General features: G+C 64.9%; 35 protein-coding genes and 1 pseudogene. 28 read left to right on the top strand and 8 right to left on the bottom strand.

The window, feature by feature from the left end; translation table 11 throughout:
• The 8 genes from FV223_RS01345 to FV223_RS01310 all read left to right on the top strand — a co-directional run.
• The coding region (locus tag FV223_RS01345; protein ID WP_147724973.1) for a hypothetical protein at positions 1-249 on the top strand (249 nt) is incomplete at its 5' end.
• Between the two features lie 280 nt (positions 250-529).
• A complete protein-coding gene (locus FV223_RS01340) occupies positions 530-901 on the top strand; it encodes a TIR domain-containing protein (protein ID WP_147724985.1) in 372 nt (123 codons plus the stop codon).
• A 7-nt stretch (positions 902-908) separates the two neighbouring features.
• Positions 909-1,892 (top strand): caspase family protein, encoded by a 984-nt coding sequence (locus tag FV223_RS01335; protein WP_147724971.1) that lies wholly within the window; start codon positions 909-911, stop codon positions 1,890-1,892.
• Between the two features lie 11 nt (positions 1,893-1,903).
• Positions 1,904-2,191, top strand: a complete 288-nt coding sequence (locus tag FV223_RS01330; protein ID WP_246689567.1) for a hypothetical protein — start codon at positions 1,904-1,906, stop codon at positions 2,189-2,191.
• 5 nt (positions 2,192-2,196) lie between these two features.
• Entirely contained in the window at positions 2,197-3,573 is a 1,377-nt protein-coding gene (locus tag FV223_RS01325; protein WP_147724981.1) for a metallophosphoesterase, read from the top strand.
• Between the two features lie 137 nt (positions 3,574-3,710).
• On the top strand, positions 3,711-5,264 hold the full coding sequence (locus FV223_RS01320; RefSeq protein ID WP_147724968.1) for an adenylate/guanylate cyclase domain-containing protein: 1,554 nt from the start codon (positions 3,711-3,713) through the stop codon (positions 5,262-5,264).
• Entirely contained in the window at positions 5,261-6,052 is a 792-nt protein-coding gene (locus tag FV223_RS01315) for an E2 domain-containing protein (RefSeq protein ID WP_187276010.1), read from the top strand. Before FV223_RS01320 ends, FV223_RS01315 begins: the two co-directional genes overlap by 4 nt.
• Positions 6,053-6,111: 59 nt before the next feature.
• Positions 6,112-7,023 carry a TIR domain-containing protein gene (locus FV223_RS01310; RefSeq protein WP_147724965.1) on the top strand — a complete coding sequence of 304 codons (912 nt, stop codon included), beginning with the start codon at positions 6,112-6,114 and terminating at the stop codon, positions 7,021-7,023.
• A gap of 72 nt (positions 7,024-7,095) precedes the next feature.
• Here the strand turns inward: FV223_RS01310 and FV223_RS01305 are convergent, their stop codons facing one another.
• Complete coding sequence (locus FV223_RS01305; protein WP_147724963.1) at positions 7,096-7,755, bottom strand: recombinase family protein; 660 nt, start codon at positions 7,753-7,755, stop codon at positions 7,096-7,098.
• 68 nt (positions 7,756-7,823) lie between these two features.
• Positions 7,824-8,498, bottom strand: a complete 675-nt coding sequence (locus FV223_RS01300) for a Crp/Fnr family transcriptional regulator (protein WP_147724961.1) — start codon at positions 8,496-8,498, stop codon at positions 7,824-7,826.
• A gap of 212 nt (positions 8,499-8,710) precedes the next feature.
• Here FV223_RS01300 and FV223_RS01295 point away from each other — a divergent pair, with 212 nt between their 5' ends.
• Together FV223_RS01295 and FV223_RS01290 are read left to right on the top strand one after the other, a co-directional pair.
• Positions 8,711-9,511 (top strand): pentapeptide repeat-containing protein, encoded by an 801-nt coding sequence (locus FV223_RS01295; protein WP_147724959.1) that lies wholly within the window; start codon positions 8,711-8,713, stop codon positions 9,509-9,511.
• 503 nt (positions 9,512-10,014) lie between these two features.
• Positions 10,015-10,863 (top strand): hypothetical protein, encoded by an 849-nt coding sequence (locus tag FV223_RS01290; protein ID WP_147724957.1) that lies wholly within the window; start codon positions 10,015-10,017, stop codon positions 10,861-10,863.
• 285 nt (positions 10,864-11,148) lie between these two features.
• Here the strand turns inward: FV223_RS01290 and FV223_RS31425 are convergent, their stop codons facing one another.
• From FV223_RS31425 to FV223_RS29985, 3 genes are all read right to left on the bottom strand, one after another.
• On the bottom strand, positions 11,149-15,387 hold the full coding sequence (locus tag FV223_RS31425; protein WP_246689566.1) for a GAF domain-containing protein: 4,239 nt from the start codon (positions 15,385-15,387) through the stop codon (positions 11,149-11,151).
• Positions 15,388-15,393: 6 nt separating this feature from the next.
• Complete coding sequence (locus tag FV223_RS01275) at positions 15,394-15,594, bottom strand: type II toxin-antitoxin system ParD family antitoxin (protein WP_147724955.1); 201 nt, start codon at positions 15,592-15,594, stop codon at positions 15,394-15,396.
• A gap of 322 nt (positions 15,595-15,916) precedes the next feature.
• Positions 15,917-16,135, bottom strand: coding sequence for a hypothetical protein (locus FV223_RS29985; RefSeq protein WP_187276008.1), 219 nt, complete (start codon positions 16,133-16,135; stop codon positions 15,917-15,919).
• On the opposite strand from FV223_RS29985, the gene FV223_RS29980 reads away from it, so the two are divergent.
• Positions 16,134-16,472: a hypothetical protein gene (locus FV223_RS29980; protein WP_187276007.1), complete on the top strand. Its 339-nt coding sequence runs from the start codon at positions 16,134-16,136 to the stop codon at positions 16,470-16,472. The genes FV223_RS29985 and FV223_RS29980 overlap by 2 nt on opposite strands.
• A 518-nt stretch (positions 16,473-16,990) precedes the next feature.
• Here FV223_RS29980 and FV223_RS01265 read toward each other — a convergent pair.
• Both FV223_RS01265 and FV223_RS01260 read right to left on the bottom strand, forming a co-directional pair.
• Positions 16,991-17,197 (bottom strand): hypothetical protein, encoded by a 207-nt coding sequence (locus tag FV223_RS01265; protein WP_210247488.1) that lies wholly within the window; start codon positions 17,195-17,197, stop codon positions 16,991-16,993.
• A gap of 247 nt (positions 17,198-17,444) precedes the next feature.
• A complete protein-coding gene (locus tag FV223_RS01260; RefSeq protein WP_147724950.1) occupies positions 17,445-17,921 on the bottom strand; it encodes a hypothetical protein in 477 nt (158 codons plus the stop codon).
• 1,120 nt (positions 17,922-19,041) lie between these two features.
• Here FV223_RS01260 and FV223_RS01255 point away from each other — a divergent pair.
• From FV223_RS01255 to FV223_RS01210, 10 genes are all read left to right on the top strand, one after another.
• Positions 19,042-20,343: a site-specific integrase gene (locus FV223_RS01255; protein WP_147724948.1), complete on the top strand. Its 1,302-nt coding sequence runs from the start codon at positions 19,042-19,044 to the stop codon at positions 20,341-20,343.
• Complete coding sequence (locus tag FV223_RS01250; RefSeq protein ID WP_147724945.1) at positions 20,340-22,349, top strand: hypothetical protein; 2,010 nt, start codon at positions 20,340-20,342, stop codon at positions 22,347-22,349. Before FV223_RS01255 ends, FV223_RS01250 begins: the two co-directional genes overlap by 4 nt.
• The gene (locus FV223_RS01245) at positions 22,327-24,378 is read left to right on the top strand and encodes a tyrosine-type recombinase/integrase (protein WP_147724943.1); all 2,052 of its coding nucleotides are present in this window, start codon (positions 22,327-22,329) and stop codon (positions 24,376-24,378) included. Before FV223_RS01250 ends, FV223_RS01245 begins: the two co-directional genes overlap by 23 nt.
• A gap of 90 nt (positions 24,379-24,468) precedes the next feature.
• Positions 24,469-24,939, top strand: a complete 471-nt coding sequence (locus tag FV223_RS01240) for a hypothetical protein (RefSeq protein ID WP_147724941.1) — start codon at positions 24,469-24,471, stop codon at positions 24,937-24,939.
• Positions 24,939-25,406, top strand: a complete 468-nt coding sequence (locus tag FV223_RS01235; protein ID WP_147724939.1) for a hypothetical protein — start codon at positions 24,939-24,941, stop codon at positions 25,404-25,406. Before FV223_RS01240 ends, FV223_RS01235 begins: the two co-directional genes overlap by 1 nt.
• 371 nt (positions 25,407-25,777) lie before the next feature.
• Positions 25,778-27,655 (top strand): AAA family ATPase, encoded by a 1,878-nt coding sequence (locus FV223_RS01230; protein WP_246689565.1) that lies wholly within the window; start codon positions 25,778-25,780, stop codon positions 27,653-27,655.
• Between the two features lie 893 nt (positions 27,656-28,548).
• On the top strand, positions 28,549-29,361 hold the full coding sequence (locus tag FV223_RS01225; protein WP_246689568.1) for a DUF4365 domain-containing protein: 813 nt from the start codon (positions 28,549-28,551) through the stop codon (positions 29,359-29,361).
• Positions 29,361-29,894, top strand: a complete 534-nt coding sequence (locus FV223_RS01220) for a hypothetical protein (protein ID WP_147724934.1) — start codon at positions 29,361-29,363, stop codon at positions 29,892-29,894. Before FV223_RS01225 ends, FV223_RS01220 begins: the two co-directional genes overlap by 1 nt.
• 1 nt (position 29,895) lies before the next feature.
• Entirely contained in the window at positions 29,896-31,395 is a 1,500-nt protein-coding gene (locus tag FV223_RS01215) for a hypothetical protein (RefSeq protein WP_147724932.1), read from the top strand.
• Between the two features lie 318 nt (positions 31,396-31,713).
• Positions 31,714-32,847 (top strand): cupin domain-containing protein, encoded by a 1,134-nt coding sequence (locus tag FV223_RS01210; RefSeq protein ID WP_243989014.1) that lies wholly within the window; start codon positions 31,714-31,716, stop codon positions 32,845-32,847.
• 974 nt (positions 32,848-33,821) lie between these two features.
• Here FV223_RS01210 and FV223_RS01205 read toward each other — a convergent pair.
• On the bottom strand, positions 33,822-36,035 hold the full coding sequence (locus FV223_RS01205; protein ID WP_187276006.1) for a PAS domain S-box protein: 2,214 nt from the start codon (positions 36,033-36,035) through the stop codon (positions 33,822-33,824).
• Positions 36,036-36,389: 354 nt separating this feature from the next.
• Between FV223_RS01205 and FV223_RS01200 the strand changes: the two genes are divergently transcribed.
• From FV223_RS01200 to FV223_RS01170, 7 genes and pseudogenes are all read left to right on the top strand, one after another.
• A complete protein-coding gene (locus FV223_RS01200; RefSeq protein WP_147724926.1) occupies positions 36,390-37,562 on the top strand; it encodes a zinc-dependent alcohol dehydrogenase in 1,173 nt (390 codons plus the stop codon).
• A 117-nt stretch (positions 37,563-37,679) separates the two neighbouring features.
• The gene (locus FV223_RS01195) at positions 37,680-38,237 is read left to right on the top strand and encodes a cyclase dehydrase (RefSeq protein WP_147724977.1); all 558 of its coding nucleotides are present in this window, start codon (positions 37,680-37,682) and stop codon (positions 38,235-38,237) included.
• Positions 38,238-38,259: 22 nt separating this feature from the next.
• A complete protein-coding gene (locus FV223_RS01190; protein ID WP_147724925.1) occupies positions 38,260-39,357 on the top strand; it encodes a two pore domain potassium channel family protein in 1,098 nt (365 codons plus the stop codon).
• Between the two features lie 406 nt (positions 39,358-39,763).
• Entirely contained in the window at positions 39,764-40,141 is a 378-nt protein-coding gene (locus FV223_RS01185) for an antibiotic biosynthesis monooxygenase (protein WP_246689564.1), read from the top strand.
• A 124-nt stretch (positions 40,142-40,265) separates the two neighbouring features.
• Positions 40,266-40,841 (top strand): type 1 glutamine amidotransferase domain-containing protein, encoded by a 576-nt coding sequence (locus FV223_RS01180; RefSeq protein WP_147724923.1) that lies wholly within the window; start codon positions 40,266-40,268, stop codon positions 40,839-40,841.
• Positions 40,842-40,900: 59 nt separating this feature from the next.
• Positions 40,901-41,740: an aldo/keto reductase gene (locus tag FV223_RS01175; protein WP_147724975.1), complete on the top strand. Its 840-nt coding sequence runs from the start codon at positions 40,901-40,903 to the stop codon at positions 41,738-41,740.
• An 878-nt stretch (positions 41,741-42,618) separates the two neighbouring features.
• A pseudogene (locus tag FV223_RS01170) lies at positions 42,619-43,708 on the top strand (excinuclease ABC subunit A); the annotation flags it as partial.

Here is a 43,708-nt window from a genome sequence, read left to right as displayed (position 1 = left end):
GGCGTGGTCCACGCCATGCGCGGCGCCACCGCGCTCAAGGCGGAGCCGGACTTCGCCGGCCACGCGGAGACGTCGATCGAGGCCCTGCCCTTCGCCAAGCCGGAGCGCAGCGTCGCCGACCGGCGCGCCGAGGCCAAGATGAAGGGCTACGTCGGCGAGGCCTGCCCGGAATGCGCGAACTTCACGCTGGTCCGCAACGGAACCTGCCTGAAGTGCGACACCTGCGGGAGCACAACAGGGTGCTCATAGTTATGCCGTGTTGAACGGCGACTGAGGACAAGGTGCGCACTCTTTGAGATAAGTACCTCCCACCCAAATTATGCCGCTGATTTTTGAGGGAGTAGCAGGGGGGCGGCGACGAAACTTCGCCGCCCGAAATCGGAGAATTGGCTTTCCAGTTCCATTGATAAGCTCGGAACCAAAACTGAATGTGGGTAAGTTAATTCCAGGTAATTAGCGTACGTCGAGATATTCGGTGGCGGGACATTTCTCGTCGACGAGTAAAATTTGGAATGGCGGGGGCTGTACTATGACTTCAAAGAAAATTGTGTTTGTTGCTTTCGCCATGGAGGACGAAAGGCAACGCGATTTTCTGAAGGGTCAGTCGCTGCATCCTCGCGCGCCTTATGAGTTCATCGACCTGTCCGTCAAAGAGGCCTACGAGACAGAATGGAAGGACAAAGTGCGCACGCGTATCCGGCGCTGTCACGGGGTGATCGCGCTGGTGAGCAAAAACTCTTCGCAGTCGACGGGCCAAAAGTGGGAGATCGCCTGCGCCAAAGATGAGGGTAAGAAGGTCATCGGGGTCTGGGCCTACGCGAGCGACCGGACCGAAATCGCCGGCGTAAGGACCGTGATCTGGAGCGATGTTAACATCGCCGCTTTCATCGACTCCCTGTGAGGTCGTGATGCGGAAGGCCTTGGTCATCGGCATCGACCACTACGACCGCCTCAAGCCGCTTCAGGGCTGCGTTGCCGATGCCACGGCCGTCGCCACCGTCCTCGAAACCAACTTCGACGAATCGGTGAACTTCACCACGCCGAGGCTCCTAACCGCCACGGATAAGGGCAACCCACTCGACCGTCGGCAACTTCGCACGGAGATCGAAGCCCTCTTCGCTGGCGATCCCACAGTGGCCCTCCTGTATTTCGCGGGCCACGGTTTCGTCGACGAGACGGGCGGCTTCCTGTGCGCCAGCGACAGCCAGGACGGCAATGACGGGCTTCCGCTGGTTGAGATCATGACGTTCGCCCGGCAATCGAAGGCGAAGAACAGGATCATCATCCTCGATAGCTGCTACGGCGGCATAGCTGGGAACCGAGCAGGGGGCGGCGGTGTGGCCGAGATCCCCGAAGGAATGACCCTCCTCACAGCGTCAACCGAGAAGGAGTACGCGTACGAGGGCGGGAACGGTGCCCCCGGTGTGTTTACCAACTTGCTGGTCGACGCACTCAACGGAGCGGCCGCGAATCTCGTCGGAGATGTGACGCCGGGCAGCGTCTATGCGCACATCGACCAGTCGCTCGGACCATGGGGCGGGCAGCGGCCTGTGTTCAAGACCAACGTGAAGTCCTTTGTCTCGCTGCGGAAGGCGAAGCCTCCCATATCCCTCGCCGACCTGAAAAAGCTCGCCACGCTCTTCCCGGCCCCGGGCCACAAGATCCAGCTCGATCCATCGTTTGAGCCGGAGAGGGAACGACCGGATACCGGGGTGGCGCCCGATCCTGCGAACACGGAGATCTTCGCGGTGCTCCAGAGCTATGTGAAGGTTAACTTGGTCCGGGCGGTCGGGGCACCCCACATGTGGCATGCCGCGATGGACAGTCAGAGTTGTGAACTCACCGTACTTGGCGAGCACTACAGGCGTCTGGTGGCTGAAAAGCTGATCTGACCAAGGGGCAGATGATGGCTCGTGACCATAGGGATGACGAAGCGCTCATCGAGGAATTGGCGGCCATCGAGCACGAGCGGTGGTCACATTGGCAGCGTTACGTCCACGACAAGGCCGTCCGCCAGCGGGACGGATCGCTGGTCATTCCAGCCGACCTGGTCCAGCGGTGGGAGCGCCAATTTGGGATGCAGTACAATGACCTGCCCGAGGTCGAGAAGGAAAGCGACCGGGAGCAGGTCCGGCGATATCTCCCAGTGCTGAAGCGCTGGTCCCAGGATGATGAAAAGAGGAGCGGGTGAAGTCGATGCCGGAATCTTTCGAGAGCGTGCGCGACCCGGTGCTGTCCCTTTTCCAGTCTGCGGTCGCGGAGGTCGCCGAACGCATCGACGCCAAGCCCTCCGGACCGGGTGCACGGCGGCTGGAACGGTCGGCCTCAGCGACGTTCAACGACGAGGCGACCGCAATCGCGCGACGGGAGTGCGGGCTCAACACGGGCACCGGGTCCGGGGCCCCGCCTTCCTCGCCGGCGGCACGGGATTTGTCCCCGGTCGATATGGGCAAGGTGTGCGTCGAGTTGGCCTTGCGCTACGTGAAGGCCCTAGCCAGTGGTAGCCAGGCTGCGCTCGCCGAGGTCGAGGACGAATACAGGACCGGGACCTGCGACGTGGAATGGGTGACTACCCTGCGTGCCTATGCGGGGTATTTCGGCCCGGACGGGAAGCGGAAGCCGATCCCCTACGTCCGGCCCGCGCAGGCCGGTCCGGGGACGCACGAGATCAAGGCCGGTTCGCGCCTCGCGCTCGTGAGCGATTGGGGCACCGGCGCACGGCCGGCCATCGAGGTCATGAGGTCCATTGCCGGGGAGAACCCGGACGTGCTGGTCCACCTTGGGGACATCTATTACTCGGGGACCGGTAAGGAGTGCGGGGACAACTTCCTCCGCCCGGTGACGCGGGAGTTGCGGGCCAAGCGACCGACCCTGGTGTACACGCTGTCTGGAAACCACGACATGTACTGCGGCGGGGTCGGATATTACGACCTGCTTCCAAAGCTGAACGAGGATACCCACCAACAGCGCGCGAGTTTCTTCTGCCTGCGCTCGACGGATGAGAGGTGGCAGTTCCTGGCCATGGATACCGGCCTGCACGACGACAATCCCCGTTCGATTGCCGATGCCCTGACCCACCTTGAAGACGACGAGTTGGATTGGCATTGCCAGCGGATCGAGGAGTTCGGAGGTCGGACCATACTCCTGTCGCATCACCAGCCGTTCTCCGCGTTCTCGGCCATCGGCGCCGAGCCGGCGCAGGGCAAGCGGAAGGCGGTCAACCCCAACCTGATGCGTGCCTTCGAGCGCATGAACCGAGACGGCCGCGTGGCGGCCTGGTTCTGGGGCCACGAGCACTCGCTGGGAATCTACGAGCCGTTTTTGGGGATTAAGGTCGGTCGGTGCATCGGCCATGGCGCCGTCCCGGTGTCCGTCCTCGACGATATCTACAAGCCTCTCGACGACCTGGAACAGACTCCCGCCATCGTCGAAGGCACGAATCTTAAGACGCGCGGCGGGGTCTTCGCCCATGGCTACGCAGTCATCAATGTTGGGGTCGACTCATGTCGAGCTCGGTACCTTCAGGTTACCGATACCGGCACGGAGGAAACGTTCTCCGAAGAGATCTCGTGACGTTTGGCCGAGGGACCATCGAAGGGCGGCGTCGTAACATCGGCCCAGTGCGGCGCTGAAGTCCGCGTCCCTCGATCCATCGCGAAAAACAAGATCGGGCCGGTCCTTGCCCGTTCCGGCGAGAGGCGGAGGTTGACATGGCACATAGCTGGAAGCGTGACCGAGCGGCCGAACACATCGCCGCCAAGATCAAGGACGTGAAGAAGGTCGAGATCGTCGACTTCAAGCGTGAGATGTCGCTTGGCAACATCCCCACGGCGAAGGCCTATCGGATAGAGGCCGTACATCTCTACGCGGACATCCTCAACCTCGACGATATGCTGAACTGCACGTCGAGCGAGGGGGAGACCTGCCACAAGCGAACGCTCCGGTTCCTCGACCTGCATGGTCGAAGCGTGCGCCGTATCCTGAACAGGGCGGATGCGCTGCGTGTCGATTTCCATAATCAGCGGCTGCACGCCGTCGTGCACAAGCCCTACGACAGCGACGACGACGAGGACGGCAGCACCGAGGCCCGGAGATTGCATCGCGCGGTGGCTATCGCCCAGCTCGTGATCGACGTCTGCGCGGCCACAGGCGACGACGACGAGTATGTTCCTGCGGCCAGGGTTAGGGTCGGGATAGACAGCGGTCTGGCCCTCGTTGTGAACAACGGCCGCAATGGCGGTCGCGAGCCCTTGTTCCTGGGGAATCCGGCAAACCATGCCGCGAAGTTCTCGGCGGCGGGGTCTGCGGTCGGCATATTCCTGACGAACAACGCCCGGCGCGCGATAGGCCTACCGGAGGTCAAGGAGCCGTCCAAGACCAAGTTGACCACCAGCGAGGTCGCCCTGTCGCAGGCCGACGCCGAACTCGGTCTCGACGTCGAGGACCTGGCGGAGGAATGGCGTACCGACCTCGCCAAGAACCCGCTCTCCAACTACGGCTTCTCGCGCCATACGCCACCGTTGCGCACCATCGACATCAGTGCCCTGACGCCCTCCAACTCGCGGCGCCAAGAGGCAGTCTCCGTCTATGCCGACATCGATGGTTTCACAGCCTACGTGGCCCGCCACCTAGAAGCTGGGACGTCGGAGGATGTCGTGCGCGCCCTGCACGTCATCCGCGCCGAACTCGACCGGGTGCTGGGCGTGGACTTCAAGGGCCGTCGGGTCCGTTTCATTGGCGACTGTGTCCACGGCCTGCTTTGCGAGGGAACGGCGCAGACGACCGACGACGAGGGGACAGTGAGTACGGCCGTACTGTGCGCCGGGGCCCTTCGGAGCAGCTTCGAGCTGGCCTTGGAGAAGCTCAACGAGGAGGAGGTAGACGTGGAAAAGCTCGGGCTTGCGATAGGCATCGAGTTCGGCCCGATGACCTTGACGCGGCTCGGCGCGCACGGGGACCGCTTGCGATGCTCGGTGAGCCGCGGCGTACTGGCGTCGGAGTTTGAACAGAAGCGTTGCACGGGCATGCAGACGGCAATCGGGCAGGTAGCATACGACTCTGGGACGCAAGCCGTAAGGGACCTTTTCGGCCCGTCCCGGCGCTCCGAAGGCCTCGACTACAACGAGGCGGTGGAGGGACTTGCAGCCGACGGCGACCGGACCGCCAAGGCGATCAAGGCGGAGGCGTTCGCCGCCGCGGCGCCGGCGGTTAAAAGAGCTTCCGACCAAGTGGTCACACCCTACGTCGAGGTCGGCGGGGAATGACGCAGCCGGCGGCGGTCGAAATCCTGGCATCGGCAGCCTCGGCATATGGGATCACGCCGCTTCCCTCGACCAATGGTCGCCTACGCGCGGCCGTGCCCGTCCTGATGACGGACGGGAGCCTCCACGGCTACGAACTTGAGGTCCAGGAGAGCGGCGGGCGGCCTTATGCTCGGGAGGCGACCCTAGGGGCTCGTCTCCCGGCGTTCTGCCCAATGCGGCATATCAATTCCGATGGGTCGTTCTGCCTGAACTGGGAGCCCTACGAGAGCCTGGCGCTCGAAGCCACCGCGGACGGCGCGACATGGTGGGGGGCCGTGTTGCAGTTCCTGCGCCTGCAGGAGCGGGCGCGGCGCCTGCGCCGATGGCCGGACCGTCGCGAATGGGCTCATGGCGGCGCTGCCGTACACCAGCGCAAGGCGCTCGAAGCGGCCGCGGCGGTCTCGCCCCGGCTGCGCGATCGGCTATTCCAGGGACGCGTGGCCACGGTTCGGTCGAAAGGGTGTTCATCGCGGGGGAGCGCGGTTCGATTGCAGGTCGACGGCCGGACGATGGCGCGCATCTTCGTCAAGCAACGTAGCCCGGCGACGCTTCGGCAAGCCTGCCCGTGCGGGCAGGACGAACGTCCCCTTACGCTCCGGCGATGCCGCGACCATGCCGGTCGCCTAGTCGAGATCGTCGGCGCGATGCAGGACATGGCCACCGCGGAGCGGTCGTTCTGGAAGTCATTCGAAGGCAAGGCTTGTTGCGGGACCATGGACGGTTGCCCGCTGGGCGTCGCCAGGCCGTGAGGCCCTGGCGCGGCGGAGGCGCATCTGATGGGTGCACGTAACGGTCGGGAGGATGTGCCATGCTTGAACGGTTTCAGGGCGAACGGGGCCGGAAGAACCTCGTAGAGGAAATAACTCGGCAAAGGCTTGTCAACGGGACGCTCGGCCTCGCCGAGGCCCTGGTCGACGTGGGGCAGCTCACGCGCGTCGCACCCGGCACCTCGATCATCGAGCAGGGCGGTACGGACAACGACCTGTTCTTCATCGTGGTTGGCGATTTCGAGGTCGTGGTGAACGACCATCGCGTCAACATGCGCGGCCGGGGCGACCAGGTCGGCGAGATGGCCGCCGTGGTGCCATCGCAGGCCCGTGCGGCGACCGTGACGGCGACGACGGAGGCCGTAGTCTTGAAGGTCGACGAGGCCGGCTTCTCTTCCGTCGCCGACCGGTACCCCGAGGTTTGGCGACGCATGGCGCAGGAGCTGGCGCGACGCCTGGAGCAACGGAACGCGCTGATCAGACCTGCCAACGAGAAGCCGCGCGTCTTCCTGTTCTCGTCCTCGGAAGCCCTTCCGGTGGCGCGGGCCATCGAGAATGCGCTCGCAGACGACCCGTTCCTAACTGTCGTCTGGGCGAACGGCGTCTTCAAGGTAACGAACTACACGCTTGAGACGCTCGAAGAAGAGTTGATGCAATCTGACTTCGCGGTGGCAGTCGCCCATCCAGACGACAAGACCGAGGTCCGGGACGAGGAGTGGCCCACGCCGAGGGACAATGTCGTTTTCGAGCTCGGTTTTTTTATGGGCAGCCTGGGAAGGCAGCGTGCCATCCTGATGGAGCCGAAGGGGACAAAGCTTAAGCTCCCCAGCGACTTGGCGGGCATCACAACGATCAAGTACAACTTTAAACCAGGCGCCGATGTTGGACCTTTAATGGGACCTGCCTGCAACACACTGCGCGAGCACATCATGCGCCTCGGTCGAAATATCTAACCAACCGGGAGTGGCCAATCCTAATTGGTAGGTTGCTCTGATGCCATGAGCGTGGACATCCGCGATGGCACGCTAGTCGGCCGGGTCGGACAGCCGCGCATTCGTCGTTGGCCGCGGCCTCGCCAGGGAAGCATCAGTCTCACCATGAAGTGACGACGAGCCCACCGACCTAGATAGCGTTCGGTATATTGTCGGGCGAGACACAGTGAACAGTTCGGCCAAGTCGCCTATCGAATGCTCGCCCGCATCGTGCATGCGCCGGACCTCGCGCTGCTGCTTGGCGGACAGCTTCGGCTGCTTGCCCCGTAGCTTGCCGCGGGACCTAGCAATCGCCATCCCCTCGCGGGTGCGCAGACGAATCAGGTCGCTCTCGAACTCGGCGAAGGTAGCGAGGATGTTGAAGAACATCTTCCCCATCGGATCCGCCGGATCGTAGACGCTCGTTCCAAGGGCTAGCTTGATCCCACGCTCGATCAGCGCGTCTGCGATGCCGCGGGCGTCCGGGACAGAGCGTGCCAAGCGGTCGAGCTTCGGGACCACAAGCGTGTCGCCGGTCCGGACGGCGGCCAGTGCCTGATCCAGGCCTAGGCGGGCCCGGTTCGTGCCGGTCAGCCCATGATCTGTGTAGATCCGGTCAGGGGCGACCCCAAGCCCTTCTAGCGCAGCCCGTTGGGCCGCGAGGTCTTGCCGGTCGGTCGAACAGCGGGCGTAACCGATGAGAATCGAGGTCATGAGAGGATTGTAGGCCCGCGGGCCGAAACGCCGCTATCGTTCGTCCGGGAATGAACGCGAAGGCGCCGTCAGTTCGGCCTTCCGGCAGCGAGGCCGGCGCGGTCGATGACCTGCACCTGCCCACGTCGCACCTCGACCAAGCCGCCATCGGCCCACTCACCCAGGAGGCGGCTGATGACCTCGCGCACGCTGCCGACGTCCGACGCAAGTTGCTGGTGCGTCTTCCAGACAATGCCTTCTGCATCGGCCTCCACCAGCAGCCTACGCGCCAGGCGCTGCTCCAACGGTGCGAAGGCGACCTCCTCGACCAGGTCGAACATGCCCGACAAGAGCTTGGTGTAGTCGTCCAGGACGAAGTCCCGAAACTCGTCGCTCTCGCGCATCAACTGACGGAATGTGTCCGCCGGCAAGGCCGCCAGCTCAGTCCGGGCCTCCGCAACGCTTTGGGCCGGGAAGCCGTCGCCCGACAGCAGGCATTGGGTGGTGAGGACACAGGTGCCCCCGGCGCCGACCTTGTAGATCAGCATTTCCCGGCCGCCCTCTGACATGCGGAACACCCGGGTCCTGCCGTCGATGCACATCAGGTAGTTCGCGCACGCGCCCTGGAGCTCGTAAGCGACCGCGCCGGCCTCAAGCACGGGAAAGTGCACTGTGCCGCGTGCGATCTGGAGGTGGCTGGCACTGAAGCCCTGGATGAGCGGGAAACGCTCAATCCAACGCTCGACCTGATGGGCGCTCCGCATGGTGTCCTCCCCGGGGCCGGCGGTCGTTCGATGCCGCCATGCCCTTCTTTCGAGCGTTGCCGCTTCGGAATCCGCAGCCTTCGGTGACCTGGGTCACATACGGTCGGACCGATCCTCCATATCACTGTCGCCACTGAACAAAGAACCGTTCCGGCCATATCGTGGGGAAGCGCAAGCTCTCGACGTTGCGGGACAGACAACCGGGAGAAACCATGCGCCGCCTTGCCCCCCTTCTGCTCGCCTCCGTGCTCCTGGCTGCCCCGGCTCACGCAGAGCAGGACCTCCTACTCGGTGCCGACATGGGCTCGGCCGCGATGACGAAAGCCGAGATGACCCGAGCCGACGTCGAGGCCCTCATCGCCAAGGCCGACGGCAAGCCCATCGACCTGTCCGACAAGGCGCTCGCCGGCCTTGACCTGTCGGGGCTGAACCTCAAGGGCGCGAACCTGCGCACCGCGCGGCTGAACAAGGCTAATCTGCGCGGCGCCGACCTGACCGGAGCGAACCTGGAGCAGGCCTGGTTCATCAAGGCCGACCTCAGCGGCGCAAAGCTCATCGGCGCCAAGATGTTCGGCATCACCGCGCGCGATGCGAACCTCAGCGGAGCCGACCTCAGCCGCTCCATGCCCATCGGCGACTTCAAGGGCGCCAACATGAGTGGTGCGACGCTCGTCGACCTCAAGGGCGGCGCCGACATCAAGAACCAGTCCATGGGCCTGATGCGTGCCGTGTTCGTCTCGGTGAACCTCAAGGGTGCCAACCTCAAGGGGGCGAACCTCGGGCGATCACGCCTGGAATACGCCGACCTCACGGATGCGGACCTCACCGACGTGGTCCTGATGGGCTCCGACCTGTCGGGCGCGAACCTCACCGGCGCCACCGTCTCGGGCGCCGATTTCAAGAACGTCGACGTTAGCGGCGCTCGCCTCGTGTCCCTCATGGGCCAGGACAGCGCCAAGGACTGGTCGGCCCGCGTGAACGTCGACCGCGCGATTACCCAGGTCTCGAACTGAGACCTGCCTTCCACCCGACCCATCCATCACGGGGACAGCATTCATGACCAACCGCCGCAATGCCTCGCCAGCCTGGCTCGCCAACCTTACGACCAGGCTCTGAACGGCTCAGGCCGTTGACACCCTTAACTAGGGAGCCCCGGGGACCTGCCGACGGGCGCAGGCCTCGCGGCCGTGGGTTTCAAGAAGGTCCTTGGACGTCGTGTCGTGTCCGGTAGTCCCCCCGTCACCGATAAAATCATCGTACGGGTCTTATGAGACGTGGCCCGGGAAGGACGACCGGCGGCCTCAGATGATGGCAGCGGTTGTCCGTTTGACGACCGTCTACCGGACACCCGGTAGCGACCGAGTTGGGTGTCGGGTTGAAGCAGGTTGACCGCCCGGACCCGGACGTAAGCTTGTCGCCGACAATCCGCCCTGTCATCGTTTCCCAGACTGGTTTTGGGTGAATCGACAGGACGTAAGGCGGGGATATGACACACCTTCATGTCGGCTATGGGCTCGTGAATATGCTCGTGCCCGGCGATCCAGATAAATTCACGATCTCGACCGCTCTAGGAACGTGGGAGTTCGAACGATTTGCCGATCCAAATGCGGATTTGCGGCAGGGAATTGAAGAAGGACATGCAAAAGATAGCTATATGATATTCTTAGACATACCAGTTCACGGCAGTCGTGCAGCAGTACAGGATCAGGCTGTCGACGAACTTTTATACATATGCTTGTCTGCGAGCTATCTCTGCGGGCAAGCTGTTACGCTGGGGCGAGCTCTTCCAATGTCGGATCTAAGCTTCCTAAGCGCCGGTGGGTTTTTCCCCCGGATGAGGGGCTTCGCTTCCACGTTGGAAGTAACGAGCAATCTTGTTGAGTACGTCAATATCATGGAAGCATTTGTACAATCGTTTCCACAACTTGATACAACAGAAAAGGCTCGGCTTCTGGTTCACCACTGGCTAGACGGCTTATCATGCTGGTCTCTTGAAGATTTAACTTTGAGTACGTCCACAATGCTTGAGGTAATTGCCGCAACCGCGAAGGACCATGCCCGCGCGAATGGTGTTACACTCACAAAAAACGATTTTCCGCATCGTATCGAATACGCGGCGGACAGATTTGGTATAATTCGGTTAGGGAGTGATTTTCGTAATATGCGCAATGATCTCGTTCATGAAGGCACTTTGTCTTCGAGTAAGTTTCCGGGCAAAGACAGCTTAGAATGCGCGAAAGCAGTTTCGGAGTGCCTCGACTGGATCGATACCTATATGCACACCGCCTTTTCACTTGGGCCTGTCGTCCGTCGCCGTTTTAAGCCGAACTACTGGGCCGGCCTGAACTCATTTTCGCTCGGGTAGCAGTTTGCTCGGCTGTAGGCGCAATCGTGTAGCGATCAAGTTGCCGGGTGACGTAGGCCGGTCGGCCGGCTTGGTTTGTAAAAGTTTCTGACCGCTCGGATCTTGGACGAGCCGGCACGGTGAACAGGATGCCCGCGAAGCGGACGCAATGAGGTTCCGGGAAGGTTCGGGAGCGGAGACGTCCGTTTGCCGATCGTCTTACGGACGGTATCCGCATGACCGTATCGGGTAGACCGTGGCGGTGTTCATCGTCCTTCGAGCGGACTTTCTCGGTCGTCACCGTGGTCAAGGTGTCCGGATCAGATCCTTGATCCTCAAAGCCAGGGCGTCCATCGCAAAAGGCTTTGTCAGCACCTGCATGCTGGGGTCGAGGTGCCCGTTGGTGATGACGCTGTTCTCCGCGTAACCCGTGATGAACAGCACCTTCAGGCCGGGACGCCGTTCACGGCCCGCGTCGGCCATCTGACGGCCGTTCATCCCGCCGGGCAGGCCCACATCCGTGACGAGCAGATCGATCCGCACGTCGGACTGGAGCACCTTCAGCCCCGCGGCGCTGTCTCCCGCCTCGATCGCGGTGTAGCCGAGATCCTCAAGCACCTCGGTGACCAGCATGCGCACCGACGGCTCGTCGTCGACGATCAGCACCGTCTCGCCCTGCTCGGCGCGCGAGGCCTCGTCGATCTTGTGCGCGAGATCGTCCTCGTCGGTCTCCCCGTAGTGACGCGGCAGGTACAGGCATATGGTCGAGCCCTCCCCGACCTCGGAGTAGATCCGAACCTGCCCGCCCGACTGCTTGGCGAAGCCGTAGACCATCGAGAGGCCAAGCCCCGTGCCCTGCCCGAGCGGCTTCGTCGTGAAGAACGGCTCGAACACCTTCGCGATGAGGCTCGGCGACATGCCGGTCCCGGTGTCGGTCACGCAGACGCTAAGGTACTGGCCCGGTGCCATGTCGTGCTGGCGCGCGCCGCTCTCGTCGAGCCACTTGTTCGCCGTCTCGATGGTGATGCGCCCGCCGTCCGGCATCGCGTCGCGGGCGTTGATGCAGAGGTTCAGGAGCGCGTTCTCAAGCTGGCCCGGGTCGATCAGTGCGGGCCATATCCCTGCCGCTCCGACCACCTCCATGTGGATCTGGGGTCCCACAGTACGTCGGACGAGCTCCTCCATGCCGGTGATGAGCCGGTTGACGTTCGTGGGCTTCGGATCGAGCGTCTGCCGGCGCGAGAACGCAAGCAGGCGGTGGGTGAGCGCCGCGGCCCGCTTGGCCGCCCCCTGCGCCACCGTCATGTACCGATCGACATCCGTGAACCGTCCCTGGTCGATGCGCTTCTGCATCAGCTCCAGCGAGCCGGAAATCCCTGCGAGCAGGTTGTTGAAGTCGTGGGCCAAGCCACCGGTCAGCTGGCCCACCGCCTCCATCTTTTGGGACTGACGCAGCGCCTCCTCGGTCGTGAGCAGGGCCTCTGCCTGCTCCTTCTCCGCCGTGATGTGTCGGCCGCTCGCGTAGATCAGGTCGCCATCTGGCGCCGCCACCCAGGAGATCCAGCGGAAGCCCCCGTCCTTGTGGCGGTAACGGTTCTCGATGACCGGCAGGCTCTGGACGCGGGCATGCTGGAGCGCACGGTCGGTCAAGCCTTCGTCGTCCGGGATGAGGAACTCGAACAGGGGTTTGCCGACCGCATCTTCGGATGTCCAACCGAGGATCGCGGTGAAGGCCGGATTGACGGCCTGGAAGACACCCTTGCCGTCGACGATGACCTGGATGTCCTGCGTGTTGCTCCAGAGCCGATCGCGTTCCTGGGTGCGCTTCTGGACCTGCTGTTCGAGCGTGTCGTTCAACCGCCGGAGCGCTTCCTCCATGCCCTTGCGGTCGTTGATGTCGCTGAAGAAGATCGCGACGCGGTGGTCGGCCGGATCACCGATGCGCAACGCCCGCACGTCGAACCAGCGCCCGAATACGTCCGCCTTGTTCTCGAAGTGCGCCGGTTCGCCCGTGAGCGCGACGCGCCCGTAGGTGTCGAACCAGTGCCGCTCCAGGTTCGGTGCGAACTCGCTGACCCAGAGACCGGCGACCTTGGTGCCGGTCTGCCGCTCGAAGGCCGGATTGGCTTCCACGATGCGATAGTCGACCGCTCGGTCCGCATCGTCGAACTTCATCTCGACGATGCAGAATCCGACGTCGATGCTCTCGAACAGGGTGCGGTAGCGCGTCTCGCTCTCCCGGAGCTGCTTCGAGACCGAGCGCCGCGCGATCTCGACCTCGGTGCGGTCCATCACCCGACGGGCGAAGGCCAACTCCTCGGCGGACCACTCCTGGGCACGGTCGCGGTGGAGGCAGAACACGACCTTGAGATGCCCGCCTTCCATCAGCGGCAGGTTGGCCAGGGATCCGATGTCGAGTCCTCGGAAGCTATCGACTTGCCCGGCGGTGCGGGGGTCCTCGGCGACGTCCGCGACCACGACATCCTCGCCGCGCCGCAGCGCTTCGCTGAAGGTGCCGTAGTCGGCGAAGCTGTGGCTTCCGGTCGCGCTGAGCTGACCGGACGCCAGCCAGTCCCGTGCGATGACGATGTGCTCGCCCAACTCATCAACGTCGCCGTAGGCCGACCGCGAGAGGCTGAGTGCGAGGCCGACCGTTTCGGCCGCCGCGAGGGCCATCGCCTGCGGCGAGTCCAGCGTGCGCAGCCGCTCGGCCAGCTCGATCAGCATGGCCTCCATGCGGCGCCGCTCGATGTCGATCAGCACGCCCGGGAAGGTCATCCCCGTACCGTCCGGGGCCAGATCGACGCGCCCGTTCGCCTCGATCCAGTAGTAGCGTCCGTCGGCGCGGCGCACGCGGTACTGGTGGGCGTAGGCGCCGCCACGCGCGATCACCTCCTCGATGGCGGCGGCCAAACCCGCCTGGTCATCGGGATGCACCGTCGCCACGATCTGGGCGAGGGGAATGCCCGTCCGTCCCACGGCGGGATCGAGACCGAAGGACCGGGCGAAGCCCTCGTCGACCGTGAAGCGGTCGGAAGGCAGGTCCCAATGCCAGGTGCCGATGATGGCGCCGGCCGCAAGCGCGAGTTGCACGCGCTCGACGTTCTCCCGCGCCAGCGCCTCGCTCTCGCGCAGCGCGTCCTGGACCTGTCGACGGTCGGTGATGTCGGCGATGAGCATCGCCACGCGGTCATCGCCGGCCGGGAAGAGATGGGCGTCGTACCAGCGTCCGAGCGGCACCGCCTCGCCCTCGAACCGCATTGGCAGCTTCGTCTTGGCGACTTGCCCGTAGGCGTCGTGCCAGTGCTGCTCGATGCCTGGTGCGATCTCGGTGGCCCAGCGCCCTACGGCGTCCGTCAGGCCGGTGTGCGTCTCGAAGGCCGGGTTCGCCACCAGGACGCGGTGATCGACCGCGCGCCCGTCCCCATCGAACCTCACCTCGCAGATGCAGAAGCCGGCGTCGATGTTCTCGAACAGGGTCCGATAACGCACCTCGCTCTCGCGCAGGGCCTTCTCGCCGTCGAGCCGCTCGTAGACCGCCGACATGAGGCGGGCGAGCGTCTCGAAGAAGGTGAGCGCGTCGGCGTCGAACGAGGGCACCTGGGTCGAGGCGAAGGAGATCACGCCGCGCAGGCCGCCGCGGCTCGTGATCGGGAAGCCGGCGTAGGCGTTCAACCCGATGCCGCGGGCGGTCTGGTAGGCGGGCTCCTCGCTGTTCTGGACATCGGTTAGCAACAGCGGCCGACCCCGCTCGGCGACGATGCCGCAGAGCGGTGCGCCGTAGGGCATCCGATGGAGGAAAGCCTGCACCTCATCGGTCGCGTTGAGCGAGTGGGTGAGGCGCAGGTGCCGGCCGTCCTGCCAGATGTCGTAGATGTAGCTGCGGTCGAACCCGAGGGTGCCCGCACTCGCGGACAGGATGGGATCGAGGACGGCGGCGGGATCGGCGGCGGTCAGCAGGGCCTGCGAGGCCTTGGCCAGGACCTCAATGCGCCGGGCCTGCCGCAGCTCGGCCCGCTGCCGTTCCAGGACCTGGTCACGGCCTTCGACGGCGCGGCGCATCTCCAGCAGGTTCGCCACCTGGCGTCCGAGCGCCCTGAGGTCGTCGGCCTGCTCCAGGGTCAGTCCATCCGGCCGGGGCACGGTGTCGATGACGCACAACGAGCCCAGCACGTGTCCTTCCAGGGCGCGGAGGGGCGCACCCGCATAGAAGCGGATGTGCGGCTCGCCCGTGACCAGTGGGTTGACCATGGTCCGCGGATCGGCGGTCAGGTCCGGGATGACGAGAAGGTCGGGCTCGACGAGGGCGAACTTGCAGACCGAACTGTCGAGGTCGGTCTCGCAATGGGGGAAGCCGACGTTGGCCTTGAACCACTGCCGGTCGATCGCCACCAGGCTGACGAGGGCGACTGGGGTAGCGCAGAGGCGGGTCGCGAGACGCACGACATCGTCGAAACCTTGCTCGGGCAGGGTGTCGAGGATGTCGAGAGCGGCGAGCGCGGCGAGGCGGGCGGTGTCGGTCACCGCGTTCGGATTGGTGGCCATCTCGCGTCAGGCCGACTTCTGCCCGGGCCGCGGTCCCACTACCTCGGGGCGGGGCACGAGTATGGTACCCTCGCGGTCGATCATTTGTCGAAGGGCCGAGCGCACGACCTCGCTGGCGCTGGCGTAGCGACCCGATGCGACCTGTGCCCGAAGGTAGGTCTCCAACTCCGAAGTCAGGGAGACGCAACGCGTGGGTGTACTTGACATGCCGCGGTGTGGCATGGCCGCCAAGGGCTATCAACCCTTGTTAAATGCGGCAGGCGACACGTTTCCGTTACGGCGTCCCCCTTGCTGCGGACGGGCTGGTGGACCGAGCAGGGTCGATCCCGGACGGTCAAGAGTACCGGCCAAACACGATGTCAGGTCAGCGGTAACCCCCAGATATCCGTCTTGCCCCACAGCAGGGCGGCACGGCGCTGTTCGTAGTTGGCTTGCGCACTCGTTCGAAGCAGTGCGGATCGGGCGTGTTCGACGTCCGCGGCGCACCGCGCGATCGTGATGTCCAGCGCCGTAAGACGCCGGTGCAGGATCAGCGCTCGACCGGCAGGGAGTGCGCGAAGCCTTCCGAGCGCAGCGCCTGGATCGCGGCCGTCACGTCCGCGACCGCCACCGTGAGGTCGCTCAAGATCTCGACCAGGTCGTCGAAGCCCGACGTCTCCGTCTCGACCTCCGACGGCACCAATGACGCCAGGATGGCCGCCAACACCCGGTCCTGCCTGTCGAGGCGCTGCGCGATCTCGTGATCCATGTCTCGTTTCCTTGGGTTCGAAATCGGCCAGGCGTGCGCGAACGTCCGCCGCCGGGATGCGCATGCCTTCGAAACGCCGTGCCGCTGCGCCGAGGACACGGGTGGCGAGATGGGCCGTTCCGCTCGCATCGACGATGACAGCGCCGACGCGGCCCTCTCGCAGACCGAGACCGTGGGCCTTCAGCGCGGCGATGAACGCTGCGGCGTCGTCGCTGGCGCGCCACGCCTCCAGGGCCGCCCGACGCACATCGTCCAGCGCGACGTCCGTACGGTCCTGGATCAAGCGTTCCGTCGGGGTCAGCGGTGCGATGGGTCTCGCCGTCCCAGCGGTGCCTGAGGCTTCGAGCCAAGCCGCCACGTCGTCACGTCCCTCCGCCCTCAACCGACGCAGGATGGACCTGGCATGCTTCGACGCGACCGGAGACAGCCCGAACTCGAACTCGACGATTCGGCCGCACTTCTCCCGGCGAGGATAATCCCAGGCCAGGTCCACCACCGCGCCGGACGGCCGAACAAGGCTGTAGACGCGGTGCTCGTGGAGCCTGTCCGACTTGAGGTGCTCGACGCCGCAGTATGCTTGTCCGGTCAACCCGAACTCGCCCTCGAACAACGCCCACCACCTTTTGCGGGCAGCCACGTTGTCGGAGATCCCCGGATCGGGATCGCAGTGGACGTGATAGACCGGCCTGTCGGTACGGCCGCCGAGCGATCCCGCCACCAATTCTTGGATCTGCCTGGCTAATGTCGCGCTTCCGAGCCCACGGGCCGGGATGACGGTGACCTGGTCGTTCTCCGCCTTCATCAGATGCCGGGCAAGCGCACTGCCAAGGCCTTGCCCACGCGTCGCACCGGAGATCACCGCGAGGCCCGCCTGATAACCAACGGAATCAAAATCTCGCGGACGGTCGCGAGGCTCGCCCGTGCCGCCGCGACATCCTTCATGGAAAGGCTGGCATTCACGGCCGCCAATTCCCGAATGGCCGCCGAGATCGCAGCGACGTCATCCTCCGGCCGTCGCACGGGCCGGCCACTCCGGGCATCCGTCGCGGATTGCATCTCCATCCGTTCCAGGAGCATTCGCCGAACCCACGCCCCGGCGGTGACACCCTCGCTACGAGCGCAATCGGCGACTGCATAGCTAAGCTGACGGCTCATCCGTGTCACGAAACGAACCGGAAGCCCGGGAGGCCTACGCATCGGTCGCTGCGTGCCTTGAGTCGATCCTGGTGCGAGGGGCTTCTGAGACGGCAATTGTCTAGGCACAGTCATCGTATCGTCCGTCGTTGGCGATCGTCCCGGATCGAGGACATCAGGCGGAGCGGCCGCCGAAGGGAGGGTGGTGCACGGCCTCGTCAGGAACCGCGGCGGGATCCGTCCCGCCATTGTCGGTACGCCCCCGCTTCCGGCTGATCCGTTCCAGGGCGGCCAGGTTACGGGCTTCGAGGATGGCCTGGATCTCGGCCGGGACAGCGAGGGGCTCTGGGACCGGCCCGCCTTGGACGCGGGCACGCGCGATGCGCTCGCCGAGCGTCTTCATGGCGCGGATCCAGGTCTCGATGTCGTCGACCATGGCCCGGGCGGCCAAGACGCGCTCGATGCCCTCATCGCCATCGGGCCGGGCGCGCCAAGCAGATTGCCACGTCAGGCGCTTGGCATACTGCCACGCCCATAGATCGGGCCCCATGGCCTCGCGGAGGCGAATAAGATCGGGCGCGCTTAGGCGGTCAAAGGTCATTGCCTCGACGCTGCGCGCGTAATCCCGCGTGGCGGTCGCGAGCGATATCATCCGGATCGATCGCGTGGACGTAGTCTTATCTGCGGACGGAGCCTGCGGGCAGGCACCCGCGACCGCGATCGGATCCGTTGACCGTCTCCCGGACGGAAACAGGTTTTGGAATCGGCGGGACATAGACGTGCTCCACGATTGGTCAGAAAGAATCCGGCCGGTACCAATCAGAGCACGTTCTCGATTTGCTCCAAGTGGGATGACAACTTTAATTTTGAGATCGCCATCAGATCCGACCGAACGCCCCTCCGATCGCTAGATGGCGAGGTCAATGGATCCTCCGCGAAATCTACCCGATTCGCGCCCGAACGACGCCGAATGACGCGATCGCGGACGGAAGTGGGATTACCTCCATGGCCTGTCTGCCTGGGATGGCAGGGCCGGATTTTGCGGGGGCAAACTGCACCGTGACACTCGAACCTCCACGCAAGGAGGTTCACACATGCTCATCGCGATCGCCCGCTTTTTCGGTTGGGATAAGGCCCCGCCCGCTCGATCACCCGTGAAGGTCAAGCCGACCCGACACGAGACGGCTGGAACCGCGGTCGTACCGGATGCGGATGCTGTCCCCAGGGCCCCGGTGGTCGCCGAGACCGCGCATGACAAGTCGAAGGCCGAAGGAAGCGGACAGGACGTTAAGCCAGCCATGGCGGGCATGCCCGCCAGTTCGTTCTCCCTTCGAGAGAGCCGCCCAGGGGCTCCGCCCCGTGGACCCCGTGAAGTAGCCACCTCGGCGTCGACCACCAGTATGGCTAACCCTCCCTCGTCGATCGCGATCCCGGACCCCGCAGGGTCCGCGCCCACGGTCGCCGTAGGACCAGAAAACCCGTCCAAGCTCAGGCAGCGGCGCCAGCCTTCCGCGCCACGGGCCCGCAAGATTCCGAAGGTGGTCCGCAAGGATAGATTGAACGATCCTTCGTCTTAAGTATCTGACGTGAAATGCGTTTTTGCCTTGCAGACGCGCGATACCCGTGGCAATGGAGGATGGTGATGAGAGAGCACTCCTCACGACGTGAACAGCCCTCGCCGATGGTGTCCTCGAACTTGGACGGGGCGATGCCGTGATAAATCGGTGAGGATCTAGCGGCCTAAGGTGGCATCGCGGAGCCAGGGGGGGAGGATGGCGACTGTCTTCAAGCCCGATGCCACTCGGTTGGAGGCCCTCGGCTACGGCCGAATCGCCCATGTCCCCGTGTTGTTCGACCGGCATCTGCGCTATTGCCGGGTCCACAACGTGTACCTCCGCGTGCGCGCCAAGCTTGAATGGCATCCCCTATCAGGCGCAGCAGGGAGCTCTGCGGCGCGTGACTACCCGCGACCGAACACAATACTCCGCATCGCTTACAGCATTGCCAACTTCATCGACTGGTGCGAGGTGCGGCAGGTGGCGTGGCAGGACCTGTCCTACGACCAAGTCCTTGCGTACCAGGACGAACAGACAAACGGCGCTTGGTCAGCTCGAAAGAACCGAAAGCTCAAGCCTGCGACGGCGAACGCCAGGGCCGATGAGGCGACCCACTTCCTGAGGTGGGCGGCCGAGGCAAAGCTGCGGCCCCCGTTTGGCATTCGTACGGTCACTAAGAATAGGGCGATCAGGTCGAGTGCGGCGTCAATAGCCGGACAGGCGGCCATCTCCGTCCGTGCGGGACGCGTACGCGAGGAGCATGGCACCTCGATGGCGACGCTGATCTTCCTGCCGAGGGCGGAGGAGGTGCGCGCTTGGCTTCGCCGTGTCGCGGCTCAGCGCGGTTACGTTAAAGCGCTCACCTGCCGTGTCATTATCGAGACCGGCCTTCGCAAGAGCGAGCTCGTAGCACTGACGACGGGACAGGTGCCAGACGCCAAGATGCTCGCCCGTCTGCAGGCGGATGGCCGCATCGTGGCCCCGATGCCTGTCACGGAGACGAAGGGAGGTCGCCCGCGCACGATCCAGGTCCCGCTGCCACTCGCTGCCGAGATCCGCAATTGGATCGACACCCGCCGCCTGACGCTTGCCCGCCGCTTCCAGCGCCGCACGGGTAAGGCCGCGAGCGACCGACTGTTCCTGTCCGACGCCCGCGGGCATGAAGGTACCGTCATCGAGCACCATACGGTCTACCGCTGCTTCCACGAGGTGAAGCCGCGTCCGCGAAAATGGTCCCCGCACTTTGCGCGGCATACATTCGCTTGCTTCTATCTAATCCACGCACTGGAGAGCGAGGCCAAGGCAGCCAACGCCACCTTCAAGGAACTTGGCGCCGATTGGGTGCAGAGTCGTGGGAGGTTCTGGCTCGATACTCTGCGGCGCCAATTGGGGCATGTTAGCGAGAACACCACCGACATCTATCTCCGCTGGCTTGCCACCGCGACCGGCATCACCGAGCTCGCGAACGGCTGGCACGCATTCCTCGAAGCTGACGACGATCAGGCGGGGGCTCCTTGATGCGCGTCATCGACGAGGGCTCCGGCCAGGTCGTCCATCATCCGGTGCTCGATCTCTGCTTCTGGGTAACACCGGAAGACGGGCCGGCTTACGAGCTCGATCTCAACGAGTTCGCCCGGGGCGGTCGGCGCGAGGATCAAACGCGAGCACGTCGTCTGCAGTGGGCTGGTAACTTCACCGGACGTCCGGCCTTGGCCACGCAATTGGCCACGCTTTACCGCGTCACTCGGCCAACGGCGGTCACGTCCAAGTCGGCGAGGGCAGCGTTACGGATGTTATTTCGCTTCCTCGATACGAATGCAGCCGGCGAGGTCTCGGATATCCGCGACCTGACTGATGGGCACGGCCCTGCCTTCAAGCGATGGCTCGCAGCCGCAAATTTGAGCGATGACACCTACGGTCAGGCGAAGACCTTCGTCGACAGGATGCGCTCCCTTGAAGCGTCTCCTGCCCTGTTTTGGCCGGCTCGGGACAGGAATGCCTTGCCGTTACAGGATGACGTCGACCTGCTCGGGATGCGGCGCCTGTTCAACGCCCTCAAGCATGAGGGCCGCAGTGTCAAACACATGTTCGCCGAAGGGGAACGGCTGGCGAGGCTTGGTAAGGATCCTCGGGGATCAAGCCACCGACAGGGGGGCAGCCCTGCCGCATGGGATAGGCGGGAGAACCACGCGTGGCTCGTCGCTCAGCTTACGCGCGAGTGCCTAGCCCCGAAGGCCGCGTTCCTAGCCGCTGGTGGACAGGGGCTGCATAAGGCCAACGACGAGTCCCAGAAGCACGACGGACCAGACTACCTCGCTCCCGGCATGACCGAGCGTGGCAGAGAAGGCATTGTCGGTAAGCTCCGTTGGTTTCACCCAAGCTATCACGATACGGCGGTGTTCCTCTGGCTCTTCATGCTGGGCACGGGTTGGAACCTGTCGACGGCGCTCGGCATGGACGTCACCGACGACGAGGCGTGGTTCGAGGATCATCCCCACAAGCCCGAGTTTAAAGTGCTGCACGCCTTTAAGGGGCGGTCGCACCGGCATGTCTTCGCGCTCTCGCTGGAGCGTCCTGAATGGCACCCGTTCAACGTCGTCCGCTTCATGGTCGAGCGCACGGCGCCGCTCAGGGCAACCCTTAAGCAGCGTTTGAGTCTCGCGGAGGAGGCAAATTTTGACCGCCCCTCGAACGCTGGGGAAGCCGAGATAGAGCGCTTGAAGGCAGCCGTTCGCAGCCCGTGGCTCTACCATGTCGTGAATAAGGTCGGTGACGTGAACGCCTTCGGGCACCGGGACAGCGCCTCGCTGAACGAGGTCGCACGCCTGGTCGCCGAGCGCGGCGGGCTCCTAAATGCGCATCCCTCGCTAGCCCAGATGAGTACGTCCGTGGCCCGCGATGCCTGGATCGGCTACGCCTACGCCAAGACCGGCCATAACGTCCTCCTAGCCCAGCTGGCAGCCCAGCACGCCAATGCCCGGACACTGAGGCATTACCTGAAGCGTCGCCGCTACAGGACCCACTCGGAGAAGGTTGTCCGGCGAGTTCAGGATGCCGCGTTCGCCGAGATCGAGGCGAAGCGCACGCTCGATCCGACCCGGCTACGGATCATGGTCCGGAACGGCGAGATTAAACCCGAGCAGGAGAAGCGCCTCCTTGATCACCGGCATAGGACCCGACTCGGTATGGGGTGCCTGGATCCCACCAGTCCGCCGCGTGACGTTGCCCCGGAGCACCGCCCGGGAAGCCTATGCCGCGTCCAGCGCTGCACCGGCTGCGTCCACGGCGTCACGTTCGTAGAGAGCCTTGCTCCGTTGGCCCGTGCCCGTGCTGAGCTGATGCACCTTCAGCGCGAGATTCCGTTCGCAGCTTGGGCTGGTTCAAGCTTCGAGGTCGAGATGCGGTCCATCGAGGCCACGCTGGCCAGCTTCGAACAAACCGCCGTCGATCGGGAGACTCAGGCTTGGCTCAATAAGCTTCGATCCGGGGAGGTCATCGCCCATGACACCTATCCGAGCTACTGAGCTCGCCCTGGCGCTAACCGGGGTCGGATCCTGGCGCGAAGGGATCGCGATCACGCTTGGCAACTTTTCCGAGCTCGCCGCCCGCCCCTGGTCTGAGGTCAGCAGGATCGAGATCTTTCCGGCTTGCAAGGTCGGCGATCCGTTGATCGTCGTGCCCGAGCATTGGATGCCGGCGGGCCCGCTTCGGCGCGCCTCCATGCGAACCATCGATCCGACCCTGGACGGTGCGTTGTCGACCGACGATCCGTCCGTGGCCGCCGTTCGCGACGAGAGCGTGCGGCGTTCGCTTCTGGCATTGTGGCTGCCGCGACGGACCAGCACGGGGATCAGGTCCTACGCGCCATCGTCTTGGCTCAACTCGGCACGGCTCGTGTTGAGCTGCGCGGAATGGCAGAAGCAAAACAAGCCTTCGACCGATGGCCTGATATGGGCTCATCTCACGCTGGCAGACCGCCTGGCGATGCGAGATGCCGTCAGCGACGGCGAACGGCCAAGAACCGACGTAGCAACGCTTTTCCGTTGGCTCTTCGAGTCCGGCGAACGCGGCGTCCTGTCCGATTATCCTCGCCTCACCCCAACCAACGCGAACGACGCTCCCGTGCGCGAAGGCTCGAACATAGGCTCTGCGCCGGTTCGAATCATGAAAAACGAGGAGAGGACATGGCAACCCTTCTCGGACGCCTTCGTAACCGAGATCGTGGGCCGGGGCCTTTGGATCCAACGCAACCTAGCGCCTCAGCTTCTCGACTGCTGGTCCGCCTTACGTGACATCGCGGCCGAGGCGGCGGCGCGAGGTCAAACCACCAAGAACCCGATCGTCATCGAGAGGCGTCGGAAGCACGTCGCTTCGGTCAATTGGCGTGATGCCAATGGAGAGCCGATCACCCGGCTCCCCTTCCCAGTGTCGCAAAAGGTTGGAAACCGGTTCGAGAAGTCGGACGCCTGGCCCCCCCGGGACGCAGGCACCATCGCGCTGATGGTCGGGGTCCTCCAGGCATTGAACCTCTGCATGGTCGGCTTCTGCGTTGGAGCGCGCATGAGCGAGATCGCATCGGCGCAGGATGATGGCCTCGACGATCTCGCCACTGGTCGGCTCGTCGGGCGGACGTTCAAGCTCGCTGACGAGCTCGAAGGGCAGCAGCGCGACTGGCCGCTCCATTCGGCAGCGGTCCGGGCTATTGAGATCCAGCAGGATCTCGCACGGCGCGTCCGTCCAGAAGGTGCGAGCCACCTCTGGGTGCTAAATGGAAGGGCGGGTACCCACCCCATCGGATCGCCTCTCCTCAACCTGACCGAACCCATGGTATCAGCGGTCGAGCATCTCGGTCTCTCCCACCTGACCGGGAAGGATCGCGCCCATGCGCATCGCTGGCGCCACACCGTAGGCAGGATCGTTGCACTCTCCGTCGTCGATGCGCCGCAGGTCCTGTTGGATCTGTTCGGCCATCGCGACCTCGAAATGACCCTGCGCTACATGCTCTCGGATCCCGAGATCGCGCAGGATGCCATGCGGGTCGCCAAGGAGACCGCGTTCGTCCTCGCCGAGGAAGCCGTCGCCGAGACCATCGCCGGCGAGGCCGGCGGCCCTGCGGCGGCCCCTCTTCGCCAGGGGCTGGAAGAACTTCGGATGCGCCGCGGCGAGGAAACGTTCGGGGCCGACAGCCTCCGGGAGCTCGCCGACATCCTGACCTTCGGCGGGAAGCAGTGGGAGCTCGTCCGGCCCGGCGTGATCTGCACCAAGGCCCCCGGGCAGTTCGGACCGTGCACTCAAGGCTTCGGAGAGCCAGATCCCGGCAGCTGCCGGACCACCTGCGACCATCGCCTGGAAACGTCCCGGGCGAAGGCCCAGTGCGATGCGGCCGTCGGCGCCCTCGTGGAGGAGCTGGAGGCGGCGGAGCGGGAAGGTACGGACATGCTGGCCGAGAACCTTCGGGGGCAGCTCCTCGCCCAGCTCAGGCGGTGGGAGGAAGTCCGCGAGAGATGGTCGGCGAAGAGCACGACCGTTGCCCGAATCTGGAAAGGGGAGTGACGCATGGCGAGACGGAAGGCGACGGACGGGGAAACGCAGTCGGCCCCGGCCGGTCCTGCGGCCTCGCGCATCGGCAACGAGGGGCGGCGCGTGTCGGCCAAGCGGAAGGCCACGACACAAGAGCGCTGCAGCGACGCCATGCGCGACATTCAGGCCGACGTGGAGGCGAACAAGGGCATCTACCCGCTCAACGACGGCCGCATCACGCTGCAGGAGGTCCTGCGCCGCGCCGACTTGAGCTCGGCCGCGTTGGAGAAGCCGCACCATCGTGCCTTCAAGGGCGAGGTGGCGGACTGGGTCGCGGGGGCGAACAAGAGGATCGCCCGGGGGGCCCGGACCATCCGCAAAGTCGTGACCGAGCGCGTCGACGATGCCAACGCCCAGATCAAGGCGATCCGCCAGGCATGGACCGAGGCCGAGCTCGAATACGTGGAAGGACGCGATGAGGTGGCGACGCTGACCACCGAGAACGCCAAGCTCGTACGCGAGGTGCAACACCTCAAGGCCGAACTGGCCGGGCGGAACGTGATCCCGATCAGTGGTGCGAAGGACCCCCGCTGATGGCGAAGCCCTCCATCACGCCACAGATCGCGGCGGTCCTGGAGCCCTACCTAGAAGAGCTCCAGGCGGCCTGGGAGCGTGGTGGACGCCTTACGCCGACGCTGCCGGTCACGGACGGCAAGGTGAACGTACGCCAGCTGGTGCGCGCCCTGGCGGCCTTGGACGACAAGGTGGTGATCCACCACGAGCAGCATTTCTACAACAAGCCCGAACTGCGCTCGGCGGTGAACGCCGTCGCCGAGCAGCAGGGGCTGGAACTTATCGGAAGCCGATCGCCCGGGGTGGCGCAGGATGCGGCCCGAGAAAGGATCGGCAAGCTCTCCGGCGAGGCGTCCGATCTCCGGCAGGCCATGGCCGAACGGGAGTCCGTTATAGACGCCCTCCGCCGCGAGAACGCGTCCCTGCGTGCGCAGATGGCCATGCTGGAGGAGACCGGCATGGTCGTCCGCTCTGGTACGGCCCGATGACCCTGGTGACCGTCGAGCACATCCTGTCGGAGCAAGAGTTCGGGGTCATCCTCGCGACCCGCGTCGTGGGAAAGGACCCGGATGCGCCGGGGCCCGAGCTACGGGTCAGGGCGCTCCGTCGCGTCATGATGGGGGCCCCGGCGGTCGGCGAGCGGTGGACCGTCGAGGGACCCGTCACCGAGACGAAATGGGGACCCCAGCTCGAAGCCAGCCGGGCGGTCCGGCAGCTCCCGAGCGGAGTTCTCGTGCGGTCGTTTCTCGCGACCCATGTCCCGGGGATCGGCCATGACCGGGCCGAGCGGCTGTGGAAGGCCTACGGGACCGACCTGCCGGCCATCCTGCTCAAGGGCGACCTCGCGGAGATCGGTGCGGTGCTGGCGCCGGAGCGGCCGCTGCTCGGTCCACGGATCGCAGCGGCGGCCGTCAGGGCATGGCGGGACGCCGAGGCAGAGGCGAGGCTGGTGGTCTGGCTGCAGGGATGCGGCGTGGACGACATGCGTGTCGCGATGAGGATCTCCGCCGCTCTCGGCGAGGCTGCCGTCGACACGCTGGGTCGGAATCCGTGGTGCCTGATCTCGATGCTGCCCTGGCCGACCGTGGACGCGCTCGGCTGCCGCCTCCTTCGGGAGGCCGGGATCCATGAGGTCGAGGATGCACCGGATCGGTTGGTCGGTGCGGTCGATGCGGTGATGAAGGCCGTGATCGCCACCGGCGACACCATGATCCTGGATGGCGACCTCCATTCGGAAATCGCCGCCAGGCTCGGCGTGCACATCGACCACCCCCGCGTGGGTGAGGCGGTCTCGGCCGGCATCCGAAACGGCGCCATCGTCGCCGGCGAGTTCGGCACCTGGCGCGCGCCCGGTTGCGCCCTCATGGAGGAGGCCGTGGTCAGCCGCTTCCACGACATCCTCGCGCTTCGGTGGATCGCCAATCGGCCGGACAGGTCCGACGATCACCGTGTGGCGCTCGCAAACTACGAAGCGTCCGCCGGGATCCTGCACCCCGAGCAGCGGGCCGCCGTGCTTCAGGTTCTGGCGAGCCCGTTCGCCTGCCTACGCGGCGGCGCCGGTGTTGGTAAGACGCACGTCACCCGGGCGATCTGTTATGTCTGGGAGGCGGCCGGCGGCGATGTCGTCCTAGCGGCGCTCGCCGGCAAGGCCGCCCTGCGCTTGACCCGGTCGACCGGCAGGCTCGCCCGTACGCTCTTCAGGACCATCCGTGAACTGGACGAGCGCGCCCGCATCGCGGCGGCACTGCTGGAAGGCGTTGAGCGCGTCGAGGAGCTGAAGCTGACGGCGCGGCTGGCCACGCTCGCCGAGATCACGCCAGAGAGCCTGGTCATCGTCGACGAGGCCTCGATGGTGGACATCGCCACGATGCATGCCCTCCTTCGACGGATGCCGGCCGGTGCCCGTCTCCTGCTGGTCGGGGACGAGCGGCAGCTTCCCCCCGTCGGGTTCGGCATCGTGTTCCATCGCATCATCGCCGACGAACGCATCACGGCCAGCCTGACCGTGATCCATAGGCAGACCGACGCCAGCGGCATTCCCCTGGTGGCCGCGGCCGTTCGCGAATGCCAGATGCCGGACCTGAAAGCGTACGACGGCCTTCAGGACGGAGTATCGCTGATCGAGTCGACCGACCTCAAGGCGATCCGCGCCGGCGTCCTACGGGCATTCCAGGACCTCGCTGCGGAGGACGTGCTTGTGATCGCGCCGACGAAGTCGGGCATCACCGGCGTTCGAGCCCTCAACGGGGAGCTCCACGAGCTCTACGTCGGCGCCAACGGATCCTCCGAGATGACGTCGCCGCTCGGTGAGCATTTTTCCGTCGGCGAGCCGATCCTGCACGGGCGAAACGACTACGCACGCGGTCTCTTCAACGGAAGCATCGGAACGGTCACCGGCCTGGACGGCGACGTCCTGACGGCGGACTTCGACGGCGAGGAGCATCAGTTCAAGCGCGAGGAGCTCATCGACCTCAGCCTCGGCTACGCGCTGACATGCCACCGGGCCCAAGGCTCCCAGGCCAAGAGGATCATCATCGCGCTGACCCCGTGCCAGCTGCTCGACCCCTCCTGGCTCTACACCGCCCTGACGCGGGCGGAACGGCAGGTGGTCATCGTCGGGGATCCGAAGGTCATCAAGCTGACGCTGGAGACGCCGTGGGCCTCGGCGCAGCGGCTGGTGGGGTTCGCATGGGACCGGCCTGCCACGGCCGCCGGCGAGCTCCACACGAGTCCCTGACCTTTGGTGAGTCCCTGAGCAAGCGAGCGATCCTGGGCACCAGCCCAGATGGGTGGTCCCGCTACCCCTGACCTTCGGAGCCGTCCCCTCGCATCGCCCGTTCGGCATGGGCGCGCGCAGCCCGCAAGGAGGGTCCGCGCACGCAGTGCGTGGAGGCCTTGCGGGCGAGCACGGCCATGCCAGGGTGATGATGCGAGGGGATGGGTTCGGAGGTCAGGGGGCACTGCCGATCCGTTTCCGACGAACCCGACGCTTCAGGCAGTTCGCGGCGGCAGCTCATCGGCCAATCCGATGCCGACTTGCGAGTGTGGAACCCACCCCGGATTATGCCGTGTTGCGGATGGACGGCATAAGGCCAACGGCATATGCTCTGTGTCAAGCTATTGAACATACACACGAAAGATGCCGTACCCCTTATATTACTGCGGCAGCACGACCGGCTGTTCGTAGGCGCGGCGGTCGGCGCAGGGGACGTGTAACGGACAGGGAAGTTTGGTTGTGCAAAGGGGATGATTGGTTGCAGCCGATAGGAGAGTTTGGTTGTAGCCGCCCCGCCGAGGCGTAGCCGACAGATCAGCTTGGGTAGGAACACCGGGGGTTCGGAAGCGTGTGACAGGGTGCATTCCCCTGTCGCTCTATCGGGGAAGGCCCACCGTGGGGCCCGAGGCTAGAGCCGGGGTGCGAGGCGATTGGGGCCGAACACCCCGGTCGTAACCGTCCTCAAGCAGTGACAGCGCGGCTTAATGGGGCCGTGCATCGACAGGGCCGGGGAAGGCATATTGCGTCAGTCCCCGGCCCTCCTTGCCCGGGATAATGAAGCACTACGTTTCGTGGCGATTTCGATTGACGAACAAATCGTGAATCTCGGCCGCTGAGGGCCATGCGTCGTGCCGATGGGCGCAACCGGAGCCATATCCATGAACGCTCCCGTCAAGATCGTCGCGAAGTCGAAGCTCTCCGAATGGAGAGGGCTGGACCGCATCAACCTCGTCGTCCACGGCATGAAGTGCATCTGGCGAGAGCAGGAAAAGGACGACGTCGGGATCGATGGGGAGATCGAGCTGTGCAGGCCCCGGGTAGACGGGGACGGCGCCGTGGCCACCGGCAGGATCGTCAAGGTCCAGTCGAAGTCGGGGACGAGCTTCGTCATCCGCGACACCGAGACCAGCTTCGCCTCGCCGATGTTCGAGAAGGACATCCTCTACTGGCGGGGGGTCAACGTCCCGGTCATCTACGTGGTGTTCCACCCGGACGACGACGCGCTCTACTGGAAGGACGTTCAGGCCTACCTGCGGGACAACCCGAACGCGTTGAGGGCCCCGCACCGGATCGAGTTCTCGAAGGCCGACGACCGGTTTGACGAGGCCGCCTATCCCGCACTCCTCGCCCCTTGCGAGGCTGCCCCCGAGCGGGTCTCGACGGAGGTCGGGGAAACCTTGTTCACGAACCTCCTGAGGATCGAGTGCCGCCCCGAGAAGGTGTGGATCGCCCCCGTCGTGCCCCAGAAGCAGTTCGGTTTCCATGACCGCCTGACCGGCATCATTCCCCCGTACGTCTACAAGGGGGGCTGCTCCATACGCTCTCGGACCCGTCGGATCGGAACACCGCGTTCGCGAGCGTCATCGACGCCGGAGGCATCGAGCAGATCGACCTTGAGGAATGGATTTCGCAGGGCCCCGAGTACGAGAACGACCTCGCGCGGTTGATGAACGGCCTGATCCACCGGCACCTGAGGGGGATCGGCCTGAGCTACGCGAAGCGGCCGAGGCGCTACTTCTACGATCGCGGGCTGGCGATGGACGCGCCCATCCAGAAGCGCTGGACCAGCGGCCGGACGGGCCGCCCCCAAAGCCGGACCGTCGCCAAGCACTACGAGTACGGGAAGCTGAAGTTCTTCCGGCACCAGGCCCTGGACTACGGGTTCGAACGGTACGGCGACCTCTGGGCGATCGCCATCAACCCGCGGCTCATGTTCACCACTGACGGCACGCGGCCGTGGGAGGGTGAGGCCGCCCGGTCTTACGCGACCTCGGCGCGGGTCGAGGAATACAACGACGCCTACCTCAACAACAACATCCTGTTCTGGGCCTACCAGATGTCCGGCGGGCAGGAACTGTTCGACCTCAGGATCGGGGACGAGACCGTCGCGCAGGCCGGCGGCCCGCCGATCACTGCGGAGGCGGCCTTCAGCATCCAGAGCAATCCGGTTGCCGCGCGCAAGCGTCCGAAGGGGGAGTGAGATGTCCGTCACCATCGAGTACATCCGCGAGCCGCATCTCGAGTTCGGCGGCCACTTCCTGCATCCGGACAAGAAGACCGGGCTCGCCGAGACCGGTCCCTTCGGCCTTACCGACCCGGCCCTCCACCCGACCCAGATCCGGGTGGGCATCGTCGGGACCCGGGCGACCGCTGAGCTCTGCGAACGCTGGGTGGACGAGTGCAGGCACCGCATCGAGACCAACAAGACCCAGAAGCGGACGGCGCCTCCCGGTTCACCATCCCTCCTTGAGGCGTCCGACGAGGAGGTCACGATCGAGGCCTTGGTCAAGAGCCTGACGCCGGACTTCGTCGGCATGTCGGGGGAGACCAGCTTTGCCACCCAGATCCTCACGGCCGAGCGGCGGCGCTCCACGTTCCAGGACCGCGAGGGCCGCCTGATCGCGGATGGCACCAACGCGATCCAGCGGGTCGAGCGGGCGACCGACCTCCTCGCCGAGCACATCGAGCGCATCGCGACGGTCTCGCCCGCGCCGGACGTCATCCTCGTGGCGATGCCGGAGGTCCTTCTCGAAGGCTCGTCGACCGCCCAGCTCAACAACGGTGGCTGGCTCAACCTGCGACGTGGCCTGAAGGCGCGGAGCATGAAGTGGGGCGTGCCGATCCAGATCCTGCGGGAGGACACCCTGAGCGGGAAGAAGCCCTCCCTGCAGGACCGGGCGACGCGCGCCTGGAACTTCGCCACAGCGCTGTACTTCAAGGGCGGCGGCGTTCCCTGGAGGGGCCACGGCCTCGGCGCCGACACCTGCTACGTCGGCGTCACTTTCTACAAGGCCGAGGATGCGGGCGGCCGGATCGTGATGCGGACCGGCGTCGCCCAAGCCTTCGACTACCTGGGTCAGGGGGTCGTCCTACGTGGCGATCCCTTCGAGTGGGATGTCGAGGAGCACAGCAAGACCCCGCACCTCACCCACACCGGCGCATCCGATCTGATGCGCAAGGTCCTGACCGAGTACAAGAAGATCAGCCGCCTGCCGCCCAAGCGCGTCGTCGTCCACAAGAGCTCCCGCTTCTGGGGGCCGGAGCACCGCGAGTTCAACGAGCTGGAGGGCTTCTTCGAGGGGATCTACGTCGTGAACCCGCTGGCCGAGGTGGACCTTGTGACCCTCGACCGGAGCCGAGTGCGGCTGGCTCGGATCGGACGCTACCCGCCGGTCCGGGGTACCTTCGCGATGGTCGATGACGCCTACCCCATCCTCTACACCCACGGTTTCACGCCGTACTTCGACACCTACCCGGGCGTCCACGTCCCGGAACCCTGGACCATCCTGGAGAAGTACGGCGACAGTGGGCCGCGCGAGCTCGCCACCGAGATCCTCGCCTTGACGAAGATGAACGTGAACAACGCTGCCTTCTCCGATGGCGTGCCGATCACGATGGCCTTTTCGAGAAAGGTCAGCGAGGTGCTGAAGCAGGTCAGCCCGGAGATGACCGTACGGTCCGAGTACAAGTTTTACATGTGAGCCTCCGGCGAGGCCGTTTCGCGCGTCCGTAATCGGTGTCGGGTTGATTGAAATCAGCTCTTCCGCTGACCACTCATACCGGCCGCTTGCACCATGCCGGACATTTCCCGAAAACAGCCATACGGTACGCCGGCACGTTCGATCCCTCGTAATCATCCATCACGACTACGTGAGTTTTTGGCATACAAAATTTCACGTAGTCCAGCGCAGCAAAGACCCAGCTCTCTCGGGTTTGCTGTAGCCAGATTTGGGACACAAACGATGGACGCTAACCGACGCGCGTTTCTGGGAACCGCCGCCCTCGGAGCCGGTGGCCTAATGGCGCTGACGCAGCAGGCTGCTGCAGCAACAACGGATCACGGCGCGCCGGGCGCGGGCGGCTTCGGCCGTGACGTTCAGCAGCTCCCCCCGGGCGCGCAAGTCGCCTACCACGACCCTAAGGATGTCGGCGCCATGCCCGATTTCCATTTTTCCCTCGACGGCAACGTCCCGAAAGTCACGTCGGGCGGGTGGGCCAAGGAAGCGACCGTTCACCAGTTCCCCATCAGCAAGGGGATCGCGGGCGTCCATATGTTCCTTGATCCCGGCGCCTCGCGCGAGCTGCACTGGCACGCCATCGCCGCCGAGTGGGCCTACGTGATTGACGGCCGCTGCCAGACGGTTGTGCTCGATCCGTCAGGGGCGAGCGAAATCAACAACTACGAGCCAGGCGACCTCTGGTTCTTCCCGAAGGGCCACGGTCACTCGATCCAGACGATCGGCGACAAGCCCTGCCACTTCATCCTATCGTTCGACAATGGCGCCTTCTCAGAGCACGGCACCTTCTCGATTACCGACTGGGTCGACGTGTCCCCGAAGGACATGCTGGCGGAGAATTTTGGGCTGCCGAAGGAAGCGCTCAACGCCTTCCCGAAGGGCGAGGCCTACATCCAAGCCGGACCGGTCATCCCGCTCTCCCAGGCGCTCGATGCGCCTTGGCCGAAGGAATCCACCCACAAGTTCCGGCTCCTGAAGGACCCGCGCGCCGTGCGCGAGTTCGACGGCGGGACCTTCCGTCTTGCGACCGTCGACGAGTGGCCGGTTTCCAAGTCGATGTCGGGCGGCGTCATGACCATTCGCCCCGGCCAGATGCGTAAATTCCATTGGAACGTGAATGCCAACGAGTGGCACTTCTACCTGAAGGGTAAGGGCCAGGTGGCGCTGTTCGGCTCGGGCGGTCGCGGCAAGGTCGCAGAGTTCAATCCGGGCGATGTGGCCTACATCCCGATGGGCTTCGGCCACGCGATCAAGAATGTCGGCGACGAGGATCTGGAGATCATCCAGACTTGGGACAACGGCAAGTTCGAGGAGATCGACCTCGATGCCTGGATCAAGGCCAGCCCGAACTATCTGGTGTCCAACAACTTCGCCGGCGTGCCGACCGAGACGATCACGAAGCTGAAGCAGAGCTGATCGAAATCCTAATATCGACTGGAAGGGTGAGGTTCTGATGTAAAACCTCACCCTTCATAAATTAAGACAACCTGCTGTACCGGATTATCATATAAGACGTATGATTATACCGTTTAGCCGCCCGAAAGCAGACCGGAAGAAATCCACCCATCTTAATCGTAGAACAGACGGACGGGACATGACCTAACGCAGTCTTTCGCGTTCCCCGACGCGATGTGCAGAAGCAGACACATGGCGAGACACTCTGATCCACTGCCACTGGCTAATACAGACCTTCGTGTTCGGAATGGCGTCTCATCGAAGCGAGTTTGTCTACCAAGGCCGCTTTCGCTTCGAGCGGTTCAGAAACTATTTCGATGCAGGCGGAGCATGTCGGCGATCGTGCGCCCATAAGCTATCAACACGACAGCCGGGGGAACAGGTCTGAGCCAATAAGCAGCGCATGCCTACGGCAGATGGGGCCTTTTCAAAAACACGGCGACCTTGTTCTCCCTCGTTGTCCCTGGACACATGTTCGCCGCTGGGTTGCCGAAGAAGGAGCCGCCGCCTCTGCCGTATGTAGCTTCCCTCAGGGAGCTACCGGGTAGCGTTTGCCTTGGCAGAATGCCTTCTTGACTGATCAGGGGAGGCACGAATGAAAGGCGGTATACATCGGCGGTCTTCGGCTGGTCGGACACCGGGGATTTGGGAGGGCTCGTACCTCGAACGAATGGACCCCAACGCTGCGGTCTTCACCCCCGATATTGTCAAAGCGATGTGCGAAGGGTTCGATCTGGCTTGGACCTCGATGCTCGCTGCCAACCTCGTTTGCGCGGCTGATCGCTTCGCAACGGAGACACGACGTCAGCTCGCGATTGCGATCGTCGAATCTGCCTGCCGGGGCACATGCGATCGCCATCGGCTGAGCGAAAATGCTCTTAGAAGCTTCTTCCCCCTGGGGCTGCCAGGGCTGGCCGAACAGGATCGGAACGATCCTAGGTAGGCTTTTGCTGATCGCGACCGGCGCAGCCTGACGGAACAATCCCTGCGGCCAGCGCGGTCTGAAGCAAGTCCGTCAGGCTGGCCGCGTTGAGGCGGTTCATGACTTGGGCGCGGTGCAGTTCCACCGTGCGGGGGCTGATACCGAGGTGCTGGCCGATCGTCTTGTTGGTTCCACCGTCGACGAGGCCGACGAGGACCTGGCGTTCTCGAGGCGTCAACCGCACCAACCGCGCCGCGGCGCTCTCATCGGATGTCGTCGGCCGGGCGTCACTGTGACACTCGGATATCGCGATCAGCAGCGCGGATTGCGGTGCATCCTCATCGCTCAAGCTCACGAAGTCGACGGCGCCAGCCTTCATGGCGGCGACCGCCGAGGCGACATCTGCCGTGGGCGAACCGAGCGCGATGGTCGTCAACGCGATGGAACGCGCCTTCAGTTCCCGCGGGATCGCAAGGCATTCATTCCTCGACTGCCGGACGTCGACAAGCACGCAACCCGGCGTGAGGACCGGGGCCATGTCGAGGAAAGCCGATGCGCTGTCGAAGGTTCGGACACGATATTCGAGGCTCCGAACCAGGTTTGCGAGCCGTCGCGCCTCACCGATTTTCGTGCTGACGATGTAGAGTTGATGCTCGTCCTGGTTCGATAGATCGGCGGTGATCCCGCCCAATCGATAGACTGTACCGTTCTCGTCCCGGATCGGAAAGCTGGTCTCGCGCAGCCAGCGGATCGCGCCGTCCCCGGGACGGATGATCCGGTACTCGAACTGCACCGCCTCACCGGCTCGGACAAGCCCGAGCGACCGTTCGACCTGTTGCCGATCGGCGGGGTGGACATCTTTGATCCATTCACTGAACGCGGTCGGCCCTTCCGCGCACGGCACGCCCCAGATCCGCTCGAAGGCGGCACTACGATAGACGATCTTTCCCGCTTCCGGATCGCTGATCCAGAGGAGGCTCCGGCTGTGCTCGGCAAAGCTACGGAACTGGGCCTCGCTGGCCCGGACAGACGTTTCGACATGGCGTTGTGCTGTGACGTCGATCACGGCGCCAATGAACGCGACGGCGCGACCATCCGCGAACGTGGTCCGGCCGGACGTCGCGACATGGCGGGGTTGGCCACCTGTGCGCCCGATCAGCCGATATTCGATGCTGTAGCTGCCGTCCCCGGCCGGATCGATGGCGGCAGCGATGGCATCTTGGACGCGAGCGCGGTCATCCGGGTGGATTCCGGCTTCGAAGACACCGGTGTCGACGGGCGCAGGCGCCGGGACGCCCCACATTTCGCGCACGCGCTGGTCCCAGGTGTGGACACCGGTAGACGGATCCCACGTGTAGACGCCGAGACCGACGAGATCAGTCGCGATCCTGAGGCGCGCCTCGCTTCGCTTAAGCTCCTCCGCCATGACGCGGCGCTCGCTCGTATCCCGAGAAACACCGACGACCAGCTCGATCGCGCCGTCCTCCGCGTGCACCGGCCCCCATAGAAAGTCGAAGTAGGCACCGTAACCCGTGGGGCTCCGGTAGTAGACTTCGCCCTGCGTCGTCACGCCGTCGTTCAGGACGCGGTCGATGTGGCCGTCGAGCTCCTCGGCCAGCTCGGGTGGGTAGTCGAGGTCCGCGAAGGTTCTACCCAGCATCTCGTCGGAGGACAGGCCGAACAAGGTCAGCATGGCCGCATTCGCGTAGGCGAAGCGTTTTTCGGGATCGAAGGCGTAGACGAAATCGGGAATCGAAGAGAGCGTTGTCTCGAGGAAGCGGGACTGGCTCGCCAGTTCCGCCGACGCGGCGTCGGCTCGCTGCGTGGCCCGCTTGAGATCGTCGATGTCCTGCACGACGAGGACGACGATTGCTTCGCCTCCGCCGCGGACGGGCGCTGCGCCGACGCGGATCCAGCGTTCCGACCCATCCTTCCCGCGATGGAGAAAATCGATACCCGGCAAGACCGTCTCGCCGCGTAAGGCCCGGTTGCCCGGGTAGCGATCGGGCGTGATCGGCCCGTCATCGCCCTCGTACCCCCGCCAGCGATCCATCTGAGTCGGATCGCGCGACGCCTGCCCGATCAGCCCGACGTAAGGGTGCATGAGCGCGTTGGAATGAACGAGATGCCCGTGATGGTCATAGATGCCGAGGCCGAGGGGCAGGGTGTCCAGGATCGATGCAAGCAGGGGACTTTGATCGCGAAGCGCTCGCTCGAGGGTCGCCATCGGCCCAGCTTCTGATCGTGAACGACTCGCCATGACATCCGCCCCCTTTAAGTCACAACGGGCTGATGTTCAGAATTTTTCTTCAGTACCCATGCGTATCGCACGTCTTCTGCTTTCGCGCGATAGTCGAATAGACGATCGGCATCGATGAAAATTCCAGCGCCGGCACGACATCGTCGATGCGGTCGTGCCTGTTCCCGGGGCACGGCCCGGAGCCGCAACAGGTAGGCCCGGCTCGACCGGGTGAGGCTGCTCCACGAGCCGCGACTCGGGAACCTCCCTAGGGATCATCCGGATAGCTCGCCGCTCGCGCGCCGGAGATGAATTGTCACCGACGCTTCCGAGGAGATCACCATGAGAGCTCTGGTCTGGCACGGCACGCAAGACATTCGATGCGATACGGTTCCAGACCCGACGATCGAGGACGACCGGGACGCGATCATCAAGGTCACCGCTTGTGCGATCTGCGGCTCGGACCTGCACCTCTACGACCACTTCATGCCCGGCATGGAGAAGGGCGACGTCATGGGCCACGAGTTCATGGGCGAGGTCGTCGAGACGGGGAAGGGCGTCGGCGGCAGCTTGCGCAAGGGCGAACGGGTGGTGATCCCGTTTACGATCATCTGCGGCCAGTGCGACCAGTGCAGGCGCGGTTTCTTCTCGGTCTGCGAACGCTCGAACCGCAACAAGCACTTGGCCGAAAAGGCCTTCGGGCACACCACGGCGGGCCTTTTCGGCTACACCCACCTCACCGGCGGCTACCAGGGCGGCCAGGCCGAGTACGTCCGCGTGCCCTTCGCCGACAAGACCCATATCAAGGTGCCGGAGGGGCTCGGCGACGAGCAGGTTCTGTTCCTCGGCGACATCTTTCCCACCGGCTGGCAGGCGGCGGTGCAGGCCGACATCCAGCCGACCGACACGGTAGCGATCTGGGGCGCCGGTCCGGTCGGTCAGATGACGATCCGCTCGGCGATCCTGCTCGGCGCCAAGCGGGTGGTATGCATCGACAGCGTGCCCGAGCGCTTGGAGATGGCTCGGGCGGGCGGAGCGATCACCATCGACAATGCCCAGGAGAGCGTGGTCGAGCGCCTCAACGAGTTGACCGGCGGCAAGGGGCCGGAGAAGTGCATCGATGCTGTCGGCATGGAGGCCCATTCACCGCGTGCGCTCGAACAGGCCTACGACCGCGTCAAGCAGGCGGTGATGCTGGAGAGCGACCGTGCCAGCGTTCTGCGAGAGATGATTTACGTCTGCCGTCCCGCCGGGATCCTCTCGATCCCCGGCGTCTATGGCGGCCTCGTCGACAAGATGCCGATGGGGGCCCTGATGAACAAGGGCCTCACCGTCCGCACCGGCCAGACGCACGTAAATCGCTGGACCGACGACCTCGTGAAGCGCATCGCCGACGGACAGATCGACCCCTCCTTCGTCATCACCCATCGGGCGGGGCTCGAACAGGGACCGGAGATGTACAAGACCTTCCGCGACAAGAAGGACAACTGCATCAAGGTCGTGCTCCGGCCGTAACTGGTGCCGTAGCGCGCCGCGCTGCGGCGGCTTTGCCGCTTCGCCCCCGTGTCCACCGAGGAAGCCAGCATGTCCGAGTCCACGTACCCACGCGACCGGGGCCGCCCACGCGCGCAGATGCCCTTGCCGAACTATCTCGGTGCGGACCCGCGCCGCAGGCCGGATCCCGGAACACGGGTCCTCGCCCAAGGTCTCGGCTGGTTCTCGATCGGTCTGGGTCTGACCGAGTTGGCGTATGGCGGCGCCATAGCTCGCTGGCTCGGCATGCCGCGCGCGGCTCCGGTCATTCATGCCTATGGCGTGCGCGAACTCCTCCAAGGAGCCGGAATTCTGGGCTCCAGCGATCCGCCCCCCTGGATCTCGGCACGCGTCGCGGGGGACGCGCTCGACATCGCCACGGTCCTGCCCGGGCTCGAGGATCCCAATCCCCGCAAGCACAATGTGTTGCTCGCACTTGGTGCCTTGATCGGGGTCACGGCGGTCGATGTGATCTGTGCGCAGAGTCTCGCGAAAGCGCCCCTCGAACCGTCTCAGAAAGTCCGTCAGGACTACCGTCGGCGCAGTGGCTTTCGACAGCGCGCCGAAGCGATGCGGGGTGCGGCACGCGACTTCACGCCCCCGCCCGACATCATCGGTCCGGAGGCGATGCGTCCCTGGAGATCGGCCAAAGCCTGAACGCAACGGAAGGGTAGGCCAGATGCTTCCTGTTCTCGAACAGGTGTCGGGCGCGCTCGTGATGGGGCTCGTCCTCGCCGACGTCTTCCTGACCGTCCTCTACGCACGCATCGGAACGGGCTTGTTCGCGGACCGGGTGGCCCATCTCGTCTGGGCGATCTTCCGCCGTGCTGACGATCTCTTCGCAAAGCGGCGGGGTGCGGTGCTCTCCGCCTGCGGCCCGGTCATCCTCATCGTCTACGTTCTCTTCTGGTCGATGGGGCTGACCCTCGGAGCCGGCCTCATCATCCACCCGGCATTGGGAACGGCCGTTCGGGCGAGCGGTGGCGAAACCCCGGCCGACTTCGTGACCGCCCTGTACGCGGGCGGCAGCAGCATCGCGATTGTGGGGGCGAGCGACTTCAAACCGGCCACGGACGCCTACCGGGTCCTCTACCTCGTCAACTCGCTCATCGGGATGTCGGTGACGTCGCTGGTCCTGACCTACGTGATGCAGGTCTACACATCGCTTCGACAGCGCAATGCTCTCGGCCTGAAGCTGCATCTGCTGGCGGCTGAGACCTCGGATGCGGCCGAACTCCTGGTACGTCTCGGGCCCAGAGGACAGTTCAGTTCCGGATACACCCACCTAGCCGATGTCGCCGGGTCCCTCGCCGAAATGAAGGAGGCGCATCACTTCTATCCGGTGCTGTTCTACTTCCGCTTCCGGCAGCCCTTCTATTCCGTCTCGGCGCAGGCGTTCATCGCGCTCGACACGGTGTCGCTGATCCGAAGCGGAATTGTGGATCGTCAGGCCGCATGGCTCAAGGAGAGCGCTGCTGTCGATGCGATCTGGCGCGTCGCCATGCTGCTTGTCATCACCCTCGAATTGACGTTCCTGCCCGGGGATCTGCCAGCGCCCGCCGACGCAAACTGTACCGAGCGCGAGGCATGGCGTACCCGCTACGCAGCGGCCGTCGGCCGGCTGTCGGAAGCCGGCGTCGAGCCGACACCGGGTGGGCCGGGTCCAGAGACCTATGTCGCGTTGCGGGCACGTTGGCAGCCACACATCGCACGACTGGCCCCTGCGATGGCCTACCACATCGAAGAGTTCAGACCCGGGAGGGAGCCGCGACCCTGAAACGCTTCGTCCGAGCGTATCAAAAACGGCGCTCGCACGCGCTCCCTGTTGCTGGTCTGTCAGCTTCGTCGAACGCGCTCTCGGGAGCCGCTGCTTCGCCTTGGAGAAATTGCACTGGAAGCGCTGACTTTGGCCGAGCGTCTTGATCTGCGAAAACCGGTCGTGTCCCAGCTCCATTAATCGTTTCGACTGCCGGACGGGCATCGCTATTTTGTAAATCTGGAAACTCGGCTGCGTTTGAGGAAGTTTTGAGCCTGGCTACGGACAACACCTTAGGACTCTACCGGATGAGGCAATCGCGGAATGCATGACACGCTTCTCATCGAGCCCACGGCTTCAGGTTGGAAAAGCCATCTAATGTCCCGGGGCTGTAACGACCAATCCTCGCACTCGAAGGAAGCCAGCCATGGTGACCAAAGCGCTCTTCGTACGACTGGAAGCGAAGCCCGGAAGTGAGGCCGATGTGGAAAGTTTTCTGCGCGGCGGTCTTTCGATTGTCGAGCAGGAGCCGGCGACGACAGCTTGGTTCGCCGTTCGAATCGGACTGTCGACCTTTGGAATCTTTGACGCCTTCCCCGACGAGGCGGGCCGGCAGGCCCATCTTTCCGGCGGCGTCGCGCAGGCGCTGAAGGCAGAGGCGTCCGAACTGTTCTCCGAGCCACCTTCGATCCAGGAAATCGACGTGCTCGCCTCGAAGCTTCCTCGGTGGCGGGGGCCGGTGCCCCATGGATCACAGACCGACGCCGGGAATGCGCTCATGCTGGCCGAAGGAACTACGATTTGAGCGTTCAGCCGTTCAGGTCCGGCGTCGCCTCAAAGGGCCCGCCCGTTACTCGAGCGGGCCGCAGTGTCCGAGCGGGCGGTGAGGACCGTCCCGAATCCAATCCTTGTCGAACGGAGAGCGGAACATGACTTCTGAAACCCTCGACGACCTGAAGGTCGCGATCCTGGTGACGGACGGCTTCGAGCAGATCGAGATGACCGATCCGCGCAAGGCCGTCGACGAGGCAGGCGCCGAGACCCGGCTCGTGTCGCCCAAGGACGGTCGGGTGAAGGCCTGGAACTTCACGGATTGGGGCGACACCTTCCCGGTGGACATGCCCCTCGACAGCGCCCGGTCCGAGGACTTTGACGCGCTCCTGCTGCCGGGTGGCGTCATCAACCCCGACATGCTCCGCGCGCTGCCCGAGGCGATCGCGTTCGTGAAGGCCTTCTTCGACGCCCGCAAGCCCATGGCCTCGATCTGCCATGGCCCCTGGACCATCATCGAGGCGGACGCCGCACGCGGACGGCGCCTGACCTCCTGGCCGTCGCTGATGACCGACCTCAAGAACGCCGGGGCGGAGTGGGTGGATCAGGAGGTCGTCGTCGATCAGGGCTTCGTCACCAGTCGCAAACCCGACGACATCCCGGCCTTCCACCCGGAGGTGATCAGGCTGTTCGCGAGCGCACGCGGACCGTCGCGACAGGCAGCCGCCCAATGAAACCGAAAGCCGCGGTCGACGCTGCGCAGCAAACGCCTTCTCCGTCGGGACCGAAGATCATGGAGCGGCGTCCGTTCGGTCCTGTGCCACGCGAGATTGCGGTGATCGGCCAGGGAACCTGGTACATTGACGACGCGCACCGACCCACCGCTGTCGCGACCCTGCGGCGGGGTCTCGACCTCGGCATGACCCACATCGACACGGCCGAGATGTACGGCGACGCCGAGACCGTGGTCGGCGAGGCTATTGCTGAACGGCGCGAGGAAGTTTTCCTTGTCTCCAAGGTACTCCCCAGCAACGCGACGCGCGCGGGGACCGTGGCGGCCTGCGAGCGCTCGCTCGCGCGCCTGCGCACCGACAGGCTGGATTGTTACCTCCTGCACTGGCCCGGTCCGCACCCACTGGAGGACACCTTCGCCGGCTTCGAGCGGCTTCGCGAGCAGGGCAAGATCCTGTCCTGGGGGGTGAGCAACTTCGACGTGCCCGACCTCAATGCCGCTTGGAAAGCCGGTGGCGAGGGCCGGATAGCCTGCAACCAGGTCCTCTATCACCTCCAAGAGCGTGCCATCGAGCACACGGTACTGCCGTGGTGTGAGGAGCACGGTATCGCCACGGTCGCTTACAGCCCATTCGGCCATGGCAGCTTTCCCGGCCCGTACACGTCGGGGTACCGCGTCTTGGGGGAGATCGCGTCCAGCCACGGCGCGACCGCGCGTCAAGTGGCGCTCCGCTTCCTGGTGCGGCGACCGTCGTTGCTCACGATCCCCAAGGCGTCTAGCCCCGAGCACGTCGCCGACAACGCGGCCGCCGCCGCGCTGCAGCTGACGGAAGCCGAACTTGCCCGGATCGACGCGGCATTCCCGCTCGGCTCCCGGCCAGGCCGGCTTCCCATGCTGTAGGGCCCATGAAAATCCGCTGCAGCCGGAAAGAACGGATCGGGATGCGCGCTTCGGAGCAAGTGTTCGGCGCGGTCGTGATGCTGACTGTCCTCTTCGACGTGTTCCTGAGGGGGCTTCACGCCCGTATCGGAACGGGCATCCTCAGCCCCAAGCTCACGCGGCTGACGTGGCGGCTGTTCCGAGGTCCACCGGCCGGACTACGGGCCGATGGTGTTGGCCTTCCACGGGCCGGCAATCCTCCTGCTGCTGGCCTTGACGCGGTCGGGGCTCCTCGCGTCCGACGCTGGATTGATTATGCAGCCCGAACGCAGCACCGGCGTCCGGGCCAGCCGCGGTGAGACGCCCACGGACCTCGTTACCGCCCTCTACCCCGGCGGCAGCAGCCTTCTCCATCATCGGCGCGAGCGATTTCGCGCCGCATACAGCGGCCATCAAAACGCAGCCCTCCAAGCGTCGCCCAAGGCGGCCCACCACAGACGTTTGTCGTTCACTGGCAATGCGGTTGTGCTGCCGGGGCTGTTTCCTAGCCGAGTGTACGGGATCTTTTCCGACTCAAGCCGTGCAAACACTCCTTTGGCCATATCCTGAATTTCCAAGAAATCACCATCTGGCAAAACTTACCCGCTTGCCGAGGATGAAAACGGCGGATTTCGCTTGAACCGCCTGCGTGCATCCCGAGCGATCGACTAGTGCTCTGACGCCGACAAAACGTGCACAAGGCAGCGAAGTTTTCGAGGCCACAAGCGAATTAGAGGACAGGCCGGTAGCCCATTCGTCGGCGTCTGTGCACTAGCGCGTGGTTCCCGCGCTGCTGAACCCCTCGTCGGCGCGGCAACGGCCGGTGCCCGCCAAGAACTGACGCGTCGAGAGGATGTACCATGGACCAGCCGAAGCCGAGAGAACCGGCCAGGATTGCTCGATCCGGCGCGGGACGGCCGGGCTACGTCACGGTGAAGGGCGCACGCGAGCACAACCTGCGCGACGTCGACGTGGAGCTGCCGCGCGACGCCCTCGTGGTGTTCACCGGCATCTCCGGCTCCGGCAAGTCCTCACTCGCCTTCGGCACCCTCTATGCCGAGGCCCAGCGGCGCTACTTCGAGTCGGTCGCACCCTATGCGCGGCGGATGATCGACCAGGTCGGGGTGCCCGACGTCGACGCCATCGAGGGGCTGCCCCCCGCCGTCGCCCTGCAGCAGCAGCGCGGCACGCCCAGCGCCCGCTCCTCGGTCGGCAGCGTCACCACCCTGTCGAGCCTCGTGCGGATGATGTACTCGCGCGCCGGCACCTATCCGCCGGGCCAGCCGATGCTCTACGCGGAGGACTTCTCGCCCAACACGCCCCAGGGGGCCTGCCCGTCCTGCGGCGGGCTCGGACGGATCTACCGGGCGACGGAAGCCTCGATGGTGCCCGACCCTTCGCTGACGATCCGCGAGCGGGCCGTCGCTGCCTGGCCGCAGGCCTGGGGCGGGCAGAACCTGCGCGACATCCTGGTCAGCCGAGGCATCGACGTCGACACGCCCTGGAAGGATCTGCCGCGGGCCGTTCGCGACTGGATCCTGTTCACCGACGACCAGCCGCAGGAGCCGGTCTATGCCGGCCTCTCGCCGGAGCAGACGCAGGCGGCCCGTCGGCGTCGCCTGGAGCCGAGCTACATGGGCACGTTCACGAGCGCCCGCCGCCACGTGCTCGGCACCTTCACCAACTCGCAGAGCGCCCTCATGCGCCGCCGCGCCGCGCGCTACCTCGTCAGCAAGGATTGCCCCGCCTGCCACGGCAAGCGCCTGAAGCCGGAGGCGCTCTCGGTCACCTTCGCCGGGCTGGACATCGGCGAGCTGTCGCGCATGACGCTCTCCGAGCTCGCCGAGGCGATGCGGCCGGCGGCCGAGGACAGGCTGCCCGACGACCGCCCCGCCAAGGATGCCGCCCAGGAGACCCTCGACCGCGAAGCCGCCCGACGGGATCGCGCCC

Source organism: Methylobacterium sp. WL116 (genome assembly GCF_008039455.1).
Taxonomy (GTDB): Bacteria; Pseudomonadota; Alphaproteobacteria; order Rhizobiales; family Beijerinckiaceae; genus Methylobacterium.
Note: the sequence above shows the minus strand (reverse complement) of the source record. Positions and strands in the feature narration are given on the sequence as shown.

Bases quoted from the DNA above. Each gene is read 5' to 3' on its own strand.
- FV223_RS29980 (WP_187276007.1), top strand. From the start codon at position 16,134: ATGTCTCGTTTCCTTGGGTTCGAAATCGGCCAGGCGTGCGCGAACGTC.
- FV223_RS01255 (WP_147724948.1), top strand. From the start codon at position 19,042: ATGGCGACTGTCTTCAAGCCCGATGCCACTCGGTTGGAGGCCCTCGGC.
- FV223_RS01210 (WP_243989014.1), top strand. From the start codon at position 31,714: ATGGCGCTGACGCAGCAGGCTGCTGCAGCAACAACGGATCACGGCGCG.
- FV223_RS31425 (WP_246689566.1), bottom strand. From the start codon at position 15,387: ATGGCCACCAATCCGAACGCGGTGACCGACACCGCCCGCCTCGCCGCG.
- FV223_RS01305 (WP_147724963.1), bottom strand. From the start codon at position 7,755: ATGACCTCGATTCTCATCGGTTACGCCCGCTGTTCGACCGACCGGCAA.
- FV223_RS01185 (WP_246689564.1), top strand. From the start codon at position 39,764: ATGGTGACCAAAGCGCTCTTCGTACGACTGGAAGCGAAGCCCGGAAGT.
- FV223_RS01295 (WP_147724959.1), top strand. From the start codon at position 8,711: ATGCGCCGCCTTGCCCCCCTTCTGCTCGCCTCCGTGCTCCTGGCTGCC.
- FV223_RS01275 (WP_147724955.1), bottom strand. From the start codon at position 15,594: ATGTCAAGTACACCCACGCGTTGCGTCTCCCTGACTTCGGAGTTGGAG.
- FV223_RS01325 (WP_147724981.1), top strand. From the start codon at position 2,197: ATGCCGGAATCTTTCGAGAGCGTGCGCGACCCGGTGCTGTCCCTTTTC.
- FV223_RS01260 (WP_147724950.1), bottom strand. From the start codon at position 17,921: ATGATATCGCTCGCGACCGCCACGCGGGATTACGCGCGCAGCGTCGAG.
- FV223_RS29985 (WP_187276008.1), bottom strand. From the start codon at position 16,135: ATGGATCACGAGATCGCGCAGCGCCTCGACAGGCAGGACCGGGTGTTG.
- FV223_RS01235 (WP_147724939.1), top strand. From the start codon at position 24,939: ATGGCGAAGCCCTCCATCACGCCACAGATCGCGGCGGTCCTGGAGCCC.
- FV223_RS01215 (WP_147724932.1), top strand. From the start codon at position 29,896: ATGTCCGTCACCATCGAGTACATCCGCGAGCCGCATCTCGAGTTCGGC.
- FV223_RS01340 (WP_147724985.1), top strand. From the start codon at position 530: ATGACTTCAAAGAAAATTGTGTTTGTTGCTTTCGCCATGGAGGACGAA.
- FV223_RS01220 (WP_147724934.1), top strand. From the start codon at position 29,361: ATGAACGGCCTGATCCACCGGCACCTGAGGGGGATCGGCCTGAGCTAC.
- FV223_RS01265 (WP_210247488.1), bottom strand. From the start codon at position 17,197: ATGGAGATGCAATCCGCGACGGATGCCCGGAGTGGCCGGCCCGTGCGA.
- FV223_RS01245 (WP_147724943.1), top strand. From the start codon at position 22,327: ATGACACCTATCCGAGCTACTGAGCTCGCCCTGGCGCTAACCGGGGTC.
- FV223_RS01310 (WP_147724965.1), top strand. From the start codon at position 6,112: ATGCTTGAACGGTTTCAGGGCGAACGGGGCCGGAAGAACCTCGTAGAG.
- FV223_RS01320 (WP_147724968.1), top strand. From the start codon at position 3,711: ATGGCACATAGCTGGAAGCGTGACCGAGCGGCCGAACACATCGCCGCC.
- FV223_RS01335 (WP_147724971.1), top strand. From the start codon at position 909: ATGCGGAAGGCCTTGGTCATCGGCATCGACCACTACGACCGCCTCAAG.
- FV223_RS01205 (WP_187276006.1), bottom strand. From the start codon at position 36,035: ATGGCGACCCTCGAGCGAGCGCTTCGCGATCAAAGTCCCCTGCTTGCA.
- FV223_RS01195 (WP_147724977.1), top strand. From the start codon at position 37,680: ATGCCCTTGCCGAACTATCTCGGTGCGGACCCGCGCCGCAGGCCGGAT.
- FV223_RS01315 (WP_187276010.1), top strand. From the start codon at position 5,261: ATGACGCAGCCGGCGGCGGTCGAAATCCTGGCATCGGCAGCCTCGGCA.
- FV223_RS01190 (WP_147724925.1), top strand. From the start codon at position 38,260: ATGCTTCCTGTTCTCGAACAGGTGTCGGGCGCGCTCGTGATGGGGCTC.
- FV223_RS01330 (WP_246689567.1), top strand. From the start codon at position 1,904: ATGATGGCTCGTGACCATAGGGATGACGAAGCGCTCATCGAGGAATTG.
- FV223_RS01225 (WP_246689568.1), top strand. From the start codon at position 28,549: ATGGGCGCAACCGGAGCCATATCCATGAACGCTCCCGTCAAGATCGTC.
- FV223_RS01300 (WP_147724961.1), bottom strand. From the start codon at position 8,498: ATGCGGAGCGCCCATCAGGTCGAGCGTTGGATTGAGCGTTTCCCGCTC.
- FV223_RS01180 (WP_147724923.1), top strand. From the start codon at position 40,266: ATGACTTCTGAAACCCTCGACGACCTGAAGGTCGCGATCCTGGTGACG.
- FV223_RS01175 (WP_147724975.1), top strand. From the start codon at position 40,901: ATGGAGCGGCGTCCGTTCGGTCCTGTGCCACGCGAGATTGCGGTGATC.
- FV223_RS01200 (WP_147724926.1), top strand. From the start codon at position 36,390: ATGAGAGCTCTGGTCTGGCACGGCACGCAAGACATTCGATGCGATACG.